The following is a 57,170-nucleotide window of genomic DNA, read 5'->3' on the forward strand; positions in this document are numbered from 1 at the left end:
GGTGGGCGATGGTGGTCTTACCGCTGCCCGGCGGCCCCCAGAGGATCACCGACATCGGCGCCGCGCCCTCGACCAGCTGGCGCAGCGGCGCCCCGGGCGCGAGCAGGTGCTCCTGCCCGACCAGCTCATCGATGCCGGCCGGCCGCATCCGCACCGGCAGGGGCGAATCCGCCCGGGCGTCGGTGAAGCCGTCGGCTCCGCCCGCGCCCGCGGGTGCGCCGGCCGGCTCGCCGAGGGTGAAGAGGGCGTCCGATTCCATCACGAGAACAGTACCGGGCCGGGCCGACGGCGCCGGAATCGCGCCGCCGGCCCGGCCCGGGTGGTCTTTTCCGGTCAGCCGCGACCCGGCCGCCGGCCCCGGTACCACCGGCCGCCACCGCCGCCGCGCGGGCCGGAGCCGACCCCGGCCAGGTAGAGCGAGAGCAGCAGGAAGCCGATGAGCATGAGGGTCGAGGTGCTGAACAGATCGGGCGCGCCGAGGTCGGTGTTCATGAAGTCGAGCAGCAGCGCGAAGCCGAATACGATGGCCGCGAGAATGGCGAGCATGTCGTTCCTCCGGTGGGGGTTCCAGCAGGTCGGCGACGGATGTACCCAATCGGTCTGCTCGTCAATCTCCACGGTGGAACGGGTGTTGGCTCGACCTCCGGCGCCGACCCCTGTGCTCGTAGGCTGGCGGGATGATCACGGTCGACGAGGCGCTGACCGGGCGGGATGCGCTGCTCGCCGCGACCGGCCACCACGCGTACGCCCGGCACACGCTCCGGCACGACCAGGCCGTGCGCGGATGGCGGCGCGGCGGCGCGGTCGGATGGCTGCTCCCGCCGGGCGAGTGGCCGGCCGGCGGCGCGGTCGGCGCCCCCGGCCCGGCGCTGGACGTCTTCGCCGCCCAGCGGGCGGACGGGACGCTGCGGGCCGGCCAGTCGATCAACCTGCCCCACGCCGATCCGGGCGAGGTGGCCGCGCGACTTCCGGTGGCCCGGCTGATCGGGTGGGACCTGCTGTGGACCACCGGCCCGCCGCCGCGCTTCACCGCCACCGAACGCCGCACCTCCATCCGGCTCGCCTGATCGCGACGGCCGAGACACCCACGACGTTCCACTGAACGGGGCCACCGGGAGTCTGAGCTCCCGCTCCGGTCGACCGCAACCGGCCGCCCGCAACCGGCGGCTCGGGCCGGGTGCGGGCGGCAGGGCTCATTCGCGGCCGGCGGGGGCAGCCGCGGCGGTGTCGAGGGACGGGCCGGCCGGCGCGGCGGCCAGGCCGGCGTGACCGGGGCCGCCACCGGTCGTCTCCGGCTCCGCAGCCTCCTGCTCCACAGTGGCGTCCGGCGGGGTTCGGCGGGCGGCGCGCCAGGCCGGCAGGTAGAGCGGCGCGGCCACGGCGAGCACGACCCCGCCGACGATCATGGCGACACCGATGCTCGTGGCGTCGGCCAGCGCGGTCAGCGTGACCGCGCCGAGCGCGGCGGCCGGCTGGCCGGCCATCGAGTTGAGCGAGAGCACGCTGGTCCGGTACGGGCCGTCGACCTGCCGGTGCAGCAGTCCCATGTGCAGTGGGTTCGACGCGCCGTGCACGGTGTAGCAGGCCAGGTACGCGATGAGGATGCCGACCGGCCCGGCCAGCAGGCCCATGCCGACCACCGTCACGCCCTGCAGGATCCGCATCAGCGCGGCGGCCGGGGCGGCGCCGAGGCGGCGCAGCAGGAACGGGGTGAGCGCGGCGCCGGCGGCGTTGGCGAGCCAGGCCGCGGTGCCGGCGGGGCCGAGCAGCGCCGCGGCGCGGTCCGGGTCGTCGAGCACCTCGGCGAGGCGCACCGGCAGCAGCGACTCGAACGTGACCATGCCGAAGCCCCAGAACAGCTCGACGGCGACCAGGGCCGCCAGCACCCGGTTGCGGCGCAGCAGCCCGAGGGCCTGCCCGACCATCCGGGGCGCGTCGACCACCGAGGCGCGCAGCGCGGCCGGGCCGGACGCGGGCCGCTGCTCGGCCATCAGCGCCAGCAGCGCCACGATGGAGACGGCTTGGAGCACGGCGGCGACGATCACCGGCAGGGCCAGCGCGCTGACCGGCCCGACCGGGCCGAGCGCGACCAGGCCGCCGCTGAGCAGGGCGCCGGTGCCGATGGCGACGCCGACCACGGTGCCGGCCCAGCCGAGGCCGCGCTCGTACTCGGCCTTCGGGTCGACGGCGAGCGTGGCGTCCACGTACCAGGATTCCATCGGGCCGCTGTCGAGCGCCCGGTAGACGCCCTGCAACGCCCAGACCAGGAAGAACATCCAGAACGAGTCGGCCACCGCCATCAGCGCCAGCGAGCCCAGGCCGAGCACCCAGGCGACCAGCAGCACCGGTTTGCGGCCGAGCGCGTCGGCGAAGCCGCCGGCGGGCAGCTCCAGCGCCAGCACAACGAGGCCCTGCGCGGTGGCGACCAGGCCGATCTGGGACAGCGTGAGCCCGCGCTCCTGCATCAGCAGGATCATCACCGGCATGAGCAGGCCGCTGGGTAGCCAGCGCAGGCCGTACAGCGTGAGGTAGCGGGACCGGATCTGACGTACGGACAGCGTGGTCACGGCTTCTCCTCGGCAGGCGGCGGGGTGGACCGTGGGTAGGCCGCGTCCATCGGCAGGGCAGCAAGGTAGAGCTGGACCGTCTCGGCGTCGGGGTCGTCGGGGTCGGTGGCGTCGCGGTGCCGCTCGAAGACCGCGAAGACCTCCTCCTGGATCGCCTTGAGGCGGTCGACCGGAATCCGCATGAAGAAGTCACCCATGCCGAACGCGTCACGCCAGGCCGGCGACCACCGGTGCCGCTGGTCGAACCAGCGTTCGGCGTGCTGGGCGAAGAAGCGGACGTAGTCCGCCTCGATCCACTCGATGGCCGCCCGCGCGTCGGGGTCGTCGTCGAAGTCGCTGGATTCCCAGTTGGTGACGTCGTGCGCGGCCCGCCAGTAGCGCTGGCGGCCGGTGCCGAGGCTCGGGTCCTCCACCACGAGGCCCACTTCGGCGAGTTGGCGCAGGTGGTAGCTGGTAGCGCCGCTGTTGGTGCCGAGCGCCTCGGCGAGGGCGGTGGCGGTGGCCGGGCCGCCCACGCGCAGCGCCCCGACCAGCCGCATGCGCAGCGGTTGGGCCAGGGCACGAACCTGGCGGTGGTCGATGTGTACGGTGCGCTCCGTCTTCTCCTCCATGGGATGCACAATATCTGTGCACACTTTCCATGCACAAGGTGCTTGCAAAGAATCTGTGCAACTAGCCGTACAGCTCGGTGATCCCGCGCAGGCGGGTCCGCAGCAGCCCGGCGGCGCGGGTGGGGTCCAGCACCACCTCACCCGGGCGGTGCAGTCCTGCGGCGGCGATCGTGGTCGTCCGCAGCCCGCCCGCGTCCACGCCGTCGTGCCGGGCCACCAGCAGCCCGAGCTCGGCCCGGCTCACCGCGTCCGGCCCGGCCACGTTGAGCAGCCCGGCATAGTCGCCCGGCACCAGCTCCAGCACCGCGGCGGCGAGGTCGGCCACGTGCACCGGGCAGCGCAGCTCGTCGGTGAACAACGTGGCTCGCCCGGCCAGCGCCTCCCGGCACAGCTGGATCTGCTTGCTGCCCTCCCCCACGATCAGCGAGGTCCGCACCAGCACCGCGCCCGGATCGACCGCCCGCACGGCCGTCTCCGCCGCCGCCTTCGCCGCCCCGTACGGGTACAGCGGCGTGGGCACGTCCTCGTCCGCGTACGGCGTGGAACGCCCGGCGTGCAGCGCGTCGCTGGACAGGTGCACCAGCCGGGCGCCCACCTCGGCGGCGGCGACCGCGATGTGAGCCGCCCCGTCCGCGGTGACCGCCCAGTCGTCGTACCGGTAGGGGGTGGCGACGACCGCGTCGGGGCGTACCCGGGTCAGCAGCTCACGCACGGCGGCGCGGTCGGTCACGTCGAGCCGGTGCGGCGCGACGCCGGGCACCGCGACGGCGGCGCGGTGGTACGTGCCGGCCACCCGGTGCCCGGCGGCGACCGCCTGCCGACACACCTCGGCGCCGAGCAGGCCGCTGGCACCCACCACGAGCAGTCTCATCGCTCCCCCTGAACATCGGAAAGGCCCGCGTCATCATGACGCGGGCCTTTCCGGCACGCGACGATCAGGTCGGGTCGGCCACCGGGGCGGCCGGGCCGGCGGTGCCGGCGTGCGGACCCGCCGGTGCCTTCGGCTTGGCGTCGATGCCGGCCTCGGCGCGCTGCTGCCCGGTGATCGGGGTGGGCGCGCCGGTCAGCGGGTCGAAGCCGCCGCGGGTCTTCGGGAACGCGATGACCTCGCGGATCGAGTCCGCGCCGGCCAGCAGCATGCAGACCCGGTCCCAGCCGAACGCGATGCCGCCGTGCGGCGGGGCGCCGTACTTGAACGCCTCCAGCAGGAAGCCGAACTTGTCCTGCGCCTCGTCGGCGGTGATGCCGAGCAGGTCGAACACCCGCTGCTGCACGTCGCCCCGGTGGATACGGATCGAGCCTCCGCCGATCTCGTTGCCGTTGCAGACGATGTCGTACGCGTAGGCCAGCGCGCGGTCCGGCGCGGACTCGAACCGGTCCACCCACTCGGCGTTCGGCGACGTGAACGGGTGGTGCACGGCGGTCCAGCCGCCGTCGTCCGTCTTCTCGAACATCGGCGCGTCGACCACCCAGCAGAACGCCCAGGCGCTCTCGTCGACCAGGTTCGCCCGCTTGGCGATTTCGATCCGGGCCGCGCCGAGCAGCTCCTGCGCCTCGCGGGTGTCGGTGCTGGCGGCGAAGAAGATCGCGTCGCCGGGCTTCGCGCCGACCGCGTCGGCCAGGCCGGACAGGTGCGCCTCGGACAGGTTCTTCGCCACCGGGCCGCGCGCCTCGCCGGTCTCCGCGTCCAGCACCACGTACGCCAGGCCGCGCGCGCCGCGCGCCTTGGCCCAGTCCTGCCAGCCGTCCAGTTCCTTGCGGGTCTGCGCCGCGCCGCCGGGCATGACCACCGCGCCCACGTAGCCGCCCGCGTCGATCGCGCCGGCGAACACCCGGAACTCGGTGCCGCGCAGGTAGTCGGTCAGCTCGGTCAGCTCCACGCCGTAGCGCAGGTCCGGCTTGTCCGAGCCGTAGCGGGACATGGCGTCGTGCCAGGTGATGCGCGGGATCGGCCGGGCGATCTCGTAGCCGGCGAGGTCCTTCCACAGCGCCGAGACGATCGCCTCGCCGAGGTCGATCACGTCGTCCTCGGTGACGAACGACATCTCGATGTCGAGCTGGGTGAACTCCGGCTGCCGGTCGGCGCGGAAGTCCTCGTCGCGGTAGCAGCGGGCGATCTGGTAGTACCGCTCCATGCCGCCGACCATCAGCAGCTGCTTGAACAGCTGCGGCGACTGCGGCAACGCGTACCAGCTGCCCGGCTGGAGCCGCACCGGCACCAGGAAGTCGCGGGCGCCCTCCGGGGTGGAGCGGGTCAGCGTCGGCGTCTCGATCTCCAGGAAGTCGCGCTCGTGCAGCACGCCCCGGGCGATCTGGTTGGCCCGCGAGCGCAGCCGCATGGCCTTGGCCGGGCCGCCCCGCCGCAGGTCCAGGTAGCGGTACTTGAGCCGGATGTCGTCACCGGCCTCGATCTGGTCGTCCACCGGCAGCGGCAGCGGCGCGGCCTCGGAGAGCACCTCCAGCGCGGACGCGGTCACCTCGACCTCGCCGGTGGGCAGGTCCGGATTCTCGTTGCCCTCCGGACGGCGGGTCACCTCGCCGGTGACCTTGACGCAGAACTCGTTGCGCAGCGCGTGCGCGTCCTCCTCGCGGAAGACCACCTGCACCACGCCGGAGGCGTCACGCAGGTCGACGAAGATGACACCGCCGTGGTCGCGCCGGCGGGCCACCCACCCGGCGAGCGTCACCGTCGAGCCGGCGTCCGCGGCGCGCAGGCTTCCGGCATTGTGGGTACGGATCACGGCTGGCGTCTCCTCAATCTGGTCCACTCACTGCTCCCCCGCATTCTGTCAGGACGGGCGGGCCCGCTCCCCGGCACCCGTCGAGCCGGGCCGCCCCGGGTGCGTGGCGAAAGCGCGGTGCGGGCCGGGTCCGGCGGTTTACCGTGGCCGGGTGCGTGCCGTACCGAGCTGGGCCGTGGCCACCGCGGCCGCCGCGCCCGCGCTGCTGGTGGCGGGCTGGACGGTGGCGGGTGCCCGCCAGGGGCCGGGGTACGACCCGGTGCGGGACACGATCAGCGAGCTGGCCGGCGAGGGCGCGACCGATCCGTGGCTGATGGGCGGCGCGCTGGTGCTGCTCGGCTGCTGCTACTGCGCCACCGCCGCCGCGCTGCACGCCGCCGGGCTGCCCAGCCGCTTCCTGCTCGCGGTCGGCGGGGTGGCCACGGTGGCGCTCATCGCGTTCCCCCGGCCGCAGGTGGGCGGCTCCCCGGCGCACGGGGTGGTGGCCACTGTGGCGGTGCTCGCGCTGGCGCTCTGGCCGGCCGGCACGGCGCTGCGCCTGCCCCGCAGGGTGCCGCGCGAGGTGGCCGCCTCCCCGGCGGGCCGGCCGCCGTGGGCGTTCCGCCGGCCGGTGGCGCTGGCCGTGACGGCGGTGCTGCTGGCGTTGTTCGGCTGGTCGGCGGCGGAGGTGACGGGCGGCTCCCGGACCGGGCTGGCCGGGCGGGTGGCCGCGCTCGCGGTGACGCTCTGGCCGCTGGCGGCGGTGCTGTCCGCGCGGCGGGCCCACCGGCACTGGACGGCCCGGCCGTCGGAGCCGCCCCGGCCGGACGGCCCGCCGCTCGGTCCGGGCCGCCTCGGCGCGGGCACCTGAGACGGGTACGCGGAACGGGCCGCCGGTCACCCGACGGCCCGTTCGTGGGAGTGCGTGGATCAGAAGACGCTCACGCCGTAGCGGCTGAGCGCCTCGGTGACCGGCTGGAAGTAGGTCGTGCCGCCGGAGGAGCAGTTGCCGCTGCCGCCGGAGGTGAGGCCCAGCGCGACGGTGCCGGCGAACAGCGAGCCGCCGCTGTCGCCCGGCTCGGCGCAGACGTTGGTGCGGATGAGGCCGGAGACGCTGCCCTCGGCGTAGTTCACGGTCGCGTTGAGCGCGCTGACGCTGCCGCTGCGCAGGCCGGTGGTGCTGCCGGAACGGCGGACGGACTGGCCGACGTACGCGTTGCCGGCCGAGGTGATGTCCTGGAAGCTGCCGTTGTAGAGCGAGACGTTGCCGGCCGCGTTGGCCGAGTTGCTGTGCCGGACGATGCCGTAGTCGTTGCCCGGGAAGCTGGTGCCGGTCCGGGTGCCGAGCACGGTGGTGCGGCTGGAGTTGGAGTACCAGGTCGAGCCGATGTTGGTGCAGTGCCCGGCGGTGAGGAAGTAGTACGTCGAACCGCTGCGCACGTTGAAGCCGAGCGAGCACCGGCCGCCGCTGGCGTAGATCGCCTGGCCGCCGGAGATCCGGGTGCTGAGCGTGCCGGCCTCGGCCTCGATGCGGATCGCGCCGTTGTGACGGGCGGCGGCGGCCTTGACCCGCTCCAGCTTGGCGCCGGTGACGGTGCTGTCGACGGAGACGACGACCTGGTTCGTGGCCGGGTCGGTCCACCAGGCGGTGCCGGGGATCTTGGCGGAGCGCTCCAGCTCGCTGGTGGCGGCGTTGAGCTTGTCCGCGCCGCGCGCCACGATCTTCGGGATGGCGCCGGCGTCGCGCACCTGGCGGGCGGTCGCGGTGTCGGTCACCGTGACGATCATCTTGCCGCTGGCGTCGGCGTACGTGCCGGCCGCGCGGGCACCGAGCTTCTCGACGAGGGTGGCGGCGGCGTCCGGCGAGAGGGCCGTGGGGGCGGCCTGCGCGGGTGCGCCGAGCAGCGAGCCGGTGACCAGGGTGCCGGCGACGGCGACTGCGGCGGCGCGGCGGAGCGTGGACCTCGTGGGTCGCATGTAACAACCTCCGAATGGGGGTGAACGGGCGCTGTCATGGGGGCGCGCCCGAGGACAACCCGGGTGACCTGGGGAAACCTCCCGGATGCCCAAAGTATTCACACATTTAAGATCATAAACAAGACATACCTTTGCCCGGATTCGCACCCGCGCGCGATGTAACGCCGAAGCAACAACATCGACACCATCTGTCAGAGCCGGTTCAGGGTCGCGGGGGTGGACCCCGGCACTCCGCGCGGCTCGGCAACCTCGCACCCCTCGGCGCAGCGCGAGCCGACCGGACCTCGCCGCCGCAGCCGCGGTGCGCACGCCCAGCAGCGAGCCCTCCGGGTCGGCCAGGTGGCGCCCACCCCAGCCGAGCACTGGTCAACGCCGAGCGCGGAAGGCCCGTACGCCTTCAACGGCGCACGCCGTCGAAGATCGGGCAGAGCACGACCAGGGTGCGCATCCGATACGGAACAATTTTCCGCCAAGGCAATGAAGCAAGCCCTGAACGCCCACTAGGGCGCTCAGGGCTTGCTGCTGGCATTACCAGCCTTCATTCAGGGTGCCCGCCAAGCTCCGGTCTGGGCGCACTGAAAAACAACGCACCACGGCGAGTCAGCGCATCGCGACTAGACGATCTGGACCGCCGTAATAGTCCTGCCGGGGGCTGCGAAACTCGTGGACTCACCGGGGTTGTAGAAGATTACGTCGCCGTTCGAGAGCGTTACGAAAGCCGTGTTGCTCCCGGCCTTGATACGAACCACACTGTTGATGGTCGTGTATACCTTACCCGCGCCACTGTAGCAGTGGTGATAGTTCAGAGCCGTAATGATGTCCACGGTAGAACTAGTGCATGACACCTTCGAGATGGCGAAGGCGGGCGTGCCGGGAATAGCCGCCAGAGCAAGCCCCGTGGCTGCCACCGCAGTGATCGCTCGCTTTACCCCTCGTCGCATAGGGAGCACCTTTCTCGTCGGCAGGTTCCGGCACACGAGGTCGTCATTTTGACGACCTCGTGCGTTGAGCAGAACGTTATCAGATAGATAGATGCATGACCATCTCTGATCGGCCATCATCACCCTGCCCGCGATGTCAACCGATTTACGACCTGCGTTTATCGGCTGCAGAAAATGTGTGCCTAGCTGCGGCTTCGATCCGACGAGCCGTATTGAGCACGTCGAAACGCGTGTGCATTGACCACCGAGGCACCAGGGGCGGGCATGCTCCGCCACGCCATCCCGAGGATTCTCGGTAGCTCGCTTCGGGCGGGGAGGAGCGGGGTGGGGCTAGCGCACAAGCAGGCGAGTGGCCCTGGCCGCGCGCCTCTCCTCGAAGCGGGACGCCTGGGTCTCCAGGGTGTCCAGGTGGGCGGCGATCTCGTCCCGGGCGGCCTCGCCGTCGGCGTTCAGGCCGGTCACCTCGAACAGGTTCCACTGCCGCAACACGGGCATCACCACGTCGTCGCGGTGCTGGCGCAGGTCGTAGATGCCGGCCAGCGCGATCGCCACCGACTTGCGGGCGAAGCCGTCGATGCCCACGCCCGGCATCTGGAAGTCGGCCAGCACGTCGGCGACCGCGCGCATGGCCTGCGACGGGGCCAGCTCGAACGCGGCGCCGAGCAGGTTGCGGTAGAAGACCATGTGCAGGTTCTCGTCCGCGGCCACCCGGGCCAGCAGCGCCTCGCACGTCGGGTCGCCGGTGGCCCGGCCGGTGTTGCGGTGCGAGATGCGCGTCGCCAGCTCCTGGAACGACACGTACGCCAGCGAGTGCAGCATCTCCTGGTCGTGCGCGTTCTGGTAGCCCGCCGACATGTGCACCATGCGGGCCCGCTCCAGCGCCACCGGGTCCACCGCCCGGGTCACCGTGAGGTAGTCACGGATCGCGGTGCCGTGCCGGCCCTCCTCGGCGGTCCACCGGTGCACCCAGGTGCCCCACGCGCCGTCGCGCCCGAACAGCGTGGCGATCTCGTGGTGGTACGAGGGCAGGTTGTCCTCGGTGAGCAGGTTGACGATCAGCGCGGTCCGCGCCACCTCGGGCAGCGTCGAGTCCTCCGGCGACCACGCCTCGCCACCCAGCGGGCCGTCGAAGGTGCGGCCCTCGCTCCACGGCACGTACTCGTGCGGGAACCACTCCTTGGCCAGCGACAGGTGGCGGTCGAGGTTCTTCTCGACCACCGGCTCGAGTTCGGTGAGCAGAGCGGTCTGGCTGAGCACGGTCACGACGTTCTCCCTACGGTGGCGTAACTTACGCCACCGTAGGTCGAAACGTCTTCAGACGCCAGTGCCGGCCGGGCCGACCAGCGGCTTCAGGTCCGCCCGGGGCGGCGTCCACTCCCCCGCCGAGGCCGGCACCTGCTCGCCGGAACGGATGTCCTTGACCTCGTCACCGTCCGCGCCGGGGAACCAGACGTACGGGATGCCGCGCCGCTCGGCGTACCGGATCTGCTTGCCGAACTTGGCCGCCGACGGGGACACCTCGGTGGGCACACCGCGCGAGCGCAGCGCCGCCGCGACCGCGTCACTGGCCGCCCGGCCCTCCTCGGCGGTGACCGCCACCAGCACGCAGGTCGGCACCGGACGGGACACCGACAGCGCCTCGGCGCCGAACAGCAGGCCCAGCAGCCGGGTCACCCCGATCGAGATGCCCACCCCGGGGAACCGGACGTTGCCCGAGCTGGCCAGGTTGTCGTACCGGCCGCCGGAGCAGATCGAGCCGAACCGCTCGTAGCCGAGCATCTGCGTCTCGTAGACCGTACCCGTGTAGTAGTCCAGGCCCCGCGCGATGCGCAGGTCGGCCACGCAGAGGCCGGGCGCGTGCGCGGCCGCGGTCTCCACCACCGCGGTCAGCTCAGCGACGCCCTCGTCCAGCAGCGGGTCGCTCACCCCGAGGCCGCGCACCGCGTCGGCGAAGGAGGCGTCCGGCGCGGAGATCTCGGCCAGCGACAGCACGGCCTTGGCCTGTGCCTCGCTCGCCCCGGCGGTGCTCGCCAGCAGCTCCGTCACCCCGGTCGGACCGATCTTGTCGAGCTTGTCCACGGCACGCAGCGCCGACTCCGCGTCCGTCAGCCCGATGCCCCGGTAGAACCCCTCGCAGATCTTGCGGTTGTTGACCTGGATGCGCACCGGCGGGATCGGCAGCGACCGCAGCGCGTCGCCGATGACCAGCGGCATCTCGGCCTCGTAGTGCGCCGGCAGCGTGTCCCGGTCGACGATGTCGATGTCGGCCTGGAGAAACTCGCGGTACCGGCCCTCCTGCGGGCGCTCGCCCCGCCAGACCTTCTGGATCTGGTAGCGGCGGAACGGGAACTGCAGCTTGCCGGCGTTCTCCAGCACGTACCGCGCGAACGGCACGGTCAGGTCGAAGTGCAGGCCGAGCGCGTCGTCACCGGCCGGGCCGTCGGCGTCGGCCTGCAACCGGCGCAGCAGGTAGACCTCCTTTGCGGTATCCCCCTTCCGCAGCAACTGATCCAGCGGCTCGACCGAGCGGGTCTCCAGTGGCGCGAAGCCGTACAGCTCGAACGTGGCGCGGATGCGATCGAGAACGAACTGCTCGATCATCCGCTGGGCGGTGGTCCACTCCGGGAAGCCGGAAATGGGCGTGGGCTTGCTCATCACGAACTCCTTGAGAACCCGCGCGGGCGCGGGCGAGGGTCTAGAGGCCTCGGGTGGGCGCGGCCGGGCGCGCGCCGCCGGTGCCCGCCACCTCGACGAGGAACGGGTTTGTCGCGCGCTCGCGGCCGATCGTGGTCGCGGGGCCGTGGCCGGGCAGGACGACCGTGTCGTCGGCCAGCGGGAGCACCTTGTCCCGCAGGCTGGACAGCATCCGGGGCATGCTGCCGCCCGGCAGGTCGGTGCGGCCGATCGAGCCGGCGAACAGCACGTCACCGGAGAGGCAGATCTGCTCCGCCTCCCAGGGCGAGCCGGCGCCGGGCAACCGGAACAGCACCGACCCGCCGGTATGGCCGGGAGCGTGGTCGACGGTGATCTCCAACCCGGCGAGCGACAGCGTCGCGCCGTCGGTCAGCTCGGCCACGTCGTCCGGTTCGGCGTACGGCAGCCGGCCGCCGAACAACTGGGTCAGGTCCATCGACAGCGCCTTGCTCGGGTCGGCCAGCAGTTCCCGGTCGTCCGGGTGGACGTAGGCGGGGATGCCCCGCGCGCCACAGACCGGGGCGACGGAGAACGTGTGGTCCAGGTGGCCGTGGGTGAGCAGCACGGCGGCCGGGTGCAGGCGGTGCTCGGCGAGCACGGCGTCGAGCTGGTCGAGCACCCCGATGCCGGGGTCGACCACCACGCACTGCTCCCCCGGCCCGGTCGCCACCACATAGCAGTTGGTGCCGAAGGCGTCCGCGGGAAAGCCGGCCACGAGCACGTCGCTCCCCTTTCCGTCCGGTCGTCGTCCCCCTGCAGCCTAGTCGCAGCGGCGAGCGGGTTGCGCCCGCCACCGGCCCCGCCTGCCCCGGCCGGGCTGAGACGGCGGGACCTCGTACACCACATTCACAGTCGCTACCCGTACACTCTGGCGGGCGTGTGGCGTGGCGCACCCCGATCGGAACGGCGGACGGCGCCCGGCGCCGGCGGCGATCAGGCAGAGGAAGGGGAGCACACGTGGCTTCCAGCAGGGACCGGCAGCGCAAACTGGCGCGCGCCAAACTCGATCGGCAGCTCGCCCGGCGGGCGGCGGCCGCGAAGCGCCGCCGGCAGATCCGGGCCGGCGTCGGTGCCGCGGTGGTGCTCGTGCTGATCGTGGCCGGCTCCGCCTGGGCGCTCGGCGCGTTCGACTCCGAGCCGGAGAAGAAGGCCGCCGAGGACGTCTGCCTCTGGACCGCCGAGGACGGCGCCGTCAACACCAACCTCAAGGACGTCGGCCAGCCGCCCACCACTGGCCTGCCCACCTCGGGCACCCGCCCGATGACGATCACCACCAACCAGGGTGGGCCGATCACGGTGGAGCTGGACCAGACCGACGCGCCGTGCGGCGCGGCGAGCCTGAGCTACCTGGCCGGCCGGTCGTTCTTCGACAACACCACCTGCCACGAGATCACCGCCGAGGGCGCGCTGCGCTGCGGCGACCCCACGGGCACCGGGCTCGGCGGCCCGACCTACTCGTTCTACGACGAGAACGTCCCGACCGCGCCGGAGCCCGACCCGTCGGCCTCCCCGGCGCCCGGGCAGCCCCCGGCGTACCCGAAGGGCACGGTCGCCATGGTCGGCAACCCGCCGGGCAGCAACGGCAGCCAGTTCCTGATCTTCTTCAAGGACGCCAGCCCGGCCAAGCCGGCCTACTCCGTGGTCGGCAAGGTCACCGGCGGCCTCGACGTGGTGGAGAAGATCGGCGCCCTGCCGACGGTGGACAATGGCAATGGCGCCAAGGTCAAGCCGAAGACGCAGGTGCTGGTCCAGAGCGTGACCGTCGGCGAGCCCGGCGCGGCACCGGCCGGCAGCCCCGCGCCGTCGCCCAGCGCCAGCGCGGGCTGACCCGACAAGCCGATCCGGCGGCCGCCGGCGGTGTCAGACATGATCCGGCGCGCGCGCCGACCCATACGCAGCAGGTGAGGAGTGACCGTGACGTCCACCAGAGACCGCCAGCGCGCGGCGGCGCGAGCCAAGCTCGAACGGGAGATGGCGGAGCGGGCCGGCCGGGCCCGTAAGCGCCGGCAGACCCAGGCGATCGTCGGAGCCGCCGCGGTGCTTGTGCTCGTCGTGGCCGGCACGGTCTGGCTGGCCACCTCGCTCGGCGGTGACGACGACGAGCAGCAGGCGGGCGGCGCCACCGGCGCGGGCTCCGTGCAGTGCGCGTACACGGAGGTGCCCAAGGAGGGCCGGCCGCCGCAGATCAAGGACGTCGGCCTGCCGCCGGCCCAGCAGGCGGGCAAGGGCACCCAGACGCTGACCATCGACACCAACCTGGGCCAGATCACCGCCAAGATCGACCGCGCCAAGGTGCCCTGCACCGCCGGTAGCTTCACGCATCTGACGGAGAAGGGCTTCTACAACAACACCAAGTGCCACCGGCTGGTTACCGAGGGCATCAAGGTGCTCCAGTGCGGCGACCCGAGCGCCACCGGGAAGGGCTGGCGGGACACCGACGGCATCGGCGGGCCGTCGTACAACCTGGCCGAGGAGAACCTGCCCACCGACAAGCGCCCGCCGTACCCGGAGGGCGTCATCGCGATGGCGAAGTCCAACCAGCCGGGCAGCACCGGCAGCCAGTTCTTCATCGTGTACGGCGACTCGCCGCTCGACCCGAACTACACGGTGCTGGGCACCATCACCGTCGGCATGGACGTGGTGAAGCAGGTCGCCGCGGCCGGTGACGACGGCGCGTTCGCCAAGCAGGCCGGCGGCGGCCACCCGAAGAAGGAGATCACCATGACCAAGGTGACCATGAGCCCGATCCAGGGCGGCTGACCGCACCCCACGACGACGAAGCGCCCGCCGGCTGCGGATCCAGCCGGCGGGCGCTTTCGCGTGCGTCGTGGGTGGCTCAGGCCCCCGAGGTGACCCGGTACGCGTCGAACACGCCGTCGACCTTGCGGACGGCGGCCAGCAGGTGCCCCAGGTGCTTCGGGTCGGCCATCTCGAAGCTGAAGCGGCTCACCGCCACCCGGTCCCGGGTGGTGGTGACTGTCGCCGACAGGATGTTCACCCGCTCCTCGGACAGCACCCGGGTCACGTCGGCGAGCAGCTTGTGCCGGTCCAGCGCCTCGACCTGGATGGCGACCAGGAACGTCGAGGCCGACGTGAGCTTCCAGCTCACCTCGACCACCCGCTCCGGCTGGGCACGCAGGTCCTCGGCGTTGGCGCAGTCGTCCCGGTGCACGCTCACCCCGCCGGAGCGGGTGACGAACCCGAAGACCGAGTCCGGCGGCACCGGCGTGCAGCAGCGGGCCAGCTTGATCCAGACGTCGCTGACGCCGCGGACCACCACGCCCGGGTCGGCGCTGCTCTGCCGGCTGCGCGGCGGCCGGGTGGCGACGGCGGTCTCGGCGATGTCCTCCGCCGCGCCCTCCTCGCCGCCGTAGGAGGCCATCAGCTTCTGCACCACCGACTGCGCGGAGACCTGGCTGTCGCCGACCGCGGCGTACAACGACGCCACGTCGGCGAGGTGCAGGTCCCGGGCGATCGCCATCAGCGCGTCCGAGGTGAGCATCCGCTGCAACGGCATGCCCTGCTTGCGCATCGCCTTGACGATCGCGTCCTTGCCGGCCTCGATCGCCTCCTCGCGCCGCTCCTTGTTGAAGTACTGGCGGATCTTGGTGCGTGCGCGAGGGCTCTTGACGAAGCCCAGCCAGTCCTGCGTGGGGCCGGCCGTGTCGGACTTCGACGTGAAGATCTCGATCACGTCGCCGTTCGACAGCGTCGACTCCAGCGGCACCAGCTTGCCGTTGACCCGCGCACCGATGCACTTGTGCCCGACCTCGGTGTGCACCGCGTACGCGAAGTCCACCGGCGTCGACCCGGTCGGCAGCGGGATGACGTCGCCCTTGGGGGTGAAGACGTACACCTCCTGGCTGGACAGGTCGAACCGCAGCGCGTCCAGGAACTCGCTCGGGTCCGCCGCCTCGCGCTGCCAGTCCAGCAGCTGCCGCAGCCAGGTCATCTCGTCGATGTGCGCCGGCGGGCCCACCACCGGGGTGCCCTTGTGCTCCTTGTACTTCCAGTGCGCGGCGATGCCGAACTCGGCCGTGCGGTGCATCGCGTACGTGCGGATCTGCATCTCCACCGGCTTGCCGGTGGGCCCGATGACAGTCGTGTGCAACGACTGGTACATGTTGAACTTGGGCATGGCGATGTAGTCCTTGAACCGGCCCGGCACCGGCTGCCAGTTGGCGTGGATGACCCCCAGCGCTGCGTAGCAGTCGCGCACCGTGTCGACCAGGATCCGCACACCCACCAGGTCGTAGATGTCGTTGAAGTCGCGCCCCCGCACGATCATCTTCTGGTAGATCGAGTACAGGTGCTTCGGCCGGCCGGTCGTCTCCGCCTTGATCTTGGCGGCCTTCAGGTCGGTGGACACCTTCTGGGTCACCTGGCGCAGCAACGCCTCCCGCTGCGGCTGGTGCTCCCCGATCAGCCGGTTGATCTCCTCGAACCGCTTCGGGAACAGCGTGCCGAAGGCGAGATCCTCCAGCTCCCACTTGATCGTGTTCATACCGAGGCGGTGCGCCAGCGGAGCCAGGATCTCCAGCGTCTCCTTGGCCTTCTGCTCCTGCTTCGGGCGCGGCAGGAACGTGAGCGTCCGCATGTTGTGCAGCCGGTCGGCCAGCTTGATCACCAGGACCCGCGGGTCCTTCGCCATCGCCACGACCATCTTGCGGATCGTCTCGGCCTTGGCCGCGTCGCCGAGCTTGACCTTGTCGAGCTTGGTGACGCCGTCGACGAGCAGCGTGACCTCGCCACCGAAGTCGGCGCGCATCGCGTCGAGCGTGTATTCCGTGTCCTCGATGGTGTCGTGCAGCAGCGCCGCGACCAGCGTGGTGGTGTCCATGCCCAGGTTCGCCAGGATGGTCGCCACCGCCAGCGGGTGCGTGATGTAGGGGTCACCGGACTTGCGGTACTGCCCCGAGTGCCACCGCGCGGCCGTGTCGAAGGCGCGCTGGAGCAGCCGCGCGTCGGCCTTGGGGTGGTTCTCGCGGTGCGTCGCGATCAGCGGCTCCAGCACCTCGCTGACCTGCGAGGTCTGCCAGGGCGCGTTGAACCGGGCCAGCCGGGCGCGCACCCGCCGGCCGGTGGGCGCGTTGGAGAGGGCGAAACCGCTGCCGGCCGTGGACTCGGTGGAGCCCTCGGTCGGGAACGGCACCACGACCGCCCCGCCGTCGGCGGTCGCGTCGGGCGCGCTGCCGGTGGCGCCGGTCGCCCGCGCCGGCGGGTTGCCGCTGCGCTCGGTCACCGAGCCGTCCGCGTCACCTGTCGGGTGCACCGTGCCCTCCACCGGAGGGACGACATCGTGGGACACCGGCCTCCTCACCGCTCGCCGGGATGCGCCGGCCGTCCGGCCGACGTCTGGTTCAACCGGCCCGAGGGCCGGTGTTGTTCCACGCGGTCGCCGAGGCCGGGCCCCGACGCCTTCGCCGTCCCGGCCAGCTCGACCGGGACGGGCAAAGGGCAATGCTACCCGCACGCAGAGTACGCCACCGCTCCCCCGGACGGCCGGCGCCGACCGCCCCGACGGGCCTGCCTGGTCAAACGGTCAACAGGGCATGGACCGGGCGCGATGCCAGCCGCTGACGGCCCGCCAGGAAGCCCAGCTCCAGCAGCACGGTGAACCCGGACACCGTCCCGCCGGCGCGTTCCACGAGGTCGAGCGTCGCCTCGGCGGTGCCGCCGGTGGCGAGCACGTCGTCGAGCACCAGCACCCGGTGGCCGGCGGTGAAGGCGTCCTGGTGCACCTCCAGCGTCGCCTCGCCGTACTCGAGTGCGTAGGAGGCCGAATGGGTGGCCCGGGGCAGCTTGCCGGCCTTGCGCACCGGCACCACGCCGACCCCGGTGGCGTACGCGACCGCCGCGGCCAGCACGAACCCGCGTGCCTCGATGCCGGCGACGATGTCGAACGAGTCCGGTCCGTGGTAGGCGATGATGCTGTCGATCACCGCCCGGAACGCCTCGCCGTCGGCGAACAGCGGCATCAGGTCCTTGAACACGACACCCGGCTTGGGGAAGTCCGGCACGTCCAGCAGCCGACTGGCGACGAGCTGGGCGACGTCCGGGCCGATGTCTCCGCGTATCCCTGCGGTGTGGGTCTCCGTCACGGTGTGTCCCATGTCCTCTCGAAACGACGACGGCGTCCGTCATGCCGTGACATCAGCATGCGGACGCCGTCGGGCCAATTCCGTCCGGTCCTACGGTCAGCGGCGCTTGCCGCCGGGCCGGTTGCCACCACCACCGGCGGGACGACCGCCGCGGGCGCCGCTGGGGCGCTTGCCGGCCGGTCGGGTGCCCACCTTGGGCGCGGCGCCGGCCAGTGCGGCCGCCTCCGGGTCGATCGGCGCGTCGGCGGCCGGCGCGGCGGCCGGCCGACCCTTCGGCGTGATCTCGCCGCGGGCGAGCGCGGCCCGGCGGGCCTGCACCCGCTTGTTGTGCGCGCTGATCCGGGGGTCCATGTTCTTCAGCAGCACCAGCAGCGGCGTGGCCAGCAGGATCGAGGTCAGGAACGCCACCGCCATACCGACGAACAGCACCAGGCCGAGGTCCTTCAGCGTGCCCGCCCCGAGCAGGCCGGCGCCGATGAAGAGCAGGCCGCCGACCGGCAGCAGCGCCACCACCGAGGTGTTCAGCGAGCGCATGAGGCTCTGGTTGAGCGCCAGGTTGGACGCCTCGCCGTAGGTGAGGTTGTTGTTCGCGGTGATGCCGCGCGTGTTCTCCTGCACCTTGTCGAAGACCACCACCACGTCGTAGAGCGCGAAGCCCAGGATCGTGAGGAAGCCGATGATCGTCGACGGGGTGACCTCGAAGCCGATGAGCGAGTAGATGCCCGCGGTGAGGACCAGGTTGGTCAGCAGCGAGACGATGGCGGCGGCCGCCATCCGCCACTCGAAGCGCAGCACCAGGTAGATCGACACGACCGCGATGAAGATCAGCAGGCCGAGGAAGGCGCGCGAGGTGACCTGGCTGCCCCACGCCTCGGAGACCTGGCTGCCGCTGATCTGGTCGGTCTGGATGCCGAACTCCTGCGCCATCGCGGCCTTGGCCTGGTTGGCCTGCTCGGCGGAGAGCTGCCCGGTGCGCATCTCGTAGAACTCGCCGCTGGTGCCGCCGACCTTCTGCGCGCTCACCACCTCGACGCCGGGCGCCTCGTCGGCCAGCACCTCGTCGACCACCTGCTCGGCCCGGTCCAGCGTGCCGACGCTGGCCGGCACCTGGAACGAGTTGCCGCCGGCGAACTCGATGCCGAGCTTGAACCCGCTGATCGTGAAGCTGAGCACGGCGACGAGCACGAGCAGGCCCGCCACGCCGAACCACACGTTGCGGCGCCCGACGATGTTGAGATCCGCCTCGCCCCGGTAGAGGCGGGCGGCCAGACCGCTCTTAGCCATCTCAGGCCTCCTTCACACGCGGGTTGCGGGCGGTGCCCGGCTCGGCCGGCCGGGCGGCCGGGAGCGCCCGGCCCAGACCGCTGACCCGCGGCGACAGGAACGCCTTGGTGCGGGCGAACATCGTCATGATCGGGTGGCGGAAGAGGAACACGACGACCAGGTCCAGCACTGTCGCCAGGCCGAGCGCGAAGGCGAAGCCCTTCACCGCGCCGACCGACACGATGTAGAGCACCACCGCCGACATCAGCGTGATGGCGTTCGCCGAGATGATCGTCCGGCGGGCCCGGATCCAGGCGCGCGGCACCGCGCTGCGTGGACTGCGGCCCTCCCGGATCTCGTCCTTCAATCGTTCGAAGTAGATGACGAACGAGTCCGCCGCGACGCCCAGCGACACGATCATGCCGGCGATGCCGGCGAGCGTGAGCGTGAAGCCGATCGACCGGCCGAGCACCACGAGCGCGCCGAACACCAGCAGCGCGGAGAGCACCAGGCTCAGGAAGATGACCGAGCCGAGCAGCCGGTAGTAGAAGAACGAGTAGATGATGACCAGCAGCATGCCGATGCCGGCCGCCAGCAGACCCGCCTTCAGGTGGCTGTCGCCGAGCGTCGCGGTGACGTTCTGCTGCTCCTGCGGCTCGAACGTGACCGGCAGCGCGCCGTAGCGCAGCTGGCTGGCGAGCGCATTGGCGCTCTTGTTGTCGAAGCTGCCGGTGATCTGCGAGTCACCGGTCAACACGCCCTGGATCTCCGGGGACGAGACGATCTCGTTGTCCAGCACCACGGCGACGCGGCACTTGCCGTCCTGGCCGAGCGCGGTCTGGTCGCAGGCCTGGCCCTCGTTGTTGAACGCCTCGCGGGTCAGCGCGGTCCACTTCTCCTGGCCGTCGCTCTTGAAGTTCAGGCTGACCACCCACGAGCTGGTCTGGTCGAGCTGGGCCGAGGCGTTCTTGACGTCGGTGCCCTCCACCTTGGCCACGTCCAGCAGGTACTTCGCGCCGGATTCGCAGGCCACCGCCTTCTGCTTCGGGTCCTTGATCGAGGCCGCGGGCCGCGCGTCGAGCTGGGCGCAGGTGACGGTCGGGACGTTGAACTGCATATCCACCGGCAGGACCGCGACCTCCTGCGGGGAGAGCGTGCCGAACGGCTTGAGCTTGTCGGCCAGCGACGGGTCGGTGGTCAGGTCCGCCGGGGCCTGGAGGCCGGCGGCGGCGGCCCAGGCAGGCGCGCCGACCTTCTGCTCGACGGCCTTGCGCTGCTGCTCGATGCTCTGCGGCACCGGCTCGCCACTGGCGCTCGGGCTGGGCGCGGCGGCGCTCGGCGAGGCCGAGGGGGACGCCGGAGCCATGCCGCCCTGGCCACCGCCGCTCGGCGACCCGCTCACCTTGGGGCTGGCGCTCGCCTTGGGCGACGCGCTGCCCGAGGGCGCCGGGCTGGCGGACCCGGACGGGGTGGCGCTGGGCGCCGGCGCGGGAGCGGCCGCGGCGCCGCTGCCGTCGGTGGCCTTGAGCACCTTGCGGAAGCGCAGCTCGGCGGCCTCACCGACGTCGGTCAGGTCCCGGTTCTGGCCGGGCAGGGAGATGACGATGTTGCGGTTGCCCTCGGTGACCACCTCGGCCTCGGCCACGCCGTAGGCGTTGACCCGGCTCTCGATGATCTGCCGGGCCTCCTCGAGGTTGTCGGCGGTCGGAGGCTTGCCGTCCACGGTGTTCGTGGCCTCGAGCGTCAGCCGGGTGCCGCCGACGAGGTCCAGGCCGAGCCGGGGCTCCAGCCGATCCTTCCAGCCACCGCTGGCGCCGCCCGAGAAGAACACCAAAAGATAGAGGACGACGAAGATGAGGCCGAGTACGGCGAGCTGCCGTCCGGGCCGCATCTGTCCCTGAGGTGGTGCCACGGCTGTCCTGTCTCCCTGTACGGTCGCACCGCTTCCGCGGCGGCGACAACTGTCGGGCCGGGGGTGTCCGCCCGACTGCTCCGGCGGGTCGGCACCGGAGCACGGCACGCCGGCTGGTGCGCGGCGTGGGGGCGCCGCACGGCCCGGCCGGATGCCGGCGTCGCGCGCCGACCCCAACTATCCACTTGTACGGATGAATCCGCTGCCCCGTCCGGGGCGGGTGGTCACTCCTTGACCGGCTCGGCGTCCTCGCTGATCGTCTCCTCCGCCGGAGCCTCGGCGCGCTTGATCACCCGCGCGACGGCGGGGCGGGCGTACCGGGTCTGCACGCCGGGCGCGACCTCAAGCAGGACCGTCTCGTCCTCGACCGCGGTGACCGTGCCGTGCAGGCCGCCGATGGTGACCACCTCGTCGCCCGGGGCGAGGGCGGACTGCATCTGCTCGGCCTCGCGGCGGCGCTTCTGCTGCGGACGGATCATCATGAAGTACATGACGACGAAGAGCAGAGCGATCATGAGGATCGGCGTCAGACCGCCGGCCCCTCCGCCACTCGCTGCTGCGTAAAGCACGGTGTAGACCTTCCGGTTGGCGTCCGCCCCGGCGCCGTAGGGCACCGCAGCGGAAGCGAATTCTCACGTCCTGTACAAACGCGGCGAAGTCTAGTCCCTGCTCCTGAGAAGACCGAATGCGGCACAGATCACGAACGGATCACGGCTGGTCGGTCTGCGCCGAGAACAGATCGGGCCCCGGAGGGGCATCCATCCCAAATGTACCATTCGGGGGCGTACGGCCCAGATGGCGCCAGGCGGCCTCGGTCGCCACCCGGCCGCGCGGGGTACGGGCCAGCAGCCCGGCCCGGACCAGGAACGGCTCGCAGACCTCCTCGACCGTGTCCGGCTGCTCGCCCACCGCCACGGCGAGCGTGGACAGGCCCACCGGGCCGCCCCGGAACGAGTCGACAAGCGCGCTCAGCACCGCCCGGTCGAGCCGGTCCAGGCCGAGCGCGTCCACGTCGTAGACGGTCAGCGCGGCCTGGGCCGTCTCCAAGGTGACCACACCGTCGGCGCGCACCTCGGCGTAGTCGCGGACCCGGCGCAGCAGCCGGTTGGCGATGCGCGGGGTGCCCCGGGACCGCCCGGCGATCTCCGCCGCCCCCTCGGCCCGGATCGGCACACCGAGGATCCGGGCCGACCGGTGCAGCAGCGCCTCCAGGTCGGCCGGCGCGTAGAAGTCCAGGTGCGCGACGAAGCCGAACCGGTCGCGCATCGGGCCGGTCAGCAGGCCGGAGCGGGTGGTGGCGCCGACCAGCGTGAACGGCTCCACGTCCAGTGGGATGGCGGTCGCGCCCGGCCCCTTGCCCACCACCACGTCGACCCGGAAGTCCTCCATGGCGCTGTAGAGCAGCTCCTCGGCCGGCTTGGCGATCCGGTGAATCTCGTCGATGAACAGCACGTCGCCCTCGGCGAGGCTGGTCAGGATCGCGGCCAGGTCACCGGAGCGCTCGATGGCCGGGCCGCTGGTCACCCGGATCCCGGCGCCCAGCTCGGCGGCGACGATGTTGGCCAGGGTGGTCTTGCCGAGGCCGGGCGGCCCGGACAGCAGGATGTGGTCGGGCGGGGAGCCGCGCCGCATCGCGCCCTGCAACAGCAGGTCGAGCTGGTCGCGGACCCGGTGCTGGGCGATGAACTCGTCGAGCCGCTTCGGGCGGACGCTCGCCTCCGCGTCCCGCTCGGTGTCGTCGACGTACGCCGAGACCAGGTTGTCGTTGCTCATCCGCCGACCCTCGTTCGCCGCCGCGTGGCCGTCATCGGGTCCGGCCCAGGAGGCGGATGGCCTGCTTGAGCAGCACCGGGACCGGCGGCGTCTCGCCGTCGACGGTCTCCGCCACCGCGGCCACCGCCTGCTCGGCCTGGGCTGCGCTCCAGCCGAGCCCGACCAGCGCCTGGCGCACCTGCTCCGGCCAGGCGCCCGCGGTCACCCCGGCCGCGCCGTCGGCGCCCACCGGCACCGGGCCGACCCGGTCGCGCAGCTCCAGCACCAGCCGCTCGGCGCCCTTCTTGCCGATGCCCGGCACCCGGGTCAGCGCCGCGGTGTCGGCGTTGGCGATGGCCTTGCGGACCGCGTCCGGCGTGTGCACGGCGAGCACCGCCTGGGCCAGCCGGGGACCGACCCCGCTGGCGGTCTGGAGCAGCTCGAACAACTGCTTGGCGTCGTCGTCGGCGAAGCCGTAGAGGGTGAGCGAGTCCTCCCGGACCACCAGGCTGGTGGCCAGCCGGGCGGGCTGGCCCACGCGCAGTTCGGCGAGCGTGCCCGGGGCGCACTGCACGGCCAGGCCGATGCCGCCCACCTCCACCACCGCGTGATCCGGGCCGGTGGCGGTCACCGTGCCGCGTACGCTCGCGATCATCGCGTCCCTCCTCGTCGAGCCTGCTGCGCGGCGGCGGCCAGCTTGGACCGGGTGCCCCCGCGCCACACGTGACAGATGGCCAGCGCCAGCGCGTCGGCGGCGTCGGCCGGCTTCGGCGGCTCGGGCAGCCGCAGCAGCCGGGTCACCATGGCGGTCATCTGTTTCTTGTCCGCCTGCCCCGAGCCGGTCACCGCGGCCTTGACCTCGCTCGGCGTGTACGTCGTCACCGGCAGCCCGGCCCGGGCCCCGGCGAGCACGGCCACGCCGCTGGCCTGCGCGGTGCCCATCACGGTGCGGACGTTGTGCTGGCTGAACACACGCTCCACAGCTACCGCGTCCGGCCGGTGCTCGGCGACCAGCTCGGTGAGCGAGCGGTCCAGGTGCAGCAGGCGCAGCGCGAGATCGTCCTCCGGGTCGGTGTAGACCACGTAGTAGGCCACGAGCGTGCAAGGACGGCCCGGCACGCCCTCGACCACGCCGACCCCGCACCGGGTCAGCCCCGGGTCGACGCCCAGCACGCGCACGCCTCCTCCTCCCAGCCGTCAGCAGTACGTGTGTTCGACACCTTACTGGTCGGACCGCGAACGGCCAGCAGACACGCACTTGCTACGCCCACGCCGCAGTGAGTCAGACCGGAATGCCTGTCATGTGGCATACGACCGGCGGGCGTGCACATCTACGCGGCCAACAACTACTGCAACCGGACGGTCACGGTCAACATGATCGTGTTCGGTGGGCCGGACAGCGGTTGCGTCTCCATCGGCTACGGGAAGAGCCGCCGCACCACACACGCGGGCGGCGGAGTATGTGTCGCCGCCCCATGTGCCAGCGGTCACCCGGCTCGTACGTTCATGCGCCATGACGGCAGAACCAGTGGCGGTCCCCCACGTCGTACACGTCGACCTGACCGGTCGCACCGCGCTGGTCACAGGTGGTGGCGGCGGCATCGGCCGGGCCTGTGCCCTGCGCCTGGCGGCGGCCGGCGCGACGGTGGTGGTGCTGGACCGCGACGTGGCGACGGCCGAGGCGGTGGCCGCCGAGGCCGGCGGCCGGGCCGTGGGGATCGACCTGGCCGACCCGGTGGCGGTGGACCGGCTCGACGTCGACGCCGACATCGTGGTCAACAACGCCGGGCTGCAGCACGTCGCGCCGGTGCAGGACTTCCCGGTCGAGCGCTTCGAGTACATCCAGCGGGTGATGGTGGAGGCGCCGTTCCTGCTGATCCGCCGCGCGCTGCCGCGGATGTACGCGAACGGCTGGGGCCGGATCGTCAACATCTCCTCGGTGCACGGGCTGCGCGCCTCGCCGTTCAAGGCCGCGTACGTCTCGGCCAAGCACGCGCTGGAGGGCCTGTCCAAGGTGGTCGCGCTGGAGGGCGCCGCGCACGGCGTCACCGCCAACTGCATCAACCCGGCGTACGTGCGCACCGCGCTGGTGGAGAGCCAGATCGCCGACCAGGCCGCCACCCACGGCATCGGCGAGGACGAGGTGGTCGAGAAGATCATGCTGGCCCGGGCGGCGATCAAGCGGCTGATCGAGCCGGCGGAGGTGGCCGAGCTGGTGGCGTACCTGTGCTCCCCGCCCGCCGCGTTCCTCACCGGCGCCTCGATCGCCCTCGACGGGGGCTGGACGGCGAACTAGTGGCCCCGCGCACAATGTCGGTCATGTCGTCGCCGGTCGAGTTCCTGGAGCTGCTCGCGCGCGAGGCCGCGGCCGTCGAGTTCGAGGGCCCGCTGGTGGCCGCGCGCGCCGCCGGCCTGCCCGCCGATCGGCTGGCCGAGCTGGAGCAGGCGAAGGTGGTGGCGCTGCGGGTACGGGCCCTGCTGGCCCGGCGCCGCCGCCGGGAGACCGAGCTGTCCGGCCTGTACGACACCGCGAGCGACCTGGCCGGCCTGCGCGACCTGGACGACGTGCTGCGCGCGATCGTGCACCGGGCGCGGATCCTGCTCGGCACCGACGTGGCGTACATGACGCTCAACGACGACGAGCGCGGCGACACGTACATGCGGGTCACCGACGGCTCGATCTCGGCCCGGTTCCAGCGGCTGCGGCTGGAGCTGGGCGACGGCCTGGGCGGGCTGGTCGCGCAGACCGGCACCCCGTACGTGACCTCGAACTACCAGGAGGACGAGCGGTTCCGGCACACCGGGGAGATCGACGGCGGGGTGGGTGAGGAGGGTCTGGTGGCCATCCTCGGCGTGCCGCTGCGGCTCGGGTCCAGCGTGATCGGCGTGCTGTACGCGGCGAACCGCTCGGCCCGGCCGTTCGCCCGCGAGGAGGTGTCGCTGCTGGTGTCGCTGGCGGCGCACGCGGCGGTGGCGATCGACACGGCGCGGCTGCTCGCCGAGACCCGCGCGGCGCTGGCAGAGCTGTCCGCGGCGAACAGCACCATCCGGGCGCACAGCAGCTCGGTGGAGCGCGCCGCCGCGGCGCACGACCGGATGACCGCGCTCGTGGTACGCGGCGGCGGGATGGAGGACGTCGCGGCGGCGGTCACCGAGGTGCTCGGCGGCGCGCTGCTGGCGCTGGACGCCGAGGGCCGGCGGCTGGCCCGGGTCGGCGAGATCGAGGAGCCGGACCGGGCGGACATCGTGGAGGCGGTCGCCGCGTCCCGTACCGAGGGGCGCAGTGTGCGCCGGGGCCCGCTCTGGTACGCCGCGGTGGTGGCCGGCACGGAGAACCTGGGCGCGCTGGTGCTGCGCCCGGACGACGAGTTGGTCGACGCCGACCAGCGGATCCTGGAGCGGGCCGCGCTGGTGACAGCGTTGCTGCTGCTGTTCCGCCGGACCGTGGCCGAGGCGGAGGGGCGGGTTCGCGGTGAGCTGCTGGACGACCTGATCGCCCGGCCGCTGCGCGACGCCGACGCGTTGCGCGCCCGGGCCCGCCGGATCGGGGTCGACCTGGACGCCCCGCACGTGCTGGTGGCGGTCGGCGACGACGCGTTCGCCGAGACCGGCTCGGCCCGGCAGCGGGTGCTGTCCTGGGCCACCACGTACGCCTCGACCCGGGGTGGCCTGGCCGCCGCGCGGGACGGGCGGGTGGTGCTGATGCTGCCCGGCCACGACGCCGGCGGCGCGGCCCGCGCGGTGGCCCGGGACCTGTCCCGGGTGACCGGCCGCCCGGTGACCGCCGGGGCGAGCGGCCCGTCGACCGGCCCGGCGTCGCTGGCCGTCACGTTCGCCGAGGCGGAGCGCTGCCTGTCCGCGCTGGGTGCGCTGGGCCGGGCCGGGCAGGGGGCGAGCACCGCCGAGCTGGGCTTCGTCGGGCTGCTGCTGGGCGCGGTCGGCGACGCCGGGGACCGGGACGTGGCCCGGTTCCTCGCCACGACCGTGGGGCCGGTGCTGGACTACGACGCCCGGCGGGGCACCGCGCTGGTGAAGACGCTGGAGGCGTACTTCGGGGTGGGCGGCAGCCTGGCCCGGGCGGCCGAACAGCTGCACGTGCACGTGAACACGGTCACCCAGCGGCTGGAACGGGTCGGGTATCTGCTCGGCGCGGACTGGCAGCGCCCGGAGCGGGCGCTGGAGGTGCAGCTCGCGCTGCGCCTGCACCGGCTGCGCACGCCCGGCCGCTGAGCGGGCGGGCGCGGCCGCGGGGTCAGCGGGAGCGCAGGCCGTCCAGGACCGCGTCCACGATCCGTTCGGGCAGCAGCCGCTCGTCCTCGGCGTGCCAGTGCAGCATCCGCTGCATGAGCATCGGCGCGGTGAGCAACGCCATGGCCACCTCGATGTCCAGGTCGGCGCGCAGCTCACCCCGGTCGACGGCGCGGCGCAGCACCTCGCGCAATGCCTCGCGCCGGGGCTCGATGATCGCCTCGTACGCCTGCCGGTGGGCCGAGCTGCGGTTCACCTCCGGCACCAGACAGGGCATGATCTTGCGGACGCGGGGGTCGGCGTGCTGGCCGACCGCGCCGACGAGCAGCAACAGGTCGTCGCGGACGGAACGCCCGGCGGTGCGGGGCGCGGGCCCCTTGAGCGTGCGCAACGCGTCCAGCAGCAGCGCGTCCTTGCCCGGCCAGCGGCGGTAGATGGTGGCCTTGCCGACTCCGGCGCGGTTCGCGATCGCCTCGATGGACAGCGACTCGATGGTGCTGCCCTCGGCCAGCAGGTCGAGGGCCGCTTCCACGATCGCCTCGTCCGCGCGGATGCTCCGCGGTCGCCCGGGCGACCGCGGAGCATCCGCCGTGGAAGTCATGTCAGACATTGTCCACGAACCTACGCGGTACCGGCCAACTCCCGGTCGGTGACGGGCGTCGCGCCGGGGGTGGTGACCGGCCGGCCCGGCATCCAGCGCAGCACGATCACGATGCCGAGCGCGGCCACCACCGCAGAGGCGCCGGCGGCCCAGTGCATGGCCGAGACGAACGAGTCGTTGGCCGCGTCGATCAGTCGCGGCGCGTCGGGGCCAAGCCGGCCGGCGACCGCGTACGCCCCGGACACCGACTCGCGGGCCGCGTCGCGCACGGGGGCGGGCAGCGTGGCCACCACCGGGCTGATCTGGTCGCGGTAGACGGCGGAGAGCACCGAGCCGAGCACCGCCACGCCGAGCGCGCCGGCCACCTGGCGCACGGTGTTGCTCACCGCGGAACCGACACCGGCCTTCTCCCGGGGCAGCGACGACATGATCGACTCGGTGGCCGGCGGCATGATGTTGGCCATCCCGGCGCCCTGGAGGAAGCCCAGCGCCGAGAAGATCCAGATCGGGGTGTCCGCGTCGATGAAGACGAATGCGCCCAGCGCCACGGTGGTCAGCAGCAGCCCGGCCGACGCGACGGCCCGGCCGCCGTAGCGGCGGACCATCGCCGCGCTACGCGGCGCGAAGACGAGCTGGGCCGCGGCGAACGGCAGGAACAGCAGGCCGCTCTCCAGCGGGCTGTAGCCGCGCACGAGCTGGAGGTAGAACGCGCCGAAGAAGAGCACGCCCATGGCGGCGAAGAAGACCAGTCCGACCAGGGCCACCGGGGCCGCGAACCGGGGCACCCGGAACAGCCGTACGTCCAGCGACGGGTGGTCGCTGCGCAGCTCGTGGGCGACGAACCAGCCGAGCACCGCGAGGCCGCCGAGCACCGCGATCCACACCTGCGGGCGGCCGAAGCCGTGCTCGCCGCCGTCGATGATGCCGTAGGTGAGGGCGACCAGGCCGACCACCGACAGCAGCACGCCGAGCAGGTCGACCCGGCCGGGCTTCGGGTCGCGGGACTCGGGGACCAGGGCCGCGACGAGGACCACGCCGAGCGCCACCACCGGCACGTTGATCAGAAAGACCGAGCCCCACCAGAAGTGCTCCAGCAGCGCGCCGCCGAGCACCGGGCCGATCGCCACGGCGAGGCCGACGGCGCCGGCCCAGACGCCGATCGCCTTGGCGCGCTCGCGCGGGTCGAAGACGTTGGAGATGATCGAGAGGGTCACCGGCATGATGGCGGCGCCGCCGACGCCCATCAGCGCGCGGGCCGCGATGAGCTGCCCCGGGTCCTGCGCGTACGCGGACAGCAGCGAGGACAGGCCGAACAGCACCAGCCCGATGATCAGGAAGCGGCGGCGGCCGAACCGGTCACCGAGCACGCCGAAGGTGAACAGCAGGCCGGCGAAGACCAGCGTGTAGGAGTTGATCGCCCACTCCAGCTCGCCCTGCGTGGCGCCGAGGCCGCGCACCGGGTCGGCCAGGGTGCGCAGCGCGACGTTGAGGATGGTGCTGTCGAGGACGACCACGAGGAGGCTGATCACCAGCACCCCGAGGATCGCCCACCTCCTCGGGTGTCCGGTGTTCTCGTGCGGTTCCACTGCCGTTCTCCCCCCGGTTTTCCCGCGCCGGAATACGATACGGGTCAGACTCGTAATGACGCCGAGCGTAGGTGAGCGGATTTCGATACGGAACCGGTTCGTATTGGATGTGACGCGGGTCACGCGGTCAGGCAGGCCGACGTCGCCTCGCCGAGCGTGGTGAGGCGCCGCGGGACGCCCGAGGAGGGCGGGAACGGCTCTATCCACCCCGGACCTGCGGCGAGCACGCGCACCCCGGGCAGGTCCCGGCGCAGGCGGACGAGGCGGTACGCGCGGCCGGTCAGCGGCGTCTGCGACCAGACCACCACCGCCCGCGGGCGGACCCGGGCCACGGCGCCGGCCAACGCGGACCAGGGCAGCGCCGAACCGAGGTGCAACGCGCCCCGGCCACGCTCGCGCAGCGACGCGGCGAGCGCGTGCAGTCCGAGGCAGTGCGTCTCGTGCTCGGCGCCGGCCATCAACACGCCCGGGGCGGGCAGCGGCCGGGACGGGTCACTGCCGAACACGTCCAGACCGACGCGTACCCCCTCGGACAGCGCGTGCTCGACGGCGATCTCGGCGGCGCTGTCGCCGCGCAGCGTGCCCAGCAGCGGCACGCAGACCTGCTCCCAGGCCGGCACCACCCCGGCCTGCGCGGCCAGGTCGAGCACCAGCCCGGCGACCCGGTTGTCGTCCAGGTCCTCGGCGGCGGCGGTCAGCCGTTTGCGGGCCGTCTCGGCGGCCCCGGCCGGCATGTTCTCGGTCAGCAACGGACGCACCCCCGGGTCGCTCTCCTGCCCAGGGGTTCGCTCGCACCGCCCGATCCGGATGCGCGGGCCGCGAATCCGGCCGGAGCCGGGTCAGTCCGGGAAGGTGACCACCCAGCGGGCGCCCTCGCCGCGGGCCAGCCGGTCCAGCGCCGCGGGCGCCTCGGACAGCGGCACCGTGCCGCTCACCAGCGGCGCCAGGTCCAGGTCACCGGCGGCGAGCGCGGCGGCCAGCTCCGGCACCTCCCGGTCCGGGTCGGTCGAGCCGTACACCGAGGAGCGCAGCGTGCGCGCGGAGTGGAAGATGTCCAGCGCGGAGAGGCTGAGCAGGTCGTCCTTGCCGCCCATGCCGACCACTGTGACCGCTCCCCCGCGCCGCGTCGCCCGCCAGGCGGCGCGGATGGTGGCGGACCGGCCGACGCACTCGAACGCGTGGTCCACGCCGCGCCCGTCGGTGCGGGCCCGGATCTCCTTGCCCAGCCGGTCGTCCGAGCGCAGGAAGTCGGTGGCCCCGGCGGCGAGCGCCAGCTCCCGCTTGGCCTCGACGACGTCCACGGCGAGGATCGGCGCCGCGCCGGCCCGCCGCGCGGCGGTCAGCACGGCCAGCCCCACCCCGCCGAGCCCGATCACCGCCACCGACTCGCCGGCCGCGACCCGTGCGGTGTTGCGGACCGCGCCGACGCCGGTGAGCACCGCGCAGCCCAGCACCGCGGCCTGCTCCGGCGGCAGCCCGGCCGGCACCGGTACGGCGGCGCGCTGCGGCACCACCACCTCCTCGGCGAGCGCGCCGAGCCCGAGCGTGACCTGAAGGGGCTCACCGGCGGCCGTCTCGCCGCGGGGCGTGGACGGGTTGGGGTTGGCCGCGCAGAGCCACGGTTCGCCGTGCCGGCAGTGCCAGCACTCCCGGCAGGCGGGCGCCCAGTTGAGCACCACCGGCGTGCCGACCGCCAGTGTCGTGCCCGGCCCGGCCTCGGCCACCACGCCCGTCGCCTCGTGCCCCAGCACCAGCGGGTACGCGGGCGCCAGCGTGCCGTCCACCATGGCCAGGTCGGAGTGGCAGATGCCGGCGGCGCGGATGCGTACCCGCAGCTCGCCGGGGCCGGGCGCGGGCAGGCGTACCTCCTCGACCGCCGGGGTGGCGCCCCGGCCGCGTACCACGAGCGCCTTCACCGCTGGATCGCCTTCAGCTCGGTGAACTCCTCCACGCCGTACGCGCCGAGTTCCCGGCCGAGGCCGGACTGCTTGTAGCCGCCGAACGGGGCGAGCGGGTTGAACGCGCCGCCGTTGACGTCCACCTGGCCGGTACGCATCCGCCGGGCCACCGCCAGCGCCGCGTCGGAGTCGGCGGACCAGACCGCGCCGGCCAGCCCGTACCGGGAGTTGTTGGCGATGGCGACCGCCTCGTCGGTGTCGGCGAACGGGATCACCGCGAGCACCGGCCCGAAGACCTCCTCCTGGGCCAGCGCGCTGTCCGGGTGCACGTCGGCGAAGACGGTGGGCGCGACGAAGTGCCCCTGCGGCGGCAGCGGCGCGTCCGGGCCACCGGCGACGAGCCGGGCGCCGTCGGCGAGCGCCCGGTCCACGTGGTCGCGTACCCGCTGGGCCTGCGCGGCGGAGGCCAGCGGGCCGAGCCGGGTCGCCGGGTCGAAGGGGTCGCCGAGCCGGTAGCCGGCCACCGCCGCCGCGACCAGGTCCAGCGCCTCGGCGTAGCGGTCGCGGTGCACGAGCATCCGGGTCCACGCGGTGCAGGTCTGCCCGGAGTTCAGCAGCGCGTTGCCGACGCCGACCTTGACCGCGGTGGGCAGGTCGGCGTCGGCGAGGATGACGTTCGCCGACTTGCCGCCGAGTTCCAGCGACACCCGGGCGAGCCGCTCGGCTGCCAGGTGGGCGATGCGCCGGCCGGTGGCGGTGGAGCCGGTGAACGAGACGAGGTCGACGTCGGGGTGCGCGGCGAGCGCCTCGCCGACGACCGGGCCGGTGCCCGGCACCAGGTTCACCACGCCCGGCGGCAGGCCGGCGTCGGTGATCGCGTCGAAGAGCAGGTACGCGGTGAGCGGCGTCAGCTCGCTGGGCTTGAGCACCACTGTGCACCCGGCGGCGAGCGCGGGCGCGACCTTCGCGACCACCTGGTGCAGCGGGTAGTTCCACGGGGTGATCGCGCCGACCACGCCGACCGGCTCCCGGACCACGAGCGAGTTGCCGACCGAGTGTTCGGCGGCCGGGCGGGCGGCCAGGTCGACCATGCTCCGCAGCACCGTCAGCGGCAGGCCCGCCTGGACGCGGGTGGCGAGCTTGAGCGGGGTGCCCAGCTCGGTCGCCACCGTGCGGGCGATCTCGTCGGCGCGGGCGGCGAGCGTGGTGTGCAGCCGGTCGAGGTGCGCGGCCCGCTGCGCGGGCGCGGTGGCGGCCCAGCCGGGGAACGCGGCGCGGGCGGCGGCGACGGCGCGGTCCACGTCGGCCGGTGCGCCGGCGGGCACCTCGCCGACTGTGCTCGCGGTGGCCGGGTTCTCCACCGGGATGGTGTCGCCCGAGGTCGGGTCGACCCAGTCACCGGCGATGTGCAGGTGGCGGCGCGTCAGCAGTGCGGGCGGGGCGGCGGCGAGATCCATGGCGTCCTTCGGGGGGCGGCGGAAACTAGCGGTGGGAGTTTCGACGCTACTCCGGACCGCCGACCCGTTCCAGCGGGGCGACGGTGGCCGCGTACTCGGCGGCGAGCCCGTGCAGTAGCGCGTCCAGGCCGAGCGCGAACGCGCCCTCGTCGACGCTGCGCTGGTGGCCGGCGAGCCGGTGGGCCTGGTTGAGGTGCGGGTGCGCGGCGTAGAGCGAGGGGTCCTCGACGAAGCCGCGGGCGAACGAGCCGAGCGCGGACCCGGCCACGAAGTAGCGCATCGCGGCGCCGATGTGGGTGGCGCGTGCGGGCGGCCAGCCGGCCCGGACCAGCGCGCCGTAGACCGCGTCGGCCATGGCGAGCGCGGCCGGACGGCGGCCCGGCCCCTGCGCCAGGTACGGCACGATGTTCGGGTGCGCGGCCAGCGCGGCCCGGTACGAGTGCGCCCACCGGCCGAGCGCGTCGAGCCAGTCGTGCTCGTCGAAGACGCCGGTGTCGACTGTCGCCGCGACGCCGTCGGCCACCGCGTCGAGGATCTCCTCCTTGGTGGCGAAGTGGTTGTAGAGCGAGGGGCCGCGCACGCCGAGCGCGGCGGCGAGCCGACGGGTCGAGAGCGCGTCCAGCCCGTCGGCGTCGATCAGCGCCAGCGCGGTCTCGACGATCCGATCGCGGGTGAGCAGGGCCTGCCGGGGTCTGGGCACCTGGTCATCATCCACCCTTCGACATCGGGTCTGGACGCGGGAAAACTTCCAGCGATAGTTTAGAGCCAGTCGACCTGAGGGGGCACCGTGGACTTCGCACTGTCCGACGAGGAACGCGCGATCCGGGACACCGTTCGCACGTTCGTCACCCGTGAGGTGATGCCGCTGGAGGCGGAGGTGCTGCGCCGCGAGCGCGCCCACCAGCCCGGCCTGGACCGCTCCGAGCTGCGCGAACTCCAGCTCAAGGCGAAGAAGTTCGGCTTCTGGGGGCTGGCCACGCCGGAGGAGTACGGCGGGATGGCCCTGCCTGCGGTCATGCAGTCCCTGATCTGGACCGAGCTGGGCCGCAGCTTCGTGCCGTTCCGCTTCGGCGGCGAGGCCGACAACATCCTGTTCCACGCCACCGAGGAGCAGAAGCGGGAGTTCCTGATCCCCACCATCGAGGGGGAACGGATCTCCTGCTTCGCCATCACCGAGCCCGGCGCGGGCTCCGACGCGGCGAACATCAAGCTGCGTGCCCGCCGTGACGGTGACGACTGGGTCCTCGACGGCGAGAAGACGTTCATCACCAACGGCAACGACGCCGACTTCGCCATCGTGGTCGCGGTGACCGACCCGGAGAAGGGCGCCCGCCGCGGCGGCGCGACAGCGTTCCTGGTGGACCGCACGATGGGCTGGCGCTCGGAGTTCATCCAGACCATGGGCGAGGGTGGCCCGGCCTCGCTGATCTTCGACGGCGTACGGGTGCCGCACCGCAACATCCTCGGCGAGATCGGGCAGGGCTTCACGCTCGGCATGGAGTGGATCGGCAAGGGCCGCTACACCATCCCGTCGCACGCGATCGGCATCGCCGAGCGGGCCCTGCAGATGGCCATCGACCACGCCAACACGCGGGAGACGTTCGGCGTGCCGATCGCCACCAACCAGGCCATCCAGTGGATGATCGCCGACTCGGAGACCGAGCTGGAGGCGGCCCGCTGGCTGATCCTGCGCTCGGCCTGGACGGTCGACCAGGGCCTCGACCCCCGGCACGCCTCCTCGATGGGCAAGCTCTACGGCGCCGGCATGGTCAACCGGGTGGTGGACCGGGTGCTGCAGATCCACGGCGGCATGGGCTACACCCGGGAGCTGCCGATCGAGCGCTGGTACCGGCAGGTCCGGCTGTACCGGATCTTCGAGGGCACCGACGAGATGCAGCGGCTGATCATCTCCCGGGACCTGCTGCGCGGATACACGAAGATCGGCGGCCACCTGGCCTGAGCCGTCAGCCGGTCAGCGCCTCGATCGCCCGGTCCACGTCCGCCTCGGTCGTGTAGAGGTGGAACGAGGCGCGGACCCGGCCGGCCCGTACCGCCGCGCGCACCCCGGCGCGGGCCAGCCGCTCCTGTGCGTCCGGCACGTCCACGCTGACGATCGCGCTGTCGCCCGGCGGGCGGCCCAGCCCGGCGAGGAACCGGTTGGCCAGCGCCACGTCGTACGCGCGCACCTCCTCCGGATCGAGGTCGGCGAGCAGTTCCAGCGCCGGCGCGGCCCCGACGTAGCACAGCCAGGACGGGGAGATGTCGAAGCGCCGGGCGTCGTCGGCCAGCCGCAGCGGCGTCCCGTAGTAGGAGGCGTGCGGGTCCTTCCCGGCGTACCACCCGGCCGCGTCCGGGCGGATCCGCTCGCGCAACGCCGGGGCCAGATAGGCGAAAGCCGAGCCGCGCGGCGACATCAACCACTTGTATGCCCCCACCACCACCGCGTCCGCGCGGTCCGCCGCGAACGGCAGCCATCCGCACGCCTGGGTGGCGTCGACCACCACGAACGCGCCGTGCGCCCGGGCCGCCGCGACGATCTCGTCGTACGGGGCCACGACGCCGTCGGCGGACTGCACCACGCTGAACGCCACCAGGTCGGTGCCCGCGTCGATCGCGTCGACAAGTCCGGCCAGCGGCACGGTGCGGACGCGCACGCCCCGCTCCTGCTGGACCAGCCAGGGGAACAGGATCGAGGTGAACTCGTTCTCGGGCACCACCACCGAGGCGCCGGCCGGCAGGCTCGCCGCGATCGGCGCGACCATCTGCGACACGGCGGAGCCGATGCTCACGTCGGCGACGTCCACACCGGTCAGACGGGCGAACGCGGCCCGGGACCGCCCGACCGACTCGTCCCACGCCTCGAACGACACCCGCCCGGTCCGCCAGTCGGCGAGCACCCGCTCCATGGCGTCCCACACCGGCTCGGGCGGCAGCCCGTAGGTGGCGGTGTTCAACCAGCCGGGCTCCGGCTGCCACAACTTCCGTGCCTGTTCCAGCTCCATGCCCCGACGCTAACCACCCCCACCCCGCCCCCGGCACCGCCAATCCCTCCCCCGTGGCCCCCGCCCCGGGGGGGTCAGGCTGGTGGGGGGAGGTCGGTCAGGGCCGCGGCGATCTCGGTTCGGACCCTCGGCAGGGGCCAGGTGGCCAGGTCGCGCAGCGTGTGGTGTCGGCGCAGGTGTCGTACCGCGGTCAGGCCGACCAGGTAGCCGCAGCGCTTGGGCAGGTCGCCGGCCAGTGGCGAGTCCCGCATCAGGAAGTACGGGGCGTGGTGCTCGACGTCGGTGGCGTCGAGGTCGGCGCGGACCCGGCGCAGAATCTCCGGCCACCGGCGGCGGCACTCGTCGAGCCAGGGCCGGTACCCGGGCCGGCCGAACCACAGGTACGCCTCGTCCGGCCGGCCGGCGTCGAGTTCCGCGGTGACCTGGGTGGCCAGTCCCTCGGTGAACAGCGAGTTCGCCACCCCGTACTCCGGCCAGTCGCGGATCGCGGCGCTGCGGTCGTGCACCACGTGCGCGGCCTCGTGCCGGACCAGCAGGTCGAGGTCTTCCGGTGGCCCGAGCTGTTCCACGGCGAGGAACAGCGCGTACCTGCCGTTCAGCTCGCCGGCCCAGCCGTTCGCCCGGTTCAGCCCGACCAGCACCACGCACTCGACCGGCCCGCCGTCGCCGGACCAGCCCAGCGCGCCGGCCACCGCCGCGACGCCGTCGGGCAGCGAGGCGCGTACCGTCTCGGCGCGTGCCGCGAGGCCGGCGGCTCGGTCGCGGAGCCCGTCCAGGGCGGCGGCCACGCCGGCGGCGTCGGACCAGCCGCCGTCGCGGCGCAGCGCCCGGACCACGTCCGGGTGTCCGGCCAGGTATCGGGAGCTCCACAGTTCCGGCGACGGGCGCCGCTCGGCGCAGGCCAGGAAGTCGGGCACCAGTTCACGGACGCGCAGCAGGTCGGTGGGCGGCATCCGCACGATGCTGCCCGCCCCTGGCACGCCGGGGCAAGACCGCGACGGTACGGGGTCGGCTCACGCCGGCCGGGCCGAGGAGGCGGGTCGGTGATCGCCGCGGCCCGGAACGGGTCGGGACGCAGCGGCCCGCGACCGCCGGAGGCGACTCCCGCATGAAGGAACTCTTCATCAAAGATTCAGCTAATGCAAGGTATCGACATCGACGAGCGTCACGCTATAAGGTGCGGCGAACCGGCGACGTGATCACAGTCGCCCCATGTAGTCGACGAGGAGTGACGTGACAATTCGGAGACCCTCGCGTCGGGTGAGCACCCTGCTCGGCGGCGCCATGATCTTCACGATCGCCCTAACCGGCCAGCCGGCCCAGGCAGCGCCGCAGCACGGCGCGCAGCCGCTCGCCGCCGCCTTCGACCGGGCCGCAGCCGGCTCCGACGTGCCGCGCGACCTGCTCGCCGCGCTCGGGTACGCCGAAACCCGCCTGGACGGCCACCGCGGCGCGCCCAGCGCCTCCGGCGGATACGGCGTGATGCACCTGACCAGCAACCCGAAGGTGCGGACCCTCGACGAGGCCGCGCGCCGGACCCGGCTGGACCGCGCCGAACTGCGTACCCGGGACGCCGCGAACGTGGCCGGCGCGGCGGCGGTCCTGCGGTCGTACGCCGACGAGGCCGGCCTCACCGCGGCGCAGCGAGACGACGTCAACCAGTGGTACGGCCCGATCGCCCGGTACGGGGGAGCGACAGACCCGGCCACCGCCCGGCTGTACGCCGACGCCGTGTACGACCTGCTCGCCAGGGGCTTCATCGCGACCACCGCCACCGGCGAGGTCAGTGTGGACGGCCGCCCGGTCGCACCCCAGCGGGGCCGGTACACCGACGTGGCGCCGCTGGGCACCGGCGACTTCGGCACCCTGAGCACCGACTACGGCCCGGCGGCCTGGGTGCCGGCCAACTCGGCCAACTACACGGCCTCCAGCCGCGAGTCGGCGTACCCGATCAACTACATCGTCATCCACACCATGCAGGGCAGCTACTCCGGATCGATCAGCTGGTTCCAGAACGCCGCCGCCAGCGCCAGCGCGCACTACCTGCTCCGCTCCTCCGACGGCGCGGTGACCCAGATGGTGCGGGACAAGGACATCGCCTGGCACGCGGGCAACTGGACCTACAACACCCAGTCGATCGGCATCGAGCACGAGGGGTACGTCGACAACGCCTCCTGGTACACCGACGCGATGTACCGGTCGTCGGCGGCGCTGACCCGGTTCCTGTGCGACAAGTACGGCATCCCGAAGACCCGCACCAACATCATCGGGCACAACCAGGTGCCGGGCGCCACGCACACCGACCCGGGTCCGAACTGGAACTGGACCTACTACATGCAGCTCGTCACCGGCGACACCACGCCCCCGCCGACCGCCTGGTCGACGATCGTGGACAACACCACCGCCGGCCGCTTCACCGCGAGCGCCAACTGGAGCACCTCGACGTACTCGGCGCAGCGCTACGGCGCCGACTACCGGTACGCCAACCCGGTCGCGGCCAGCGACACCGCCTGGTACAAGGTGAACATCCCGGCGACGGCCACCTACCGGGTGGAGGTCTGGTACCCGGCCGTCGCGGGCTACAACACCTCCACGCCGTACATCGTGGCGACCACCAGTGGCAACCAGACGGTCGCGGTGAACCAGACGGCGAACGGCGGTTCGTGGCGTTCGCTGGGCACCTTCACGCTGGCCGCCGGGGACGCCAACAAGGTGGGTGTCAGCCGGTGGTCCGGCAGCACCGGGTACGTGATCGCCGACGCCATCCGCATCACCCGCGTCTAGCGGTACGCCCCCCGGCCCGGCGTCGTGCCGGGGGCGCTCGGCCCGGTCAGCTCACGTTGGCCGGGCCGAGCACGCTCTTCAGGTCACCCATCAGCGCGGTGGTGGGCGCGACCCGGAACGGGCCGAGGCGCAGCGTGGTGACCTTGCCGCCGTTGAGCAGCTTGACGTGCACCTCGGTGTCGCCGGGGTGCAGCACGAGCGTCTCCTTGAGCCGTTCCACGAGCGGCGGCGTGCAGCGGTGCACCGGGATGGTCAGCGTGACCGGCTTGTTCGCCGGGTTGCTGGTGACGTCCGGCATGGACATGTCCATCGCCATGATCCGCGGGGTGTCGTCGCGCCGGTCCACCCGGCCCTTGACCACCACGATGGCGTCCTCGGCGATGTACTGCCCGATCACCTCGTACGTGTTCGGGAAGAACAACGTCTCCACGCCGCCGGCCAGGTCCTCCAGGGTGGCCGACGCCCAGGCCCGGCCCTGCTTGGTGACCCGGCGCTGCACACCGGACAGGATGCCCGCCAGGGTGACCACCGCGCCGTCGGGCACCGTGCCCTCCTCGGACAGCGCGGCGATGGTGGTGTCGGCGGCCGCGCCGAGCACGTGTTCCAGGCCGAACAGCGGGTGGTCGGAGACGTACAGGCCGAGCATCTCGCGCTCGAACGCGAGCTTGTCGCGCTTGTCCCACTCCCCCTCGCCGATGATCGGCATGACCGTGGTGGTGCCGCCGGTCTCCGCCTCGCCGAAGCCGGCGCCGAACAGGTCGTACTGGCCGACCGCCTCCTTGCGCTTGACGTCGGCGTACGCGTCGATGGCGTCGGCGTGCACCGCGAGCAGGCCCTTGCGCGGGTGCTTGAGGGAGTCGAACGCCCCGGCCTTGATCAGCGATTCGATGGTCTTCTTGTTGCAGACCACGGCGTCGACCTTGGACAGGAAGTCGTAGAAGTCGGCGTAGTCGCCCTTCTCCTCGCGGCATCGCATGATCGAGGCGACCACGTTCGCGCCGACGTTGCGTACCGCGCCGAGGCCGAAGCGGATCTCCTTGCCGACCGGGGTGAACGGCCCGGCGGAGGTGTTCACGTCCGGCGGCAGCACCTGGATGCGCATCCGGCGGCACTCGGAGAGGTAGAGCGCCATCTTGTCCTTGTCGTCACCGACGGAGGTGAGCAGGGCGGCCATGTACTCGGCCGGGTAGTGCGCCTTGAGGTAGGCGGTCCAGTAGGAGACCAGTCCGTACGCGGCGGAGTGCGCCTTGTTGAACGCGTAGCCGGCGAACGGGACCAGCACGTCCCACACGGCCTGGACGGCCTCGTCGGAGTAGCCGCGCTCGCGGCAGCCGTCCCGGAACGGGATGAACTCCTTGTCCAGGATCTCCTTCTTCTTCTTACCCATCGCCCGGCGCAGCAGGTCGGCCTGGCCGAGCGTGTAGCCGGCGAGGATCTGCGCGGCGCGCTGCACCTGCTCCTGGTAGACGATCAGGCCGTGCGTGGGCGCGAGGATCTCGCGCAGCGGCTCCTCCAGCTCCGGGTGGATCGGGGTGATCTCCTGGAGCCCGTTCTTGCGCAGCGCGTAGTTGGTGTGCGAGTCCACGCCCATCGGGCCGGGCCGGTAGAGCGCCAGGACGGCGGAGATGTCCTCGAAGTTGTCCGGCTTCATCAGCCGCAGCAGCGAGCGCATGGGCCCGCCGTCGAGCTGGAACACGCCGAGCGTGTCACCGCGGGCCAGCAGCTCGTACGCCGCCTTGTCATCCAGCGGCAGACCGAGCAGGTCCAGCTCCCGGCCGTGGTTGAGCTGGATGTTCTTCACCGCGTCGTCGATGATCGTCAGGTTGCGCAGGCCGAGGAAGTCCATCTTCAGCAGCCCGAGCGACTCGCAGGTCGGGTAGTCGAACTGCGTGATGATGACGCCGTCGGAGTCGCGCCGCATCAGCGGGATGTGCTCGATGATCGGCTCGGCGGACATGATGACGCCAGCCGCGTGCACACCGGTCTGCCGGATCAGGCCCTCGATGCCCTTGGCCGTCTCGATGACCTTCTTGACGTCCGGGTCGGACTCGTAGAGGCCGCGGATCTCGCCCGCCTCGGCGTAGCGGGGGTGCTTCGGGTCGAAGATGCCGGACAGTGGGATGTCCTTGCCCATCACCGCCGGGGGCATGGCCTTGGTGATCCGGTCGCCGACCGCGTACGGGAAGCCGAGCACCCGGGCCGAGTCCTTGATCGCGGCCTTCGCCTTGATCGTGCCGAACGTAGCGATCTGCGCGACCTTGTCCTCGCCCCACTTGTCGGTCACGTACTTGATGACCTCGCCGCGCCGGCGCTCGTCGAAGTCGATGTCGACATCCGGCATGGAGACGCGCTCGGGATTGAGGAACCGCTCGAAGATCAGGCCGTGCGGGATCGGGTCGAGGTCGGTGATGCCCAGCGCGTACGCCACGAGCGAGCCGGCCGCCGAGCCACGCCCCGGTCCGACCGCGATGCCCTGGCTCTTGGCCCACTGGATGAAGTCGGCGACCACGAGGAAGTACGACGGGAAGCCCATCTGGATGATGACGCCCAGCTCGTACTCGGCCTGGACGACGTGGCCCTCCGGGATGCCGTTCGGGAAGCGGCGCGCCAGGCCGGCGAACGTCTCCTTGCGGAACCAGGACTCCTCGGTCTCGCCCTCGGGGATGGGGAACCGCGGCATCAGGTTGTGGAACGTGAACATGCCCGCCGGGTCGACCTTCTCGGCCACCAGCAGCGTGTTGCGGCAGCCCTGCTGCCACAGCTCGGAGGAGTCGACGGCGCGCATCTGGTCGGCGGACTTGACGAAGTAGCCGCCGCCCTCGAAGCGGAACCGGTTCGGGTCGGCCACGTTGCTGCCGGTCTGTACGCAGAGCAGCACGTCGTGCGCCTCGGCCTGCGCCTCGTGGGTGTAGTGCGAGTCGTTGGTGACCACCGGCGGGATGTCGAGCTTGCGGGCGATCTCGGTGAGCCCTTCGCGGACCCGGCGCTCGATGTCGAGGCCGTGGTCCATGATCTCCAGGAAGTAGTTGTCCTTGCCGAAGATGTCCTGGTATGCGGCGGCGACCTTGAGCGCCTCGTCGAACTGGCCGAGCCGCAGCCGGGTCTGCACCGCGCCGGACGGGCAGCCGGTGGTGGCCATGATGCCCTCGGCGTGCTCGGCGATCAGCTCCATGTCCATCCGGGGCCACTTCACGTAGTGGCCCTCCATGGAGGCGCGCGAGTTGAGCTTGAACAGGTTCTGCAGGCCGTCGCGGTTCTTCGCCCACATGGTCATGTGGGTGATCGCGCCGTTGCCGGAGACGTCGTCGCTCTTCTGCTCGGGGCGGCCCCACTTGACCCGGGCCTTGTGGAAGCGCGACTCCGGCGCGACGTACGCCTCGACGCCGAGGATGGGTTTGACCCCGGCGTCCATGGCCTGCTTGTAGAAGTCGTTCGCGCCGTGCATGTTGCCGTGGTCGGTGATCGCCACCGCCGGCATGCCGAGCCGCGCCGCCTCGGCGAAGAGGTCCTTGAGCCGGGCCGCCCCGTCGAGCATCGAGTACTCGGTGTGTACGTGCAGATGCGCGAACGAATCGCCCATGCGTGGCGCCCCCCGGGTTGTGGATCAAGCTGCGTCGGAGTCGACCGACCCACCCTACCGAGGTGATCGTGCGGGCTCCACCGTCCGCGCCGAGGGTGGTCCGGGTCTCTCCGACCGGCCGGTGTGCGACACGCGATGTTCTTCTCCATTGCAATAGTGTGTGGCACACACTATCGTGTTGGGCATGGTCAGCGAAGAGGTCCTCCGGACCCATCTCCAGGAGCTACGCCGCGGCACTGTCGTGGTGGCCAGCCTGGTCGCCCTGCGCCGCCCCGACTACGGCTACGCCCTGCTGCAACGGCTGGCCACGCACGGCTTCGCGGTCGACGCGAACACGCTCTATCCGCTGCTGCGCCGGCTGGAGGACCAGGGCCTGCTGACCAGCGAGTGGAACACCGAGGAGAGCCGGCCGCGCAAGTTCTACCGGACCAGCGCCGACGGCGACGCCGTGCTGAACCGGCTGCTCGACGACATGACCGCGACGCGGGCGTCCGTCACCGTACTGATCGAAGGAGCGGAACGATGAGTTCCCTGACCGACCGTTACGTCGCCGCCACCATGCGGGCCGTGCCCGCGCAACGCCGCCTGGAGATCGCCGAGGAGCTGCGCGGCTCCATCGCCGACATGATCGACGACCGGACCTCGGGCGGGCAGGACCACGCCTCGGCCGAGCGCGAGGTGCTCACCGAGCTGGGCCACCCCGAGAAGCTCGCGGCCCGCTACAGCGACCGCACCCTGCAACTCATCGGCCCGCGCTACTACCTGGCCTGGTGGCGGCTGCTGCGGCTGCTGCTCACCTGGATCCCGGCGATCGTCGGCGTGCTCACCGGCTTGGCCAAGGCGCTGCTCGACGGCGAGCCGGGCGCGGCGATCGGGGCGGCCGTCGTCGCCGCGGTGCAGACCGCGGTGCAGATCGCGTTCTGGGTCACGCTGGTGTTCGCCGTGCTGGAACGCACCCGGACCCCGCTCGGGCTGCCCGAGTGGACCGTCGACCAGCTCCCCGAGGAGACCCGGGAACGGCAGATCAGCCACTCCGACAGCATCGCCTCCGTGGTGTTCCTGCTCGCCACCATCGGCCTCCTGGTCGGCCAGCACTTCCAGCGCTGGACCACCGACAACGGCACCCGGCTGCCGGCGCTCGACCCGGCGCTCTGGAGCTTCTGGCTGCCGGTCCTGATCGTGGTGCTGCTGGCCACCGTCGGCCTGGAGATCGCCAAGTACCGGTCCGGGCGGTGGACCTGGCCGCTGGTGGCGGTCAACGCGGTGCTCAACGTGGCCTTCGCCGCCCCGGTGCTCTGGCTGCTCGCCACCGACCGGCTGCTCAACCCGGAGCTGGTCGAGCGGTTCGCCTGGCTGCGGGACGGCGGGACCGTCGAGTTCGCCCGGGTGGCGAGCGCGGTGGTCGTGCTGGTCGCGATCTGGGACGTGATCGAAAGCGCGGTCAAGGCCGGCCGCGCCACCCGCTGAAGTCGGGCCGATCCTCCGGCCGTCCCGGCACCGTCGGCGCCGGGACGGCCGGCCGTCGGCTGCCCGACTCAGCGGCGGCGGCGCGGCCACCCCGGGCATAGCCTGATCTCCCGCACCACCGGCGAGCACTGGACACCCTGATGCCCCTCCCCGACGGCACGGACGAGCTGGCCCGCTCGGCCGCACGCGGCGACCGGCAGGCACTCGACGCGCTGCTGGCCGCCGTCCGGCCGGACGTGCTGCGCCAGTGCGCTCGCCTGCTGCCCCACCGGCAGGACGCCGAGGAGGCCTGCCAGGACGCCCTGCTCGCGCTCGCCCAGGGGATCGCCGGGTTCGAGGGGCGGTCGTCGTTCGACACCTGGCTGTACCGGATCACCGCCAACCGGGCCCGCTCCACCTACCGCACGTTGCGGCGACGGTGGCAGCGGGAGGCCGGCGGGGTTCCGCTGCCGGACCCGCCCGACCCCCGCCGGACCAGCGTGGTCGCCGGCACCCGGCTCGACCTGCTGGACGCGCTCGACGCGATCCCCCCGGACCTCGCCGAGGCGGTGACTCTGCGCGACGTGCTCGGGCTGAGCTACCGGGAGATCGCCGGCCTGCTCGGCGTGCCGGAGGGCACCGTCAAGTCCCGCATCCACGAGGCCCGGCGGCAACTGCGGCTGCGGCTGTCCGATGCGTGAGCCGGCCCGCCGCCGGGGCGGCGTCGCGCTCGTCGCGCTCGCCGCCCTCGCCGGGACGCCCGCCTGCGCCGACCGCCCGGTCTCGCCACTTCCGGCACGGCCGGCGGTGACCAGCGCCGTCGCCACCGCGCCGCCCACCGCCGCGATCCCACCCCGGCCCACCCCGGCGCCGCAGGCGAGCACGCCGGTGCCGGCCCCGTCGAGCAGACCGGCGGTCCCACGTACGCGGCCACGACCACCGGCCGCGCCCCGGAGCACCCGGCCCGCCCGACCGGTACGCACCACCGCCCCGGCCGCGTGCTTCGGGCCGGTCCGCCACGACCTGATCCTTGCCGAGACCGAACTGGCGCTGGTGAGGTCACTCTGCTTCGCCGCCGGTGGAATCCTGCGGATCCAGGGCATCGGCCCGGGTGAGGTGACAGTGGACCGGGAGGACCTGGTCTCGCAGAGCTACGAGGCCGGGGTGGTGGACATCCGGTTCGTACGCGTCGGCACCGTGGTCGTCACCATCCCGCAGGACGGGCGCGCGTACCCGATCACCATGGTGGTGGTCTGACCGCGCCGCCTACCCGGCCCGCACCCCGGCGAGCACCCCGTCGACGAAGTCCGCGCCCGCGTCCGGCGGCGGGACGAGCTGGACGTAGAGCAGACCGGACCGGCCGGTGGCCGGGCCGGCCGCCTCGACGATCACCGGGCGGGCGGTGGGGCAGGTGTACGTGACCACGGTCCACTCGACGCCGCCCTGCCGGGAACGCCGCGGCGGTGATGCGACGCAGTCGGAGTGCGGCCGTCCGGCGAGGAAGGCCGCCGGACCGGTCCGGCGCGCCGCACCGGTGGAGAGGCCGACGAACGCGCCGGGCAGCGTGGGGTCGGCCACCCAGTTTCCCGGATCCGGGGAGATCACCAGCGCCGGTTCGAGACGGCCGTCGTCGCCGTACTGTCCGGCCCAGCCGGCGCCCTCGGCCCGCCAGCCCGCCGGCAGGATCACGGTCAGCGGTCCACTGCGGCCCACCGCACCGGCCGGGACGGGGTGGATCGCGTCCCCCGCGCTCGTGGCGGCGACGGCGATCGTCACCGCGACCGCGGCGACGGCCGGCAGTGGGCGCGGCGCCCGCCGGGCCGGGGACAGAGCCGGCCCGCCCGCCACCGCGCGCCGCAACGCCCGCCGGAACGCGTCCGCGTCCGGGTGGCGGTCGGCCGGGCGTACGGCGGTGGCGGTCCGCAGCACACCGTCCACAGCCGCCGGCACCCCGGGACGCAGGCGTGAACCGGCCGGCCCGCCCGGTGGGCCCGCCCGGCCGAGCAGCCGCAGTCCCAGGCGGCCCAGTCCGAAGACGTCGGCGCGGGTGTCGACCACCGCCAGCGGGTCGTCCTGCTCCGGCGCCATGTAGCCGGGCGTGCCGGCCCGGGCGGTCAGCCCGGAGGCGACGGCGAGCGCCTTGGCCAGCCCCAGGTCGGCGATGAGCACCCGCTCACCGTCCGGACCGGAGTGGAACAGGACATTGCTCGGTGTCAGGTCCCGGTGCACCACCCGGTGCCGGTGCAGCACCGCCACCCCGGCCGCGATCCCGTCGAGCACCGCCAGGGCCTCCGCCACCGGCAGTGGGCCGCGCGCCAGCCGGTCCCGTAGGCTGCCGCCGTCCGCCCAGGCCAGCACGGCGTACGGACGGCCGTCGGGCAACTCCCCCACGGCGTGCACCCGGACCAGGCGGTCGTGGTCCAGCCGCCGCAGCAGCCGGGCCTCGTCGAGGAACCGTTCCCGCACCCGCAGGTCGTGGCTCCAGTTCTCGGCCAGCACCTTGACCGCGACCCGGCCGGCGAGGGCCGGGTCGTACGCGAGCCAGACCGTGGCGAAGGAGCCCGTGCCGAGCAGGCGCTCCACCCGGTACGCCCCGATCCACGCCGGCGTGATCATCGCACCACCTCCGGGACCGCCACCGGGGCCACCACTTCGACGGTAGACGATCCGCCGAACCGAACCGCCGCGGTCGGAGACCAACAGGACAGGAGAACCCGACGGAAGGAGATCGACCATGAACCGTATCCCGTCCACCGTCCTCGCCTGTCTGCTGGCGCTCGCCGGCGCCGTGCCGGGCGCCGCACCGGTGGCCGCCGGCCCACCGGTGCGCACGGCGGCCGCCGGCGGCGGTGACGGCACGCCGGTGCGCGTCCGGTCGGCTGTCGCGGAGAACGCGGTGCTCAGCGTCCGGGGCGCCGGCCCGTTCCGGATCGGCGCCCGGCTGGACCGGCTCGTCGCTGCCGGGCTGATCGACTGGACGGCGCCCGGCTGCCCCGGAGTGGTGCACGCCGGTGTCACCGGCTCCTGGGCCGGGGCGATCCTGCTGACCTTCCGGGACGCCCGGCTCGTGTCGGTGGGTACGGCCACCGCGCCGCCGCGCTCCCCGGCCGGCGGTTCGGTCGGGATGTCCTTCGCCGAACTGGAGCGCATCTACGGGCCGCGCGGCAGCATGATCCGCAACGACGCGGATGACGCCGAGGCGTACCTGGTCCGGTTCGGGTCGCGGGTCGAACTGTTCAGCGACCACCCGATCCGGCCCGGGGTCGGCTACTACGAGGCCGGTCTGGCGTCGTACGTCGAGCGGGGGTTCCGGCAGGGCTGCTGCTGCTGAGCCACCGGGAACCGCCTGAGCGCGGGCGCGGCCGTCGCGCCGGGCCCGCGCTCAGGCCGCCCGCCACTCCCGGGCCAGCAACGCGTAGACCACCTCGTCGGTCCACTCCCCCTTGACGAACTCGTTCTCCCGCAGGTGCGCCTCCCGGCGCATGCCCAGCCGCTCCAGCACCCGGGCCGAGGCGGTGTTGCGGGCGTCCAGCCGGCCGACGATCCGGTGCAGGCCCAGCCCGTCGAAGCCGATCCGCAGCAGCTCCCGCGCCGCCTCGGTGACGTACCCCCGGCCGGTGTGCGCGGGATGCGCCACGTACCCGATCTCGCCCTGCCGGTGCTCGCCGCTGGCCCAGCTCAGCAGCACGTCCCCGGCGAACTCGCCGGTGTCCGCCACCGTCAGGGCGAGGTTGAGCACGTCACCGGGGGCGCGCAGCGCGGTCCGCCGGACCAGCCGCTCGATGGCGGCGCGGGCGGCGGCGTCGTCGTACGGCTGGTGGTAGAGGTAGCGGGTCACCTCCGGGCGGCCCCGGTAGTCCCGGACCACCGCCAGGTCGTCGGCGGTGAAGGCGCGCAGCAGCAGGCGCTCGGTGCGTATCGGCAGATCGGGCACGAACACCCCGGCAGGCTACGTCGCGGCTGTCGTCCGGCCCACCCGATTACGCCCCGCGCACCGCGCCGGCCGTGTCGGTGGCATGGTCGTACGGTGAGCACCGCACCCACCACCGCCTGGCGCCGGCCGGTTCCCACCGCCGCGCAGCTGCGCGCCGACCTCTGGGTCGGACTCGCGGTCACCGTGCTGGCCCTGTTCGAGCTGACGCTGGCGCACAGCACCGGGGCCTTCCTGCTCGGGCCGCCGCCGAGCCTCGGCGAGCAGGTCGGGTGGACAGTGGCGGTGACCGCCCCGCTCGCCGTACGGCGGCGGTGGCCCGCCACCGTCGCGGTGCTCGTCTCGATCGCGTTCATCGCGGGGCAGGCACGGGCGGTACCGCTCGCCCAGCTCCCGTCGGGCGCGTTGTTCGCCGCCCTTTACACGCTCGGCGCGTGGGGCGCCGACCGGCGGCTGGCCGGGCGGCTGCGCGCCGCCATCATCGTGGCGATGTTCGGCTGGCTCGCGCTGTCCCTCGCGCTGCGGGCGGACCAGATCTCGGCGGCTTCCTTCGCCGACGCCGCCGGCCCGGTGCCGCCGGTGCTCGCGGCGGTGGTGAACGGGGTGTTCTACAACCTGCTGTTCTTCGGGTTCGCCTACTACTCCGGACAGACCGCCTGGGTGGCCGCCCACCGCCGGCACGAACTGCGGGAGCAGGCCGAGCAGTTGCGCCGGTCGCAGGCGGAGGCGCGCGAGCGCGCGGTGATGGGCGAGCGGGTCCGCATCGCCCGGGAGCTGCACGACGTGGTCGCCCACCACGTGTCGGTGATGGGCGTGCAGGCGGCCGCGTGCCGGCGTGTGTTCGACCGCGACCGGGACAAGGCGCGTACCGCGCTGGCCGCCATCGAGGAGACGGCCCGCACCTCGGTCGACGAGCTGCGCCGGATGCTCGGCGTGCTGCGCGACCCGGACGCCGCGGCCGGCGCGGCCACCGCGCTGGAGGACACCGCCGGCCTCGACGAGGTCCGCGCGCTGGTGGACCGGGCCCGGGAGGCCGGGCTGCGGGCCGAACTCGGGGTGTACGGGGAACCGGTGCCGTTGCCGCGCTCGGTGTCGCAGGCAGCGTACCGGACCGTGCAGGAGGCGGTGACGAACGTGGTCAAGCACGCCCACGCGACCACGCTCGACGTGCGCGTCCGCTATCTGGCGAGGGAACTGGAGATCGACGTGAGCGACGACGGACACGGCGGCGCGCCGGCTGCCGGGACCGGGCTCGGCCTGATCGGCATGCGGGAGCGGGTCGCCGCCCACGGCGGTGAGGTGGAGACCGGGCCACGCCCCGGCGGCGGGTTCCGGGTCCGGGCCCGCATGCCGCTGCCGGTCGAGGCCGCCGGGCGGGCGGCGTGAGCGCGCCGGTACGGGTGCTGCTCGTCGACGACCAGCACCTGGTCCGGACCGGCTTCCGGGTGATCCTCGAGGTGGAGGACGACATCGAGGTGGTCGGTGAGGCCGCCGACGGGCAGCGCGGGGTGTCGATGGCGTCCGCGCTGCGGCCGGACGTGGTGCTGATGGACGTGGAGATGCCCGTTCTCGACGGGCTGGAGGCCACCCGCCGGATCACCGCCGACGCGACGCCGGGCGGCCCGGCGGTGCTGATCCTCACCACGTTCGACAGGGACGACTACCTGTTCGCCGCGTTGCGGGCCGGGGCGAGCGGCTTCCTGCTGAAGAACGGCACGCCGGAGGACCTGGTCGAGGCGGTGCGGGTGGTGGCGCGCGGCGAAGGGCTCATCGCGCCGGCGCTCACCCGGCGGGTGATCTCCACGTTCGCCCGGCCCGGCGCGGCGCCGCCGGATCCCCGGCACGACGCGGCGACGGCGGACCTGACCCCGCGCGAGCGGGAGGTGCTGGAGCTGGTCGCGCGCGGGGCCAGCAACGCCGAGATCGCGGACGTCCTGCGCGTCGGGGAGGCGACGGTGAAGACGCACGTCAGCCGCGTGCTGGCCAAGCTCGGGCTGCGCGACCGGGTGCAGGCGGTGGTGTTCGCGTACGAGCACGGCGTGGTGCGCCCCGGGGGATGATGCCCCGTCCCCCGCGCGACGGACCTCGTGATCGCCCTACGGTGGGACGACGGGAGGGACGGCCGGCCGTAGCGTCGGGATCATGACCAGCGTGCTCCGCCTCGACGGCGTCGACCGCAGCTTCGGCGGCCGTCAGGTGCTCAAGGACGTCTCCTTCGACGTGACCGCCGGGCGCATGACCGGATTCGTCGGCGGCAACGGCGCCGGCAAGACCACCACCATGCGGATCGTCCTCGGCGTGCTCGCCCCGGACGCCGGGCAGGTGACGTGGCGGGGGCAGCCGCTCACCCGCGAGGCCCGGGCCCGGTTCGGCTACATGCCCGAGGAACGCGGCCTCTATCCCAAGATGACGCCCCGCGAGCAGGTCATCCACCTCGGCCGCCTGCACGGGCTGGACGCCGCCGGGGCCCGCCGCCGCACCGACGCGCTGCTGGAGCGGGTCGGTCTCGGTGAGCGGGCCGGCGACCTGCTGGAGACGCTGTCGCTGGGCAACCAGCAGCGCGCGCAGATCGCCGCCGCGCTGGTGCACGACCCGGAGGTGCTGATCCTGGACGAGCCGTTCTCCGGGCTCGACCCCCTCGCCGTCGACATGGTGGTGGCGGTGCTGCGGGAACGCGCCGCCGCCGGAGCGCCGGTGCTCTTCTCCAGCCACCAGCTCGACGTGGTGGAACGGCTCTGCGACGACCTGGTGCTCATCGCGGGCGGCACCATCCGGGCCGCGGGCCCGCGCGAGGAGTTGCGCGCCGCGTACACCCTGCCCCGGTTCTCGCTCGTGGTCGACGGCGACGCCGGCTGGCTGCGGGACCAGCCCGGTGTGCGGCTGGTCGACCTCGACGGCGCCCGCGCGGTGGTCGAGGTGGACCCGCCCGCCGACGACCAGGCGGTGCTGCGCGCCGCGCTGGCCCGCGGCCCGGTGCGCGCGTTCGGCCCGGTCACCCCGTCCCTCGCCGAGATCTTCCGAGAGGTCAACCAGTGAACACGATCCAGGCCACCCGGCTGATCGCGGCCCGCGAGATCAAGGTCAAGATCCGCGACAAGACGTTCCTCTACAGCACGCTGATCTTCCTGCTGCTCGCCGTCGTCGCCACCGTGGTGCCGGCGATGCTGAACAGCGGTCCGTCCACCGTGGCGGTGACCGCCGCCGGCGCCGAGCCGCTGCGCGCCGCCGGGCTGGACGTCCTCGTGGTCGCCGACGACGGCGCCGCCGAGCAGGCGGTACGCGACGGCGACGCGGACGCCGCGGTGGTCACCGGTCCGGTCGTGGTCGCCGACGAGCGGGCCCCGGACGACGTGGTCTCCGCGCTCAGCGCGGCCCCGCAGGTACGGCTGCTGGACCCGGACGCGGTGGACCCGCTCCTCGCGTACCTGGTGCCGTTCGCCTTCGCGTTCGTCTTCTTCTTCCTGTCCCAGACGTTCGGGTTGCAGATCGCGCAGAGCGTCACCGAGGAGAAGCAGACCCGGATCGTGGAGATCCTGGTGGCCGCCGTGCCGGCCCGGGCGCTGCTGGCCGGCAAGATCCTCGCCGCCGGCGCGCTGGCGCTGGGGCAGATCACAGTGATCGCGGCCGCCGCGCTGATCGGGATGCGCCTGACCGGCGGCGGTGACCTGCTGGGCCTGATCGCGCCGGCCGTCGGCTGGTTCGTGCCGTTCTTCCTGTGCGGCTTCCTGCTGCTGGCGGCCATGTGGGCGGCCGCCGGGGCGCTGGTGAACCGGCAGGAGGACATCGCCGGGGCGTCCACCCCGGTGCAGCTCGCGGTGATGGCACCGTTCTTCGCGGTGGTGTTCCTCCACGACAACGCCACGGCCATGCGGATCATGTCGTACCTGCCGTTCTCGTCGCCGACCGCGATGCCGGTACGGCTGTTCACCGGCGACGCGGCGACGTGGGAGCCGTTCGTGTCGCTGGCGCTGCTGCTGCTCGCGGCGGCCGGGTTCCTGCTCGCCGGAGCCCGGGTCTACGAGGGCTCGCTGCTACGCACCAACGGGCGGACCTCGGTGCGGGCCGCGTGGCGGCAGCGCGAGCCGATCGCCTGACCCGCGCGATACGCCGAGCGCCGGCCACCCGAGTGGGTGGCCGGCGCTTCGCGCGTCGGGCCGGGGTCAGCCGACCGCTCCTATATCTAGACCGCGTGCCGTGAGGCTTAAGCTCTCTCATAGTCATTCTCTCCTGAAATAGCTGAGGCCCCTACCAGAACGGCAGGGGCCTCAAGGTTGTTCGGTTACTTTGCTGCTTCTCGCTCTTCCCGATACTTAGCCCTGGCGTCAAGGTAGGACTCGTAACGCTCATACTTGCGCTGCTTCTGTACGTCCAGAGCTTCAAGAGCCGCCTCAACTGAACCATGCTTCTTGGTGTATGCCTTAGCAGCGACAATCAGGAAACGATCATCTAACCTGTCCCTTTCTCTATGGGAACTGTTACGCGCTCGACTGAGCCTTAATTCTTGCCGCCAGGTCACCATGCCAGCCGACCCACACATGGCAGCCTCCGGTGTCCTTAGGCTCAAAGTGCACCAGGACACGGTTACCCTCAGTAGCCGTCAGGCTATCCCACCACTGCGAAACAGCCTCAGGCTTCTCGGATTCTGTCATCTTCGCAGCGAAAATCCTTACATCAGACTGACGGAGCAACGCCCTGCGTGCCTCAACATCAGCAGCCGTCCACGCTTCAGCGTAGGTCTGCCCTGTGGACACGTACTCCCATCCGTCCGGACGGGACGGCTTAGCCGCTAGCTCTTCTCGCTGCTGCTCAAGGCTGGAATACATCTGCCTGAACTCAGCGGAACCCTGCTCGCCTCGGTACAGGCCTGCTTTGCGATCCTCCCGCAGCTCACTCATCCGCTCTTCAATGTCCGCTAGCTGCGCTGCTGTGTCGTCACCGGGCACGTACACCTTCCGCATCACGTCCAGATGCCCGACAGTGCCGTAGATGACATCTGAGACAGCCTGCTCGACCTGTTCGGCACGGGGAGCGGCAGCAGTGCAGCCGTTGTTTTTGCGGGTACGTCCCGAGCAACGGTAGTAGCGGTATTCCTGCTTCCTGTCAGGCTTGACCATCCAATGAAAGTGAAGCGGCTCCCCGCACTTCGGGCAGTCCACCTCACCGGACAGCAGCGCATTAGGCGCTGTCCGATGCTTTGGCTTCTTCACGCCGTTAATAGCGTCCTGCAAAGCCGACCAGTCTTCTTTGGAGATCAGCGGCTCACCACGCAGAACCGGATTGCCGTCGTCGTCACGAACAACCCTACGGTTTTCGTCGGTGAGGTAGCCAAGCATGACGGGATTGGTCAGCATCCTCCTGAGAGTCGTGTCAGTCCAAAGCTGAGGAGCTAGCGGCTCGCCGCTGTCCCGATCCTTGCGCGGCTCGCCAGTGTCACGCATAGCCGCATGATCCCTAGGAGACAGCACTTTCTTATTGTTCAGATCCTTGACGAGGCTGAGGATGCTGCTGCCCTTGATGACCTTACGGACCACATCACGCAGGATCGGCGCACTGACCGGATCATGCTCAAGCTCCAACGGTCCTCTAGGGGCACGCTGATAGCCGTACGGCGTCAGGCCTCCTGTTGAACGCTTCTGCTTCCTCAAGCGCTTAACGCGCGCCTGACTACGTGCCTTCATCCGTTGAAGTTCAGCCCTGGCGAACTCTGCCTTGATGAGGAAGTTCAGCCGGAAGCCTTCACCATCGGCAGAGTCAAGCCTGTCGTCATAGCCGATCAGCCGCACAGGTGGCCGGACAACCTTGCCTGTCTCCAAATCCTTGCCCTCTACCACGTCCAGGATCGTCGCTGCGACGTTTAGGCCTTCACGGGACAGCCGGTCTACGTGCCACGCCAATAAAACGTCAGCGCGCCCCTCAACGGCGTCAGCGAGCCATGCCCGGAACTCTGGCCGGTCACGGACGCCACCAGACTTGCCGTCATCGACGTGAAGCGCTACCTCAGCAAAGCCCCTGGCAGCACAAAGCGCCTGAAGATCATCAATCATGCCCTGCTTGGACAGGTTGCGATCATCGGACGCCTTGGACAGCCGGACGTAGAGGCTGGCACGCTGCCCGCGCAGCAGCTCAGTTGGAGTCATGCTGCGCAGGCTAGACAGTCTCAGGCCAGTTGTGCAACTATGTCGTCGGACACGTCGAAGTTGGCGTAGACGTTCTGCACGTCGTCGCAGTCCTCCAGCACGTCGATCAGCTTGAAGATCTTGCGCGCGCCCTCCTCGTCCAGCGGCACGTTCACGCTGGGGATGAGGGAGGACTCGGCCGACTCGTACTCGATGCCGGCGTCCTGCAGGGCGGTGCGGACCGCGATCAGGTCACCCGGCTCGGAGACCACCTCGTACGCCTCACCGAGGTCGTTGACCTCCTCGGCGCCCGCGTCGAGGACTGCCATCATCACGTCGTCCTCGGTCGTGCCGCCCTTGGGGACGATCACCACGCCCTTGCGGGAGAACATGTACGACACCGAGCCGGCGTCGGCCAGCGAGCCGCCGTTGCGGGTCAGCGCGGTGCGCACCTCGGTGGCGGCGCGGTTGCGGTTGTCGGTGAGGCACTCGATCAGCATCGCCACGCCGCTCGGGCCGTAACCCTCGTACATGATCGTCTGCCAGTCGGCGCCGCCGGCCTCCAGGCCGGAGCCGCGCTTGACCGCGCGGTCGATGTTGTCGTTCGGGACCGAGTTCTTCTTCGCCTTCTGGATGGCGTCGTAGAGAGTCGGGTTGCCGGCCGGGTCGCCGCCGCCGGTACGGGCGGCCACCTCGACGTTCTTGATCAGCTTGGCGAACATCTTGCCGCGCTTGGCGTCGATGACCGCCTTCTTGTGCTTGGTCGTCGCCCACTTTGAGTGGCCGGACATCTGTTACCTCCGTTGCTACCCGCCGTCTGCATCGACCGCACCGCACACGCCCCGCTCCCCCACCGGCGCACGTCGAGGTGCTGTGATCTTCGCTGGGGGCCGCGGCGGGCTGATGGCCCTGCCGAATCTCGGCAATCCTACCGGCGGCGGGCGGGTCGCTGTCACGCGCCGCACGGCACCGGCCCGTCCCAGGCCGCCCGAACCGGCACAACAGAGGACGGACCGGGTGCTCAGGAAGCGGCGTGGACGAGTTCCACGAAGTGGCGGTGCAGCCGCAGGTCGCCGGTCAGTTCCGGGTGGAACGAGGTGGCCAGCAGGTTGCCCTGCCGGACCGCGACGATCCGGTCGGCGGCCGGGCCGTCGGTCACCCGGCCGAGCACCTCGACGTCCGGGCCGACCCGCTCGACCCAGGGCGCCCTGATGAACACGGCGTGGAACGGGCCGCCGTCGACGCCGGTGAGCGCCACCGGGGCCTCGAACGAGTCGACCTGACGGCCGAACGCGTTGCGCCGCACCGTCATCTCGATGCCGGCGAAGCCGCGCTGGTCGGGGCGGCCGTCCAGCACCTCGGCCGCCAGCATGATCATCCCGGCGCAGGAGCCGTAGACCGGCATGCCGGCGGCGATCCGCTTGTCGATCGGCTCGCGCATCTCGAAGATGTCCACCAGCTTGCTGATCGTGGTCGACTCGCCGCCGGGCACCACCAGCGCGTCGACCGCGTCCAGCTCGCCGGGGCGCCGCACCGGCCGGGCGTCGGCGCCCGCGCCGGTCAGCGCCGCGACGTGCTCGCGTACGTCGCCCTGCAGGGCGAGCACGCCGATCACCGGTACGGTCACGCCCGGCTCACCAGCCGCGCTCGGCGAGGCGGTGCGGCTGGGGGATCTCGTCGACGTTGATGCCGACCATCGCCTCGCCGAGCCCGCGCGACACCTTGGCGAGCACGTCCGGGTCGTCGTGGAACGTGGTCGCCTTGACGATCGCCGCGGCCCGCTGCGCCGGGTTGCCGGACTTGAAGATGCCCGAGCCGACGAAGACGCCCTCGGCGCCGAGCTGCATCATCATGGCCGCGTCGGCAGGGGTCGCGATGCCGCCCGCGGTGAACAGCACGACCGGCAGCCTGCCCTGCTCCGCGATCTCCTTGACCAACTCGTACGGGGCCTGCAACTCCTTGGCCGCGACGTACAGCTCGTCCTCGGGCAGCGACTGGAGCCGGCGGATCTCCTGCCGGATCTTCCGCATGTGGGTGGTGGCGTTGGAGACGTCCCCGGTGCCCGCCTCGCCCTTCGAGCGGATCATGGCGGCGCCCTCGGTGATCCGGCGCAGCGCCTCGCCCAGGTTCGTCGCCCCGCACACGAACGGGACGGTGAACGCCCACTTGTCGATGTGGTTGGCGTAGTCGGCCGGGGTGAGCACCTCGGACTCGTCGACGTAGTCGACGCCGAGCGCCTGGAGGATCTGCGCCTCGACGAAGTGGCCGATGCGGGCCTTGGCCATCACCGGGATCGACACGGCCTGGATGATGCCGTCGATCATGTCCGGGTCGCTCATCCGGGACACGCCGCCCTGCGCGCGGATGTCGGCCGGCACGCGCTCCAGGGCCATCACCGCGACCGCGCCGGCGTCCTCGGCGATCTTCGCCTGCTCGGCGGTGACCACATCCATGATCACACCGCCCTTGAGCATCTCGGCCATGCCGCGCTTGACGCGGGCGGTGCCGACGGCGGTGGCGGCGGTCGGGGCTGCGGACTCAGACACGGGACATCGCTCCTCGGCGCACTCGGGAGGTGACTGCGCAGGAATGCTATGGCCGGCGCGACGCCGGACCGAGCGCCAATCGGACCCCCGGTGGCCTGCGATGTGGCCGCCGTCACGGGCGACGGTCAGCCGGTGGTCACGTCCGCGGGGGAGGCCAGCGTCGGGTCGTCGATGTCGAAGTAGCGCGGCCACTCCCGCCCGCGTCCCATCCGGAACAGCCGCACCACCGGACGGCCGCGTGCCGAGCGGGCGTCGCGGACCAGATCGGTGTGCACCTGCCGGGCCAGCGCCAGCCGCCGGCTCGCCGCGATCACCGCCGCGCAGGCCGGGTCGTCCGGGTCCAGCCGCACCGCGCGCAACTGCCGGGTCAGGTCGTTCTCCGCCGCCTCGCGCTCCTCCGGCACGGCGTCCAGCGCGATCCTGGCGGCGGCGTACAGCTCCACGCCGTACCGCTGCTCGGCCAGGACCGCGGCGGCGGCCGCGCGGCGCAACAGGTGCGCGTCGAGCGCGCGGGCCGCCGAGTCCGCGCGGACCTGGAGCCGCTGCACCCGGCCGGAGGTCCAGATCAGGTACGCCGAGACCAGCCCGAGCACCACGATCGCGCCCACCACCCACCACATGCCCGGCATCGTAGTGCTGCTCCTCATCCCGGCCGGCCGGCGCGGTGCACCGGCAGACGCGCTCGTCACATCGGCCGCAGCGGCCACCCAGGTCAGCCCAGTCCCGCCCACTCCTGGTCCATGACCCGGCCGTCGGTGGCCTCGATCGCGGCTGCGTATACCTCCAGAACGCGGCGGGCAACCACGGGCCAGTCGAAATTCGCCACCACCTGGTCGCCGCAGGCGGTCAGCCCGGCCCGGCGGCCGGCGTCGTCCAGCAGCTCGGACAACGCCTCGCCCAGCCCGGCGGCGTCACCGGTCGGGAACAGCCGCCCGGCCCGCCCGCCGTCGAGCACCCGGCGGAACGCGTCGAGGTCGCTGGCGACCACGGTGGTGCCGGCGGCCAGCGCCTCGGTGAGGATCATCCCGAAGGACTCCCCGCCGGTGTTCGGTGCGACGTAGAGGTGCACGCTGCGCAACATGCGTGCCTTGTCCGCCTCGGAGACCAGGCCGAGGAACGTGACCCGGTCGCGCAGGCCGGCCGGGAAGCGCCCGTACAGCTCGTCGGCGTCGCCCGGCCCGGCGACCAGCAGGCGCAGCCCGGGACGGTGCGGCGCGAGCGCGACGAACGCGTCCCGCAGGATCGGGAAGCCCTTGCGCGGCTCGGTGAACCGGCCCAGGAACCCGAGCGTGCCGCCGGTGCCCGGGGCGCACTCCCCCGGCCAGCCCGGCAGCGGCGGCACCCCGGCGAACTTCGCCACCGCCACCCCGTTCGGGATCTCCACCGCGCCGCCGTCCATGTGCTCGACCTGCACCTTGCGGGCCAGCGCGCTCACCG

The 57,170-nt window shown here is 72.5% G+C and carries 52 protein-coding genes (2 of these 52 cut by a window edge); 17 read left to right on the plus strand and 35 right to left on the minus strand.

Features of this window, described 5'->3' with window-relative positions:
- Together ACFYO8_RS07350 and ACFYO8_RS07355 are read right to left on the minus strand one after the other, a co-directional pair.
- A protein-coding gene (locus ACFYO8_RS07350) for a replication-associated recombination protein A (protein ID WP_354866967.1) crosses the window boundary here: on the minus strand, positions 1–259 show its beginning. The gene continues 1,232 nt to the left of window position 1, outside the view; only the first 259 of its 1,491 coding nucleotides appear in the window; it begins with the start codon at positions 257–259; its stop codon lies beyond the left edge, outside the window.
- A gap of 74 nt (positions 260–333) precedes the next feature.
- On the minus strand, positions 334–546 hold the full coding sequence (locus tag ACFYO8_RS07355; protein ID WP_018785054.1) for a hypothetical protein: 213 nt from the start codon (positions 544–546) through the stop codon (positions 334–336).
- A gap of 131 nt (positions 547–677) precedes the next feature.
- Between ACFYO8_RS07355 and ACFYO8_RS07360 the strand changes: the two genes are divergently transcribed.
- A complete protein-coding gene (locus ACFYO8_RS07360; protein ID WP_354866969.1) occupies positions 678–1,067 on the plus strand; it encodes a hypothetical protein in 390 nt (129 codons plus the stop codon).
- A gap of 126 nt (positions 1,068–1,193) precedes the next feature.
- Here ACFYO8_RS07360 and ACFYO8_RS07365 read toward each other — a convergent pair whose 3' ends face one another.
- The 4 genes from ACFYO8_RS07365 to aspS all read right to left on the minus strand — a co-directional run bounded on the left by ACFYO8_RS07365 (position 1,194) and on the right by aspS (position 5,919).
- Positions 1,194–2,567: an MFS transporter gene (locus ACFYO8_RS07365; RefSeq protein ID WP_387256866.1), complete on the minus strand. Its 1,374-nt coding sequence runs from the start codon at positions 2,565–2,567 to the stop codon at positions 1,194–1,196.
- A complete protein-coding gene (locus tag ACFYO8_RS07370) occupies positions 2,564–3,178 on the minus strand; it encodes a helix-turn-helix domain-containing protein (RefSeq protein ID WP_354866972.1) in 615 nt (204 codons plus the stop codon). The genes ACFYO8_RS07365 and ACFYO8_RS07370 overlap by 4 nt, the downstream gene beginning before the upstream one ends.
- 61 nt (positions 3,179–3,239) lie before the next feature.
- The gene (locus ACFYO8_RS07375; RefSeq protein ID WP_355095476.1) at positions 3,240–4,049 is read right to left on the minus strand and encodes a sugar nucleotide-binding protein; all 810 of its coding nucleotides are present in this window, start codon (positions 4,047–4,049) and stop codon (positions 3,240–3,242) included.
- Positions 4,050–4,113: 64 nt separating this feature from the next.
- The gene (gene aspS / locus ACFYO8_RS07380; RefSeq protein WP_387256920.1) at positions 4,114–5,919 is read right to left on the minus strand and encodes an aspartate--tRNA ligase; all 1,806 of its coding nucleotides are present in this window, start codon (positions 5,917–5,919) and stop codon (positions 4,114–4,116) included.
- A gap of 151 nt (positions 5,920–6,070) precedes the next feature.
- Here aspS and ACFYO8_RS07385 point away from each other — a divergent pair, with 151 nt between their 5' ends.
- Positions 6,071–6,769 (plus strand): DUF998 domain-containing protein, encoded by a 699-nt coding sequence (locus ACFYO8_RS07385; protein WP_387189132.1) that lies wholly within the window; start codon positions 6,071–6,073, stop codon positions 6,767–6,769.
- A 59-nt stretch (positions 6,770–6,828) separates the two neighbouring features.
- Here ACFYO8_RS07385 and ACFYO8_RS07390 read toward each other — a convergent pair whose 3' ends face one another.
- The 4 genes from ACFYO8_RS07390 to ACFYO8_RS07405 all read right to left on the minus strand — a co-directional run bounded on the left by ACFYO8_RS07390 (position 6,829) and on the right by ACFYO8_RS07405 (position 12,231).
- Positions 6,829–7,875, minus strand: a complete 1,047-nt coding sequence (locus ACFYO8_RS07390) for an alpha-lytic protease prodomain-containing protein (RefSeq protein WP_357477720.1) — start codon at positions 7,873–7,875, stop codon at positions 6,829–6,831.
- Positions 7,876–9,146: 1,271 nt separating this feature from the next.
- Complete coding sequence (locus ACFYO8_RS07395) at positions 9,147–10,079, minus strand: acyl-ACP desaturase (RefSeq protein WP_357477717.1); 933 nt, start codon at positions 10,077–10,079, stop codon at positions 9,147–9,149.
- A 51-nt stretch (positions 10,080–10,130) separates the two neighbouring features.
- A complete protein-coding gene (gene hisS / locus ACFYO8_RS07400; RefSeq protein WP_357477714.1) occupies positions 10,131–11,471 on the minus strand; it encodes a histidine--tRNA ligase in 1,341 nt (446 codons plus the stop codon).
- Between the two features lie 40 nt (positions 11,472–11,511).
- Complete coding sequence (locus ACFYO8_RS07405) at positions 11,512–12,231, minus strand: MBL fold metallo-hydrolase (RefSeq protein WP_357386529.1); 720 nt, start codon at positions 12,229–12,231, stop codon at positions 11,512–11,514.
- 236 nt (positions 12,232–12,467) lie between these two features.
- Here ACFYO8_RS07405 and ACFYO8_RS07410 point away from each other — a divergent pair, with 236 nt between their 5' ends.
- Together ACFYO8_RS07410 and ACFYO8_RS07415 are read left to right on the plus strand one after the other, a co-directional pair.
- Positions 12,468–13,337, plus strand: a complete 870-nt coding sequence (locus ACFYO8_RS07410) for a peptidylprolyl isomerase (protein WP_387189131.1) — start codon at positions 12,468–12,470, stop codon at positions 13,335–13,337.
- 87 nt (positions 13,338–13,424) lie between these two features.
- Entirely contained in the window at positions 13,425–14,270 is an 846-nt protein-coding gene (locus ACFYO8_RS07415; protein WP_355096399.1) for a peptidylprolyl isomerase, read from the plus strand.
- A 76-nt stretch (positions 14,271–14,346) separates the two neighbouring features.
- Here ACFYO8_RS07415 and ACFYO8_RS07420 read toward each other — a convergent pair whose 3' ends face one another.
- From ACFYO8_RS07420 to ruvC, 8 genes are all read right to left on the minus strand, one after another.
- Positions 14,347–16,794 carry a bifunctional (p)ppGpp synthetase/guanosine-3',5'-bis(diphosphate) 3'-pyrophosphohydrolase gene (locus ACFYO8_RS07420; protein ID WP_355096401.1) on the minus strand — a complete coding sequence of 816 codons (2,448 nt, stop codon included), beginning with the start codon at positions 16,792–16,794 and terminating at the stop codon, positions 14,347–14,349.
- Between the two features lie 250 nt (positions 16,795–17,044).
- Positions 17,045–17,611, minus strand: a complete 567-nt coding sequence (locus ACFYO8_RS07425; protein WP_354866988.1) for an adenine phosphoribosyltransferase — start codon at positions 17,609–17,611, stop codon at positions 17,045–17,047.
- Positions 17,612–17,707: 96 nt separating this feature from the next.
- A complete protein-coding gene (gene secF / locus ACFYO8_RS07430; RefSeq protein WP_354866990.1) occupies positions 17,708–18,895 on the minus strand; it encodes a protein translocase subunit SecF in 1,188 nt (395 codons plus the stop codon).
- A gap of 1 nt (position 18,896) precedes the next feature.
- Complete coding sequence (secD, locus tag ACFYO8_RS07435) at positions 18,897–20,786, minus strand: protein translocase subunit SecD (protein WP_354866992.1); 1,890 nt, start codon at positions 20,784–20,786, stop codon at positions 18,897–18,899.
- Between the two features lie 224 nt (positions 20,787–21,010).
- The gene (gene yajC, locus ACFYO8_RS07440; RefSeq protein WP_354866994.1) at positions 21,011–21,355 is read right to left on the minus strand and encodes a preprotein translocase subunit YajC; all 345 of its coding nucleotides are present in this window, start codon (positions 21,353–21,355) and stop codon (positions 21,011–21,013) included.
- A gap of 139 nt (positions 21,356–21,494) precedes the next feature.
- Entirely contained in the window at positions 21,495–22,559 is a 1,065-nt protein-coding gene (ruvB, locus tag ACFYO8_RS07445; protein WP_354866996.1) for a Holliday junction branch migration DNA helicase RuvB, read from the minus strand.
- Positions 22,560–22,590: 31 nt separating this feature from the next.
- Positions 22,591–23,193 (minus strand): Holliday junction branch migration protein RuvA, encoded by a 603-nt coding sequence (gene ruvA / locus ACFYO8_RS07450; RefSeq protein ID WP_354866998.1) that lies wholly within the window; start codon positions 23,191–23,193, stop codon positions 22,591–22,593.
- On the minus strand, positions 23,190–23,717 hold the full coding sequence (gene ruvC / locus ACFYO8_RS07455; protein ID WP_354867000.1) for a crossover junction endodeoxyribonuclease RuvC: 528 nt from the start codon (positions 23,715–23,717) through the stop codon (positions 23,190–23,192). Before ruvC ends, ruvA begins: the two co-directional genes overlap by 4 nt.
- 334 nt (positions 23,718–24,051) lie before the next feature.
- On the opposite strand from ruvC, the gene ACFYO8_RS07460 reads away from it, so the two are divergent.
- The gene (locus tag ACFYO8_RS07460) at positions 24,052–24,834 is read left to right on the plus strand and encodes a 3-hydroxybutyrate dehydrogenase (protein WP_354867002.1); all 783 of its coding nucleotides are present in this window, start codon (positions 24,052–24,054) and stop codon (positions 24,832–24,834) included.
- Between the two features lie 14 nt (positions 24,835–24,848).
- Positions 24,849–26,768 carry a helix-turn-helix domain-containing protein gene (locus ACFYO8_RS07465; protein ID WP_354867610.1) on the plus strand — a complete coding sequence of 640 codons (1,920 nt, stop codon included), beginning with the start codon at positions 24,849–24,851 and terminating at the stop codon, positions 26,766–26,768.
- Positions 26,769–26,790: 22 nt separating this feature from the next.
- Here the strand turns inward: ACFYO8_RS07465 and ACFYO8_RS07470 are convergent, their stop codons facing one another.
- The 6 genes from ACFYO8_RS07470 to ACFYO8_RS07495 form a co-directional block, all read right to left on the minus strand.
- A complete protein-coding gene (locus tag ACFYO8_RS07470) occupies positions 26,791–27,396 on the minus strand; it encodes a TetR/AcrR family transcriptional regulator (protein WP_354867004.1) in 606 nt (201 codons plus the stop codon).
- Between the two features lie 11 nt (positions 27,397–27,407).
- Entirely contained in the window at positions 27,408–28,973 is a 1,566-nt protein-coding gene (locus ACFYO8_RS07475; RefSeq protein WP_354867006.1) for an MFS transporter, read from the minus strand.
- A gap of 119 nt (positions 28,974–29,092) precedes the next feature.
- Positions 29,093–29,731, minus strand: a complete 639-nt coding sequence (locus ACFYO8_RS07480; RefSeq protein ID WP_354867008.1) for a transcriptional regulator — start codon at positions 29,729–29,731, stop codon at positions 29,093–29,095.
- Between the two features lie 81 nt (positions 29,732–29,812).
- Entirely contained in the window at positions 29,813–30,889 is a 1,077-nt protein-coding gene (locus ACFYO8_RS07485) for an alcohol dehydrogenase catalytic domain-containing protein (protein ID WP_354867010.1), read from the minus strand.
- Positions 30,886–32,328 carry an aldehyde dehydrogenase family protein gene (locus tag ACFYO8_RS07490; RefSeq protein ID WP_354867012.1) on the minus strand — a complete coding sequence of 481 codons (1,443 nt, stop codon included), beginning with the start codon at positions 32,326–32,328 and terminating at the stop codon, positions 30,886–30,888. The genes ACFYO8_RS07485 and ACFYO8_RS07490 overlap by 4 nt, the downstream gene beginning before the upstream one ends.
- Positions 32,329–32,374: 46 nt before the next feature.
- Positions 32,375–33,028, minus strand: coding sequence for a TetR/AcrR family transcriptional regulator C-terminal domain-containing protein (locus ACFYO8_RS07495; protein WP_354867014.1), 654 nt, complete (start codon positions 33,026–33,028; stop codon positions 32,375–32,377).
- A gap of 87 nt (positions 33,029–33,115) precedes the next feature.
- On the opposite strand from ACFYO8_RS07495, the gene ACFYO8_RS07500 reads away from it, so the two are divergent.
- Positions 33,116–34,288, plus strand: coding sequence for an acyl-CoA dehydrogenase family protein (locus ACFYO8_RS07500; RefSeq protein ID WP_354867015.1), 1,173 nt, complete (start codon positions 33,116–33,118; stop codon positions 34,286–34,288).
- Positions 34,289–34,292: 4 nt separating this feature from the next.
- On the opposite strand, the gene ACFYO8_RS07505 is transcribed toward ACFYO8_RS07500, so the two are convergent.
- Together ACFYO8_RS07505 and ACFYO8_RS07510 are read right to left on the minus strand one after the other, a co-directional pair.
- Positions 34,293–35,330, minus strand: coding sequence for an aminotransferase class V-fold PLP-dependent enzyme (locus ACFYO8_RS07505; protein ID WP_354867017.1), 1,038 nt, complete (start codon positions 35,328–35,330; stop codon positions 34,293–34,295).
- Between the two features lie 74 nt (positions 35,331–35,404).
- A complete protein-coding gene (locus ACFYO8_RS07510; protein WP_354867019.1) occupies positions 35,405–36,283 on the minus strand; it encodes a DUF2268 domain-containing putative Zn-dependent protease in 879 nt (292 codons plus the stop codon).
- Between the two features lie 880 nt (positions 36,284–37,163).
- Here ACFYO8_RS07510 and ACFYO8_RS07515 point away from each other — a divergent pair.
- On the plus strand, positions 37,164–38,114 hold the full coding sequence (locus ACFYO8_RS07515; RefSeq protein ID WP_387187916.1) for an N-acetylmuramoyl-L-alanine amidase: 951 nt from the start codon (positions 37,164–37,166) through the stop codon (positions 38,112–38,114).
- Positions 38,115–38,160: 46 nt separating this feature from the next.
- Here the strand turns inward: ACFYO8_RS07515 and dnaE are convergent, their stop codons facing one another.
- Positions 38,161–41,694, minus strand: a complete 3,534-nt coding sequence (gene dnaE / locus ACFYO8_RS07520) for a DNA polymerase III subunit alpha (protein ID WP_354867023.1) — start codon at positions 41,692–41,694, stop codon at positions 38,161–38,163.
- 184 nt (positions 41,695–41,878) lie between these two features.
- Here dnaE and ACFYO8_RS07525 point away from each other — a divergent pair, with 184 nt between their 5' ends.
- The 4 genes from ACFYO8_RS07525 to ACFYO8_RS07540 all read left to right on the plus strand — a co-directional run bounded on the left by ACFYO8_RS07525 (position 41,879) and on the right by ACFYO8_RS07540 (position 44,397).
- Positions 41,879–42,220: a PadR family transcriptional regulator gene (locus tag ACFYO8_RS07525; protein WP_387256867.1), complete on the plus strand. Its 342-nt coding sequence runs from the start codon at positions 41,879–41,881 to the stop codon at positions 42,218–42,220.
- Positions 42,217–43,161, plus strand: a complete 945-nt coding sequence (locus ACFYO8_RS07530) for a permease prefix domain 1-containing protein (protein ID WP_355095327.1) — start codon at positions 42,217–42,219, stop codon at positions 43,159–43,161. The genes ACFYO8_RS07525 and ACFYO8_RS07530 overlap by 4 nt, the downstream gene beginning before the upstream one ends.
- Positions 43,162–43,301: 140 nt before the next feature.
- Positions 43,302–43,841 carry an RNA polymerase sigma factor gene (locus ACFYO8_RS07535; RefSeq protein ID WP_357706850.1) on the plus strand — a complete coding sequence of 180 codons (540 nt, stop codon included), beginning with the start codon at positions 43,302–43,304 and terminating at the stop codon, positions 43,839–43,841.
- Positions 43,834–44,397 carry a hypothetical protein gene (locus ACFYO8_RS07540; protein ID WP_357706852.1) on the plus strand — a complete coding sequence of 188 codons (564 nt, stop codon included), beginning with the start codon at positions 43,834–43,836 and terminating at the stop codon, positions 44,395–44,397. The genes ACFYO8_RS07535 and ACFYO8_RS07540 overlap by 8 nt, the downstream gene beginning before the upstream one ends.
- 9 nt (positions 44,398–44,406) lie before the next feature.
- Here ACFYO8_RS07540 and ACFYO8_RS07545 read toward each other — a convergent pair whose 3' ends face one another.
- Positions 44,407–45,756: a protein kinase gene (locus tag ACFYO8_RS07545; protein ID WP_355097421.1), complete on the minus strand. Its 1,350-nt coding sequence runs from the start codon at positions 45,754–45,756 to the stop codon at positions 44,407–44,409.
- A 118-nt stretch (positions 45,757–45,874) separates the two neighbouring features.
- Here ACFYO8_RS07545 and ACFYO8_RS07550 point away from each other — a divergent pair, with 118 nt between their 5' ends.
- Complete coding sequence (locus ACFYO8_RS07550) at positions 45,875–46,471, plus strand: hypothetical protein (RefSeq protein ID WP_357706854.1); 597 nt, start codon at positions 45,875–45,877, stop codon at positions 46,469–46,471.
- Positions 46,472–46,522: 51 nt separating this feature from the next.
- Here ACFYO8_RS07550 and ACFYO8_RS07555 read toward each other — a convergent pair whose 3' ends face one another.
- The gene (locus ACFYO8_RS07555; protein ID WP_354867037.1) at positions 46,523–47,080 is read right to left on the minus strand and encodes a GNAT family protein; all 558 of its coding nucleotides are present in this window, start codon (positions 47,078–47,080) and stop codon (positions 46,523–46,525) included.
- An 87-nt stretch (positions 47,081–47,167) separates the two neighbouring features.
- Between ACFYO8_RS07555 and ACFYO8_RS07560 the strand changes: the two genes are divergently transcribed.
- The 4 genes from ACFYO8_RS07560 to ACFYO8_RS07575 all read left to right on the plus strand — a co-directional run bounded on the left by ACFYO8_RS07560 (position 47,168) and on the right by ACFYO8_RS07575 (position 51,165).
- Positions 47,168–48,457, plus strand: coding sequence for a sensor histidine kinase (locus ACFYO8_RS07560; RefSeq protein ID WP_355097309.1), 1,290 nt, complete (start codon positions 47,168–47,170; stop codon positions 48,455–48,457).
- Positions 48,454–49,131, plus strand: a complete 678-nt coding sequence (locus tag ACFYO8_RS07565; protein ID WP_357706857.1) for a response regulator transcription factor — start codon at positions 48,454–48,456, stop codon at positions 49,129–49,131. The genes ACFYO8_RS07560 and ACFYO8_RS07565 overlap by 4 nt, the downstream gene beginning before the upstream one ends.
- Positions 49,132–49,213: 82 nt before the next feature.
- Complete coding sequence (locus tag ACFYO8_RS07570) at positions 49,214–50,107, plus strand: ATP-binding cassette domain-containing protein (protein ID WP_354867043.1); 894 nt, start codon at positions 49,214–49,216, stop codon at positions 50,105–50,107.
- Entirely contained in the window at positions 50,104–51,165 is a 1,062-nt protein-coding gene (locus ACFYO8_RS07575; protein ID WP_354867045.1) for an ABC transporter permease, read from the plus strand. The genes ACFYO8_RS07570 and ACFYO8_RS07575 overlap by 4 nt, the downstream gene beginning before the upstream one ends.
- Positions 51,166–51,546: 381 nt before the next feature.
- Here the strand turns inward: ACFYO8_RS07575 and ACFYO8_RS07580 are convergent, their stop codons facing one another.
- From ACFYO8_RS07580 to ACFYO8_RS07605, 6 genes are all read right to left on the minus strand, one after another.
- On the minus strand, positions 51,547–53,208 hold the full coding sequence (locus ACFYO8_RS07580; RefSeq protein WP_355096299.1) for a recombinase family protein: 1,662 nt from the start codon (positions 53,206–53,208) through the stop codon (positions 51,547–51,549).
- 20 nt (positions 53,209–53,228) lie between these two features.
- Positions 53,229–53,978, minus strand: coding sequence for a YebC/PmpR family DNA-binding transcriptional regulator (locus tag ACFYO8_RS07585; protein WP_355096301.1), 750 nt, complete (start codon positions 53,976–53,978; stop codon positions 53,229–53,231).
- 230 nt (positions 53,979–54,208) lie between these two features.
- Positions 54,209–54,814 carry a pyridoxal 5'-phosphate synthase glutaminase subunit PdxT gene (gene pdxT, locus ACFYO8_RS07590; protein WP_355096302.1) on the minus strand — a complete coding sequence of 202 codons (606 nt, stop codon included), beginning with the start codon at positions 54,812–54,814 and terminating at the stop codon, positions 54,209–54,211.
- Positions 54,815–54,821: 7 nt separating this feature from the next.
- The gene (pdxS, locus tag ACFYO8_RS07595) at positions 54,822–55,733 is read right to left on the minus strand and encodes a pyridoxal 5'-phosphate synthase lyase subunit PdxS (RefSeq protein WP_355096304.1); all 912 of its coding nucleotides are present in this window, start codon (positions 55,731–55,733) and stop codon (positions 54,822–54,824) included.
- Between the two features lie 125 nt (positions 55,734–55,858).
- Positions 55,859–56,362, minus strand: coding sequence for a hypothetical protein (locus ACFYO8_RS07600; RefSeq protein WP_354867051.1), 504 nt, complete (start codon positions 56,360–56,362; stop codon positions 55,859–55,861).
- 83 nt (positions 56,363–56,445) lie between these two features.
- A protein-coding gene (locus tag ACFYO8_RS07605; protein WP_355096857.1) for a glycosyltransferase family 4 protein crosses the window boundary here: on the minus strand, positions 56,446–57,170 show its 3' portion. It continues 436 nt past the right edge of the window; the window shows 725 of its 1,161 coding nt (coding positions 437–1,161); its start codon lies beyond the right edge, outside the window — the gene reads right to left on this strand; it ends in the stop codon at positions 56,446–56,448.

The sequence above is a fragment of the Micromonospora sp. NPDC005257 genome (genome assembly GCF_042872445.1).
Classification (GTDB): Bacteria; Actinomycetota; Actinomycetes; order Mycobacteriales; family Micromonosporaceae; genus Micromonospora.

Coding starts and splice junctions, on each gene's coding strand:
- ACFYO8_RS07355 (WP_018785054.1), bottom strand. CDS start 546: ATGCTCGCCATTCTCGCGGCCATCGTATTCGGCTTCGCGCTGCTGCTC.
- ACFYO8_RS07360 (WP_354866969.1), top strand. CDS start 678: ATGATCACGGTCGACGAGGCGCTGACCGGGCGGGATGCGCTGCTCGCC.
- ACFYO8_RS07370 (WP_354866972.1), bottom strand. CDS start 3,178: ATGGAGGAGAAGACGGAGCGCACCGTACACATCGACCACCGCCAGGTT.
- ACFYO8_RS07375 (WP_355095476.1), bottom strand. CDS start 4,049: ATGAGACTGCTCGTGGTGGGTGCCAGCGGCCTGCTCGGCGCCGAGGTG.
- ACFYO8_RS07390 (WP_357477720.1), bottom strand. CDS start 7,875: ATGCGACCCACGAGGTCCACGCTCCGCCGCGCCGCCGCAGTCGCCGTC.
- hisS (WP_357477714.1), bottom strand. CDS start 11,471: ATGAGCAAGCCCACGCCCATTTCCGGCTTCCCGGAGTGGACCACCGCC.
- secF (WP_354866990.1), bottom strand. CDS start 18,895: ATGGCTAAGAGCGGTCTGGCCGCCCGCCTCTACCGGGGCGAGGCGGAT.
- ruvB (WP_354866996.1), bottom strand. CDS start 22,559: ATGAGCAACGACAACCTGGTCTCGGCGTACGTCGACGACACCGAGCGG.
- ruvA (WP_354866998.1), bottom strand. CDS start 23,193: ATGATCGCGAGCGTACGCGGCACGGTGACCGCCACCGGCCCGGATCAC.
- ACFYO8_RS07460 (WP_354867002.1), top strand. CDS start 24,052: ATGACGGCAGAACCAGTGGCGGTCCCCCACGTCGTACACGTCGACCTG.
- ACFYO8_RS07465 (WP_354867610.1), top strand. CDS start 24,849: ATGTCGGTCATGTCGTCGCCGGTCGAGTTCCTGGAGCTGCTCGCGCGC.
- ACFYO8_RS07470 (WP_354867004.1), bottom strand. CDS start 27,396: ATGTCTGACATGACTTCCACGGCGGATGCTCCGCGGTCGCCCGGGCGA.
- ACFYO8_RS07490 (WP_354867012.1), bottom strand. CDS start 32,328: ATGGATCTCGCCGCCGCCCCGCCCGCACTGCTGACGCGCCGCCACCTG.
- ACFYO8_RS07505 (WP_354867017.1), bottom strand. CDS start 35,330: ATGGAGCTGGAACAGGCACGGAAGTTGTGGCAGCCGGAGCCCGGCTGG.
- ACFYO8_RS07510 (WP_354867019.1), bottom strand. CDS start 36,283: ATGCCGCCCACCGACCTGCTGCGCGTCCGTGAACTGGTGCCCGACTTC.
- dnaE (WP_354867023.1), bottom strand. CDS start 41,694: ATGGGCGATTCGTTCGCGCATCTGCACGTACACACCGAGTACTCGATG.
- ACFYO8_RS07525 (WP_387256867.1), top strand. CDS start 41,879: ATGGTCAGCGAAGAGGTCCTCCGGACCCATCTCCAGGAGCTACGCCGC.
- ACFYO8_RS07530 (WP_355095327.1), top strand. CDS start 42,217: ATGAGTTCCCTGACCGACCGTTACGTCGCCGCCACCATGCGGGCCGTG.
- ACFYO8_RS07535 (WP_357706850.1), top strand. CDS start 43,302: ATGCCCCTCCCCGACGGCACGGACGAGCTGGCCCGCTCGGCCGCACGC.
- ACFYO8_RS07540 (WP_357706852.1), top strand. CDS start 43,834: ATGCGTGAGCCGGCCCGCCGCCGGGGCGGCGTCGCGCTCGTCGCGCTC.
- ACFYO8_RS07545 (WP_355097421.1), bottom strand. CDS start 45,756: ATGATCACGCCGGCGTGGATCGGGGCGTACCGGGTGGAGCGCCTGCTC.
- ACFYO8_RS07550 (WP_357706854.1), top strand. CDS start 45,875: ATGAACCGTATCCCGTCCACCGTCCTCGCCTGTCTGCTGGCGCTCGCC.
- ACFYO8_RS07570 (WP_354867043.1), top strand. CDS start 49,214: ATGACCAGCGTGCTCCGCCTCGACGGCGTCGACCGCAGCTTCGGCGGC.
- ACFYO8_RS07580 (WP_355096299.1), bottom strand. CDS start 53,208: ATGACTCCAACTGAGCTGCTGCGCGGGCAGCGTGCCAGCCTCTACGTC.
- ACFYO8_RS07585 (WP_355096301.1), bottom strand. CDS start 53,978: ATGTCCGGCCACTCAAAGTGGGCGACGACCAAGCACAAGAAGGCGGTC.
- ACFYO8_RS07600 (WP_354867051.1), bottom strand. CDS start 56,362: ATGCCGGGCATGTGGTGGGTGGTGGGCGCGATCGTGGTGCTCGGGCTG.